The 55568-nt window shown below is 63.4% G+C and carries 54 protein-coding genes and 2 pseudogenes; 28 read left to right on the top strand and 28 right to left on the bottom strand.

All coding sequences use genetic code 11. The features are described from left to right. Positions 1–15 precede the first annotated feature (15 nt). Together AB4Y44_RS16165 and AB4Y44_RS16160 are read left to right on the top strand one after the other, a co-directional pair. Complete coding sequence (locus tag AB4Y44_RS16165; protein ID WP_368700173.1) at positions 16–756, top strand: DUF2182 domain-containing protein; 741 nt, start codon at positions 16–18, stop codon at positions 754–756. Positions 757–906: 150 nt separating this feature from the next. Further along, a complete protein-coding gene (locus AB4Y44_RS16160) occupies positions 907–1326 on the top strand; it encodes a hypothetical protein (protein ID WP_368700172.1) in 420 nt (139 codons plus the stop codon). Between the two features lie 165 nt (positions 1327–1491). Here AB4Y44_RS16160 and AB4Y44_RS16155 read toward each other — a convergent pair whose 3' ends face one another. After that, complete coding sequence (locus AB4Y44_RS16155; RefSeq protein WP_368700171.1) at positions 1492–3240, bottom strand: thiamine pyrophosphate-binding protein; 1749 nt, start codon at positions 3238–3240, stop codon at positions 1492–1494. A 413-nt stretch (positions 3241–3653) separates the two neighbouring features. Beyond that, positions 3654–5390 (bottom strand): methyl-accepting chemotaxis protein, encoded by a 1737-nt coding sequence (locus AB4Y44_RS16150; protein ID WP_368700170.1) that lies wholly within the window; start codon positions 5388–5390, stop codon positions 3654–3656. 718 nt (positions 5391–6108) lie between these two features. Between AB4Y44_RS16150 and AB4Y44_RS16145 the strand changes: the two genes are divergently transcribed. Next, positions 6109–6357 (top strand): hypothetical protein, encoded by a 249-nt coding sequence (locus AB4Y44_RS16145; protein ID WP_342920052.1) that lies wholly within the window; start codon positions 6109–6111, stop codon positions 6355–6357. A 139-nt stretch (positions 6358–6496) separates the two neighbouring features. On the opposite strand, the gene AB4Y44_RS16140 is transcribed toward AB4Y44_RS16145, so the two are convergent. The 5 genes from AB4Y44_RS16140 to AB4Y44_RS16120 form a co-directional block, all read right to left on the bottom strand. Beyond that, positions 6497–6949, bottom strand: coding sequence for a PA2169 family four-helix-bundle protein (locus AB4Y44_RS16140; protein WP_342920206.1), 453 nt, complete (start codon positions 6947–6949; stop codon positions 6497–6499). A gap of 158 nt (positions 6950–7107) precedes the next feature. Continuing rightward, entirely contained in the window at positions 7108–9081 is a 1974-nt protein-coding gene (locus AB4Y44_RS16135; RefSeq protein ID WP_368700169.1) for a glycoside hydrolase family 127 protein, read from the bottom strand. Positions 9082–9096: 15 nt separating this feature from the next. After that, positions 9097–10038, bottom strand: a complete 942-nt coding sequence (locus tag AB4Y44_RS16130) for a carbohydrate ABC transporter permease (protein WP_368700168.1) — start codon at positions 10036–10038, stop codon at positions 9097–9099. Next, positions 10031–10972 (bottom strand): carbohydrate ABC transporter permease, encoded by a 942-nt coding sequence (locus AB4Y44_RS16125; protein ID WP_368700167.1) that lies wholly within the window; start codon positions 10970–10972, stop codon positions 10031–10033. Before AB4Y44_RS16125 ends, AB4Y44_RS16130 begins: the two co-directional genes overlap by 8 nt. 32 nt (positions 10973–11004) lie before the next feature. Beyond that, positions 11005–12249, bottom strand: coding sequence for a sugar ABC transporter substrate-binding protein (locus AB4Y44_RS16120; protein ID WP_368700166.1), 1245 nt, complete (start codon positions 12247–12249; stop codon positions 11005–11007). Between the two features lie 239 nt (positions 12250–12488). On the opposite strand from AB4Y44_RS16120, the gene AB4Y44_RS16115 reads away from it, so the two are divergent. Continuing rightward, positions 12489–13325, top strand: a complete 837-nt coding sequence (locus AB4Y44_RS16115) for an AraC family transcriptional regulator (RefSeq protein ID WP_368700165.1) — start codon at positions 12489–12491, stop codon at positions 13323–13325. Between the two features lie 85 nt (positions 13326–13410). Here AB4Y44_RS16115 and AB4Y44_RS16110 read toward each other — a convergent pair whose 3' ends face one another. The 3 genes from AB4Y44_RS16110 to AB4Y44_RS16100 are packed head-to-tail and all read right to left on the bottom strand — an operon-like array spanning position 13411 to position 16303. Continuing rightward, on the bottom strand, positions 13411–14415 hold the full coding sequence (locus tag AB4Y44_RS16110; RefSeq protein WP_368700164.1) for a substrate-binding domain-containing protein: 1005 nt from the start codon (positions 14413–14415) through the stop codon (positions 13411–13413). A gap of 29 nt (positions 14416–14444) precedes the next feature. Further along, on the bottom strand, positions 14445–15485 hold the full coding sequence (locus AB4Y44_RS16105) for an ABC transporter permease (protein WP_368700163.1): 1041 nt from the start codon (positions 15483–15485) through the stop codon (positions 14445–14447). Next, the gene (locus AB4Y44_RS16100; RefSeq protein ID WP_342920045.1) at positions 15482–16303 is read right to left on the bottom strand and encodes an ATP-binding cassette domain-containing protein; all 822 of its coding nucleotides are present in this window, start codon (positions 16301–16303) and stop codon (positions 15482–15484) included. Before AB4Y44_RS16100 ends, AB4Y44_RS16105 begins: the two co-directional genes overlap by 4 nt. Before the next feature lie 386 nt (positions 16304–16689). Here AB4Y44_RS16100 and AB4Y44_RS16095 point away from each other — a divergent pair, with 386 nt between their 5' ends. Then, a complete protein-coding gene (locus tag AB4Y44_RS16095; RefSeq protein ID WP_342920044.1) occupies positions 16690–17127 on the top strand; it encodes a GNAT family N-acetyltransferase in 438 nt (145 codons plus the stop codon). Between the two features lie 8 nt (positions 17128–17135). Here the strand turns inward: AB4Y44_RS16095 and AB4Y44_RS16090 are convergent, their stop codons facing one another. The 4 genes from AB4Y44_RS16090 to AB4Y44_RS16075 form a co-directional block, all read right to left on the bottom strand. After that, positions 17136–18356: a ferritin-like domain-containing protein gene (locus AB4Y44_RS16090; RefSeq protein ID WP_342920043.1), complete on the bottom strand. Its 1221-nt coding sequence runs from the start codon at positions 18354–18356 to the stop codon at positions 17136–17138. Continuing rightward, the gene (locus AB4Y44_RS16085; RefSeq protein WP_368700162.1) at positions 18313–19188 is read right to left on the bottom strand and encodes a phosphate/phosphite/phosphonate ABC transporter substrate-binding protein; all 876 of its coding nucleotides are present in this window, start codon (positions 19186–19188) and stop codon (positions 18313–18315) included. Before AB4Y44_RS16085 ends, AB4Y44_RS16090 begins: the two co-directional genes overlap by 44 nt. 16 nt (positions 19189–19204) lie before the next feature. Next, positions 19205–20323: an acyl-CoA dehydrogenase family protein gene (locus tag AB4Y44_RS16080; protein WP_368700161.1), complete on the bottom strand. Its 1119-nt coding sequence runs from the start codon at positions 20321–20323 to the stop codon at positions 19205–19207. 279 nt (positions 20324–20602) lie between these two features. Continuing rightward, positions 20603–22927, bottom strand: coding sequence for a beta-glucosidase (locus AB4Y44_RS16075; RefSeq protein ID WP_368700160.1), 2325 nt, complete (start codon positions 22925–22927; stop codon positions 20603–20605). A gap of 397 nt (positions 22928–23324) precedes the next feature. Here AB4Y44_RS16075 and AB4Y44_RS16070 point away from each other — a divergent pair, with 397 nt between their 5' ends. The 3 genes and pseudogenes from AB4Y44_RS16070 (at position 23325) to AB4Y44_RS16060 (ending at position 25027) form a co-directional block, all read left to right on the top strand. Then, the gene (locus AB4Y44_RS16070) at positions 23325–24356 is read left to right on the top strand and encodes a helix-turn-helix domain-containing protein (protein ID WP_368700159.1); all 1032 of its coding nucleotides are present in this window, start codon (positions 23325–23327) and stop codon (positions 24354–24356) included. 141 nt (positions 24357–24497) lie between these two features. Further along, a pseudogene (locus AB4Y44_RS16065) lies at positions 24498–24896 on the top strand (sigma 54-interacting transcriptional regulator); the annotation flags it as partial. A 5-nt stretch (positions 24897–24901) separates the two neighbouring features. Continuing rightward, complete coding sequence (locus AB4Y44_RS16060; protein ID WP_342920038.1) at positions 24902–25027, top strand: hypothetical protein; 126 nt, start codon at positions 24902–24904, stop codon at positions 25025–25027. 30 nt (positions 25028–25057) lie between these two features. On the opposite strand, the gene AB4Y44_RS16055 is transcribed toward AB4Y44_RS16060, so the two are convergent. Beyond that, positions 25058–25270 carry a hypothetical protein gene (locus tag AB4Y44_RS16055; RefSeq protein ID WP_028203895.1) on the bottom strand — a complete coding sequence of 71 codons (213 nt, stop codon included), beginning with the start codon at positions 25268–25270 and terminating at the stop codon, positions 25058–25060. Between the two features lie 176 nt (positions 25271–25446). Here AB4Y44_RS16055 and AB4Y44_RS16050 point away from each other — a divergent pair, with 176 nt between their 5' ends. Beyond that, complete coding sequence (locus AB4Y44_RS16050) at positions 25447–25614, top strand: hypothetical protein (RefSeq protein ID WP_342920037.1); 168 nt, start codon at positions 25447–25449, stop codon at positions 25612–25614. Positions 25615–25703: 89 nt separating this feature from the next. On the opposite strand, the gene AB4Y44_RS16045 is transcribed toward AB4Y44_RS16050, so the two are convergent. From AB4Y44_RS16045 to AB4Y44_RS16035, 3 genes are all read right to left on the bottom strand, one after another. Beyond that, positions 25704–26336: a response regulator transcription factor gene (locus tag AB4Y44_RS16045; protein WP_069263858.1), complete on the bottom strand. Its 633-nt coding sequence runs from the start codon at positions 26334–26336 to the stop codon at positions 25704–25706. Continuing rightward, positions 26311–27822, bottom strand: a complete 1512-nt coding sequence (locus AB4Y44_RS16040) for an ATP-binding protein (RefSeq protein WP_368700235.1) — start codon at positions 27820–27822, stop codon at positions 26311–26313. Before AB4Y44_RS16040 ends, AB4Y44_RS16045 begins: the two co-directional genes overlap by 26 nt. Before the next feature lie 136 nt (positions 27823–27958). Then, positions 27959–28267, bottom strand: coding sequence for a hypothetical protein (locus tag AB4Y44_RS16035; RefSeq protein ID WP_342920036.1), 309 nt, complete (start codon positions 28265–28267; stop codon positions 27959–27961). Positions 28268–28555: 288 nt separating this feature from the next. Here AB4Y44_RS16035 and AB4Y44_RS16030 point away from each other — a divergent pair, with 288 nt between their 5' ends. Then, the gene (locus AB4Y44_RS16030) at positions 28556–29677 is read left to right on the top strand and encodes an ABC transporter substrate-binding protein (protein ID WP_368700158.1); all 1122 of its coding nucleotides are present in this window, start codon (positions 28556–28558) and stop codon (positions 29675–29677) included. Then, the gene (locus AB4Y44_RS16025; protein WP_368700157.1) at positions 29677–31539 is read left to right on the top strand and encodes a PAS domain S-box protein; all 1863 of its coding nucleotides are present in this window, start codon (positions 29677–29679) and stop codon (positions 31537–31539) included. Before AB4Y44_RS16030 ends, AB4Y44_RS16025 begins: the two co-directional genes overlap by 1 nt. On the opposite strand, the gene AB4Y44_RS16020 is transcribed toward AB4Y44_RS16025, so the two are convergent. From AB4Y44_RS16020 to AB4Y44_RS16010, 3 genes and pseudogenes are all read right to left on the bottom strand, one after another. Continuing rightward, on the bottom strand, positions 31540–31836 hold the full coding sequence (locus AB4Y44_RS16020; protein WP_368700156.1) for a hypothetical protein: 297 nt from the start codon (positions 31834–31836) through the stop codon (positions 31540–31542). Then, a complete protein-coding gene (locus tag AB4Y44_RS16015; protein ID WP_342920032.1) occupies positions 31826–32467 on the bottom strand; it encodes a hypothetical protein in 642 nt (213 codons plus the stop codon). The genes AB4Y44_RS16020 and AB4Y44_RS16015 overlap by 11 nt, the downstream gene beginning before the upstream one ends. 28 nt (positions 32468–32495) lie before the next feature. After that, positions 32496–32849, bottom strand: a pseudogene (locus tag AB4Y44_RS16010) (patatin-like phospholipase family protein); the annotation flags it as partial. Between the two features lie 177 nt (positions 32850–33026). Here AB4Y44_RS16010 and frmR point away from each other — a divergent pair. The 6 genes from frmR to AB4Y44_RS15980 are packed head-to-tail and all read left to right on the top strand — an operon-like array spanning position 33027 to position 37197. After that, positions 33027–33299, top strand: coding sequence for a formaldehyde-responsive transcriptional repressor FrmR (gene frmR, locus AB4Y44_RS16005; RefSeq protein WP_028203886.1), 273 nt, complete (start codon positions 33027–33029; stop codon positions 33297–33299). A 59-nt stretch (positions 33300–33358) separates the two neighbouring features. Continuing rightward, entirely contained in the window at positions 33359–34468 is a 1110-nt protein-coding gene (locus tag AB4Y44_RS16000) for an S-(hydroxymethyl)glutathione dehydrogenase/class III alcohol dehydrogenase (protein ID WP_342920031.1), read from the top strand. A 33-nt stretch (positions 34469–34501) separates the two neighbouring features. Beyond that, positions 34502–35077 (top strand): S-(hydroxymethyl)glutathione synthase, encoded by a 576-nt coding sequence (gene gfa / locus AB4Y44_RS15995; RefSeq protein ID WP_342920030.1) that lies wholly within the window; start codon positions 34502–34504, stop codon positions 35075–35077. 7 nt (positions 35078–35084) lie between these two features. Next, on the top strand, positions 35085–35915 hold the full coding sequence (fghA, locus tag AB4Y44_RS15990; RefSeq protein ID WP_342920029.1) for an S-formylglutathione hydrolase: 831 nt from the start codon (positions 35085–35087) through the stop codon (positions 35913–35915). 59 nt (positions 35916–35974) lie between these two features. Then, a complete protein-coding gene (locus AB4Y44_RS15985) occupies positions 35975–36706 on the top strand; it encodes a hypothetical protein (RefSeq protein WP_368700240.1) in 732 nt (243 codons plus the stop codon). After that, a complete protein-coding gene (locus AB4Y44_RS15980) occupies positions 36607–37197 on the top strand; it encodes a dimethylsulfoniopropionate lyase (RefSeq protein WP_342920027.1) in 591 nt (196 codons plus the stop codon). Before AB4Y44_RS15985 ends, AB4Y44_RS15980 begins: the two co-directional genes overlap by 100 nt. Positions 37198–37225: 28 nt before the next feature. Here AB4Y44_RS15980 and arcD read toward each other — a convergent pair whose 3' ends face one another. Further along, complete coding sequence (gene arcD / locus AB4Y44_RS15975; protein WP_342920026.1) at positions 37226–38689, bottom strand: arginine-ornithine antiporter; 1464 nt, start codon at positions 38687–38689, stop codon at positions 37226–37228. 186 nt (positions 38690–38875) lie between these two features. Between arcD and AB4Y44_RS15970 the strand changes: the two genes are divergently transcribed. The 7 genes from AB4Y44_RS15970 to AB4Y44_RS15940 all read left to right on the top strand — a co-directional run bounded on the left by AB4Y44_RS15970 (position 38876) and on the right by AB4Y44_RS15940 (position 46880). Next, on the top strand, positions 38876–39343 hold the full coding sequence (locus AB4Y44_RS15970) for a YaiI/YqxD family protein (protein WP_342920204.1): 468 nt from the start codon (positions 38876–38878) through the stop codon (positions 39341–39343). 497 nt (positions 39344–39840) lie between these two features. Beyond that, positions 39841–41196 carry a lysine N(6)-hydroxylase/L-ornithine N(5)-oxygenase family protein gene (locus tag AB4Y44_RS15965; RefSeq protein ID WP_368700155.1) on the top strand — a complete coding sequence of 452 codons (1356 nt, stop codon included), beginning with the start codon at positions 39841–39843 and terminating at the stop codon, positions 41194–41196. Next, a complete protein-coding gene (locus AB4Y44_RS15960) occupies positions 41193–42416 on the top strand; it encodes an MFS transporter (protein ID WP_342920024.1) in 1224 nt (407 codons plus the stop codon). The genes AB4Y44_RS15965 and AB4Y44_RS15960 overlap by 4 nt, the downstream gene beginning before the upstream one ends. Further along, positions 42406–43005 (top strand): GNAT family N-acetyltransferase, encoded by a 600-nt coding sequence (locus tag AB4Y44_RS15955; RefSeq protein WP_368700154.1) that lies wholly within the window; start codon positions 42406–42408, stop codon positions 43003–43005. The genes AB4Y44_RS15960 and AB4Y44_RS15955 overlap by 11 nt, the downstream gene beginning before the upstream one ends. 48 nt (positions 43006–43053) lie before the next feature. Next, positions 43054–44919, top strand: a complete 1866-nt coding sequence (locus AB4Y44_RS15950; protein WP_368700234.1) for an IucA/IucC family siderophore biosynthesis protein — start codon at positions 43054–43056, stop codon at positions 44917–44919. 2 nt (positions 44920–44921) lie between these two features. Next, the gene (locus tag AB4Y44_RS15945) at positions 44922–45695 is read left to right on the top strand and encodes a siderophore ferric iron reductase (protein WP_368700153.1); all 774 of its coding nucleotides are present in this window, start codon (positions 44922–44924) and stop codon (positions 45693–45695) included. A gap of 9 nt (positions 45696–45704) precedes the next feature. Beyond that, complete coding sequence (locus tag AB4Y44_RS15940; protein WP_368700152.1) at positions 45705–46880, top strand: aromatic ring-hydroxylating dioxygenase subunit alpha; 1176 nt, start codon at positions 45705–45707, stop codon at positions 46878–46880. A 79-nt stretch (positions 46881–46959) separates the two neighbouring features. Here AB4Y44_RS15940 and AB4Y44_RS15935 read toward each other — a convergent pair whose 3' ends face one another. Next, entirely contained in the window at positions 46960–48033 is a 1074-nt protein-coding gene (locus tag AB4Y44_RS15935; protein ID WP_368700151.1) for an alkene reductase, read from the bottom strand. Between the two features lie 104 nt (positions 48034–48137). Here AB4Y44_RS15935 and AB4Y44_RS15930 point away from each other — a divergent pair, with 104 nt between their 5' ends. Beyond that, a complete protein-coding gene (locus AB4Y44_RS15930; protein WP_368700150.1) occupies positions 48138–49010 on the top strand; it encodes a LysR family transcriptional regulator in 873 nt (290 codons plus the stop codon). 87 nt (positions 49011–49097) lie between these two features. On the opposite strand, the gene AB4Y44_RS15925 is transcribed toward AB4Y44_RS15930, so the two are convergent. Together AB4Y44_RS15925 and AB4Y44_RS15920 are read right to left on the bottom strand one after the other, a co-directional pair. Next, positions 49098–50432, bottom strand: coding sequence for a DUF3443 family protein (locus tag AB4Y44_RS15925; protein ID WP_368700149.1), 1335 nt, complete (start codon positions 50430–50432; stop codon positions 49098–49100). A 21-nt stretch (positions 50433–50453) separates the two neighbouring features. Continuing rightward, positions 50454–50864 (bottom strand): DUF2844 domain-containing protein, encoded by a 411-nt coding sequence (locus AB4Y44_RS15920; RefSeq protein WP_368700233.1) that lies wholly within the window; start codon positions 50862–50864, stop codon positions 50454–50456. Positions 50865–50974: 110 nt separating this feature from the next. Between AB4Y44_RS15920 and AB4Y44_RS15915 the strand changes: the two genes are divergently transcribed. Continuing rightward, positions 50975–51178 (top strand): hypothetical protein, encoded by a 204-nt coding sequence (locus AB4Y44_RS15915; RefSeq protein WP_368700148.1) that lies wholly within the window; start codon positions 50975–50977, stop codon positions 51176–51178. On the opposite strand, the gene AB4Y44_RS15910 is transcribed toward AB4Y44_RS15915, so the two are convergent. After that, positions 51168–51557: a hypothetical protein gene (locus AB4Y44_RS15910; RefSeq protein WP_368700147.1), complete on the bottom strand. Its 390-nt coding sequence runs from the start codon at positions 51555–51557 to the stop codon at positions 51168–51170. The genes AB4Y44_RS15915 and AB4Y44_RS15910 overlap by 11 nt on opposite strands. Positions 51558–52148: 591 nt before the next feature. Here AB4Y44_RS15910 and AB4Y44_RS15905 point away from each other — a divergent pair. Beyond that, positions 52149–52997, top strand: a complete 849-nt coding sequence (locus AB4Y44_RS15905; protein ID WP_368700146.1) for a hypothetical protein — start codon at positions 52149–52151, stop codon at positions 52995–52997. Positions 52998–53004: 7 nt separating this feature from the next. Here AB4Y44_RS15905 and AB4Y44_RS15900 read toward each other — a convergent pair whose 3' ends face one another. Further along, positions 53005–53904 (bottom strand): DMT family transporter, encoded by a 900-nt coding sequence (locus tag AB4Y44_RS15900; RefSeq protein WP_368700145.1) that lies wholly within the window; start codon positions 53902–53904, stop codon positions 53005–53007. Positions 53905–54097: 193 nt separating this feature from the next. Between AB4Y44_RS15900 and AB4Y44_RS15895 the strand changes: the two genes are divergently transcribed. Next, entirely contained in the window at positions 54098–55015 is a 918-nt protein-coding gene (locus tag AB4Y44_RS15895; RefSeq protein ID WP_368700144.1) for a helix-turn-helix domain-containing protein, read from the top strand. A gap of 314 nt (positions 55016–55329) precedes the next feature. Here the strand turns inward: AB4Y44_RS15895 and AB4Y44_RS15890 are convergent. Next, on the bottom strand, positions 55330–55568 hold a 239-nt coding region (locus AB4Y44_RS15890; protein WP_368700143.1), incomplete at its 5' end, for a hypothetical protein.

Genomic DNA, 55568 nt, shown 5'->3' with positions numbered 1-55568 from the left:
CCGGTACACGAGCGCGTGATAGTACTGTCCGGGCTCACCGTCGCCGCAGCGCTCGCGTGGGTCTACCTGTTGTACATGGGCTGGGGCATGGCGCATATGGACGCAGGGGCGGCGATGGCCATCATGCCGCGCATGACGCATTGGCAAGTCGCCGATCTGCTGCTGGTCCTCGCGATGTGGGCCATCATGATGGCCGCCATGATGCTTCCGTCGGTCGTACCGATGGTTCTGGCTTTCGCGTCCATGAGCAGCCTGCGGCGGGCGCAACACCTGTCATACGCGCCCACGAGCGTGTTCGTTCTTGGCTACCTGACCGTATGGTCCGGCTTTAGCGTGTTCGCGACGCTCGCGCAATGGGGCTTGCTGGAGGCTCGTCTCGTTACACCGATGATGGAGAGCGCAACGCCGTTGTTCGCGGGCGCACTTCTGGTCATCGCCGGCATGTTCCAGTTCACACCTTTAAAGCATTCGTGCCTTGCCAGGTGTGCGTCTCCTGTTGGCTTTCTTCTGGCCGGGTGGCGCGACGGCATCCTCGGTGCCTGGATCCAGGGATTTCGTCATGGGATGTACTGCGTAGGATGCTGTGGGCTACTCATGACGCTTCTCTTCGTATTTGGCGTCATGAATGTCCTTTGGATTGTCGCGCTGACAATCTACATAATGCTCGAAAAAATGCTGCCGCAGGTACGATGGATTCCTTTCGCGCAGGGAGTGCTGCTGATTTGCTGGGGCGTTGAAGTTGCAGCAAGGGTGTAAAGTCGCGAACGGCTGGAACGGTCGCGCGGGCAGCAGGATATTCGACCAAAGTCGGCCACGAGTTGGCGTTCGCCCCCTCGTTCCGGAACAACGAAGACAGTCAGCGCAGGCACGCAATGTGCGCAGCAGGGGATTCATGAGCCGCTGACAATGCACACCGCCAGCCCTTCGCGCCACTTCGACCCCATGCGCCGGCAGCGCATAACGGTATGGATCGCGCTGTTCGCAGTGCCGCTAATATGGCTGCTTTACCTGCTCATCTGCATCACGCTAGTCTCCAGCGCATGTGTAATCGGAGTCGCACAGCGCGGCGAACTCCGCTGGGACGACACCGAGAACATTCTTGCCGCGGTGTCGGCTGCGGCGTTCGCCGTTTGCCTTGTACTTGCTGTCGCCACCGGACGCGCCTGGAGGAAGATCGCCTGGTCATCGCACGGCGAACAGGATGCCGCGTGCTTCATCGCATGGTGTAGCGCGATTGTGGCCACGGCTTTCACCGTCACTCTTGGCTTCATCGCGTGCGTACTGATCGCCGCCCCGTTCGACCGTCTGTGCGCGCCATTTCAATGACCCAGCGTGGTTGATGATATGCCGGATGTCTCCGACCTTGGATGAGCAAGTCTGCCGCCTTTCGTTCGTCTTGATCGGCACTCCGGGACTTGAGATCGCGGTCAAATTGAATTCGCTGGCCTTTAGATCCGCGTCCTCCGGTCTACCAATGAGCAAGGCCGCTGTTCAGGAACAGGCTTGCGCTTCTGAATAGTAGCGGTTCGGCGCGGGAAAGACGCCCGTCATCACTTCAACCAGGAACGGTCCGTTATATCGACTTGCCTCACCGAGAACATCATCCAGCTCGTCGATTCCGTTAACCACGCGTGCCGCCACACCGAGTGACGATGCGAACGCCGTCCAGCTGTGACGGGGCAGGCTCGTGAACTGCTCCGAAATCAGACCGCCCCTCATCGCGTCGATGTGGATTGCGCCGTGCGCAGAGTTGTTCAGGACGACGTAGATCACCTTGATGCCGTAGCGAGCTGCCGTCTGAATTTCCGTTCCGTGCATCATCATGCATCCGTCGCCCGTGACGACGACGCAGGGGCGTTCAGGGGCCGCAATCTTGACGCCGATTCCGGCTGCGATAGCCCAGCCCATCGGCGCGAGTGAGCTGGACGAAAAGTAGTTGCCCATGCCCGACGTCAGCCAGTAGTGGGCCATGAATATTCGATGGGCACCGGAATCCACCACGACGTTGCTCTCCCTCGGCATCAGCTGGCACAGGCGCTTGATGACGGTGCCAGGATAAAGCGATTCATTGTCGCTCGAAGCCCTTGCGGCAAAGTCCTCGAACTGGCTGTCGTACAGGGGAATCCGGTTGAGCCCGGCGACCCATGCCCTTCTTCTTTCGAGCACTTTCTGGAACCCGTCGTGGGCGCCCGCGTTCATCCGGGCGAGCAACCGGAAGCTCGCCCCGATCCCGGAGAAAATACTTCGCTGCGCAATGTGCCCCATCGGGGGATGATCGAAGCTGTCATCGAAGACAAGCAGATCCTTCCCCTCGGTCAGCTTCCTGCTCCAGTTCATGCTGTCACGCTGGTTCAGATCGCTGCCAAATACGACGAGAGCATCAAGCTCGTCAGAATTGACCACACGCGCAGCGCGCGAATGGCTTGAGAACCCGTAGATGCCCAGGGCGAGTTTATGTCCCTCGGGAAATGCACCCTTGCCCGCCAGCGTCGTCGCGACCGGAACGTGAAATTTTTCCGCGACCTCAAGAAGGGCCCTCGCAGTCTCCGCGTCATTCCCGCGACTCCCAACCAGAAACGCGACTTTCTTCGACTGCAGCAGATACAGATGGCACAGGGCCTCCAGTGCGGTACGGTCAGGCGGAACTTCGCCCATATTGAATTCTTGCTGGGCGTAGGGTTGCCGTGCTATCTGCGGGCCGGGAGGAACATCCTGCCTTTGAATGTCAACAGGAATACTGATGAATGACCGCGCCCGACGCATCCAGTTCAGCCCGTCCGTCGCACGACGCAGCTCAGCCTGAACGTTTTCCTTGTTCTTCAGCTCGACCACGTCCGTCATCAGCTCTCTGACCACGCCACTTTCAAAGATGCCACCTGACGTCGCATCCTGGAAGGCTCCTTTACCCTCCGCACTCGACGAGATGCCTCCCGCGATATAGAGCATCGGAATCCGGTCCGCCTGAGCGGCCGCCATGCCGGGCACGAAGTTCATGGTGCCCGGACCGGAAATGCCTGCGCAAACACCGAACTTGCGGCTGGCGCGTGCGTAGCCATCGGCCATGAAAGCGCTGCCCGTTTCATGAGCGCCAACGATGCCGCGAATGGAAGGCGAATCGTGAATTGCATCCAGAAGTGGATAAATCAGCTTTCCAGGAACCAGGAACACGTGGTCGATTCCTGCAGACTCCAGCGACTTCACCACCATCTTCGAAACGTTGAGCGGAGCGGAAGATTTCATGGTCTTTGGTGACGATCCGGGCAGACATCCATATTCGAATATCCCGCCGCTCTCCGTCGTCGGGTGACGCGCGGTCTTTCGGCATTGAAACGTACCGAAGCCGGGGACAACCGAAGTCTGGAGACAGCGAGATGGCCTTCGACACGCTGCACTTTCAGTAACAGTCGTGTCTCGCGCTACTTCCCCGGGTCGGCACGAACAGCGGGCCCGAGTGTCTCCATCCATGAGTTTCCCGTCCCTGGCTGCACCGTCGCTCGCGCGCGCTCCATGCGCCGCTGGCGCAGCACTCGCCGGCCGCCCGATGCGCCAAGGCGGGCCTTATCGAGTACGTTATCGTGGATCTGCGTCCACTCGACCAGGACCCGCCTGCGCGCGCCCCGTTATCGATCGCTGCCCAGACATTGCAGTCGACTTCAGAATGTCTGCCACTCCGATGTCCCGGTAGCGGTGGCAGCAAGTCCCTTGCTTGCGCCCTCCGGGGAGACTGGAATCGACGCGGGCTTTGTTGCTGCTGCGGGAGAGGACGGAACGCGGTTCCGTGCAACGGCCTGCAGCGCTTTCGTCTCCCTTGATGACGTCGCTTCGTGGCCACTGACCCTGAAGAAGGCCACCGTCTTGCGCAGGCTTTCCGCCTGCTGTGCCATAGTCTGCGCGGCTGCCGAAGCCTCTTCCACGAGCGCGGCGTTCTGCTGCGTGACCTGGTCCATCTGGTTGACCGCCTGATTCACCTGCTCGATCCCGGTGCTTTGCTCGCTCGATGCCGACGAGATTTCCCCCACGATGTCAGTCACACGCTTGACCGCTTGCACGACTTCCTTGATTGCGCCGCCTGCTTCTTCGACGAGCCTCGAGCCGGTTTCCACCCTGTTGACGGAGTCGGAGATCAGCTCCTTGATCTCCTTCGCGGCAGTCGCACTGCGCTGCGCGAGCGTGCGGACCTCACCCGCAACGACGGCGAAGCCGCGCCCCTGTTCTCCTGCGCGAGCCGCCTCGACTGCTGCATTCAGTGCGAGGATGTTGGTCTGAAAGGCGATGCCCTCGATGACGCCGATAATCTCGGACATCCGGGTCGAACTCGTGGAGATGTCGCGCATCGTCTCGACGACGCGACCAACGATTTCGCCGCCGCGCTGCGCCACGCCCGAGGCTGTACCTGCGAGCGTGGCAGCCTGCGTTGCATTGTCCGTGTTGTGACGGACCGCTGCGGTCAGTTGCTCCATACTCGACGCAGTTTCTTCGAGCGATGCGGCCTGCTCCTCGGTGCGGCTCGACAGATCGAGGTTGCCTTGTGCGATCTGCGCGCTCGCAGTCGCGACACCTTCGGCGTTTTCGCGTACGTCCGACACGACCCGCAACAGGGCCTCGCACATGGACTTCAGCGATGCCATCAGGCTGTTCGAGTCGCCGGCGCGCAGGTCAATGCTCACATTCAGGTCACCCGCGGCCACACTTCTGGCCACGGCGGCGGCGGTCGCGGGCTCCGTACCCAGTTGCCGCGTTAGGCTACGCATCATCCAGATGCCGATACCGAGGCCGATCGAGACGGACATCGCCACGAGGACAAGCATCAGATTGCGGCCTTCGCCGTACACGGCGTCGTTGGATTCCGCCGTCCTTTGCGCGTCGCCCTGCTTCAGGGCAACCAGATTGCCCATCAGGACAAGCGTCCTGAAACCCTTCGTGTGGTACTCACCCAGCATGTATTCAGTCAGGCCATCCCGATCCTGTAACGCGGCCGAACTGATCTTGCCTTTCATTTCGTTGAAGGCCTGGATGTAGTCCTGCCAGCCCTGGTCGAGCTCGGCGAAGGTCGCCTTCCCTTTGTCGGTATAGACGAGAGGTTCTGCCTGGTTGAGGTGATCGCGTGCCTGGGCCAGTGCCTTGTCAGCCTGGTCCAGCGAGCCGGCCCGCTGCTCGGCCGTTGTGGCCAGAACCGCATTGCGTAGATAGGTCCCGACTCGCAATACGTCCGCGTTAGCCTGCTGGATCAGGTTCAGTCCGACAAGATCCTGTCGATACGTCTTGTCTGCATTCGCGCTGATTTGCGTCATGTTGTGCAGGCCGATCCCGCTGACGACCGCGCTGATCGCCGAAACCAGGATGAAAGCGCTGATCAGTTTGGTGCCGAGCTTCATGTTGCCGAAATTCATGATTCACTTTGGTGAGAATGAAAGAACCAGAACAGATAAGCGGGTTCGTGCACATTCGATATCAATCCCGAAAAGTCCGGCAACCCTGTATCGATTAAACGAACACCTGCAAGCCAGGTGTCATGGTGCGATGAACGTCTGGCGCTGGCACCCCCGCAACGCGAAAGTGAGAACAGCGCAGTACCTGACTGGTTATCGGCGGCATGATTTATTTCTTCATACAAATTATGCGTTTTGCCGCGGGATTTTTTTTACAGCGGTGTAAGGTCGCTGGAACGGACAGCTTCGGCCGATTCAGTCGTGCACAGTCATGGTGCACAGGAAATTACACAGCTATCCTGATCGGGGTGTAACGACGCTTACGTCGCAGGCCAGATTCCGCGCGTTCGCGACTGCGTCGGTCTCGTGACATCCCGGGTAGCGAGAGTTCGCCCAACGCCAGCTGCGAATACTTTTCGCAATCCATAATATTGTGAAGGATCCGGGTGTGCAGGTAGCTGTTCGAGCATCTCGTACGACGGAAGAGCCTGCGCCTCCTCGCGCGAAATGACACTTGACTCGGGCAGCAAGCAGGTCTGCGCGAGCGCGACAGGCGCGTCCGTCGACGCCGTGCAGGCGCTCGAGAAACACTCAATGCGTGACATCGGAATTGTGCTCCGGGTCCGAAATTTGCGCCGTTTCGACCTCAAGCGACAACGCACAAAACCGGAGTGGCGTGATGAATCAGGAACGGAGAGCGAAGATTGAAGCGGTGGCGGGCAGGCTCATTCAGGAAGTGATGACGACGGGCCTCACATGGGATGAGGCGGTCGCTGTATTTGGCCTTGCCGCGAAGGCCACGGCACAAGCTGCGGTACGTCTGGGGGCCGGCACGCCCGCGGATTGCCTTACGGTGGCGCGCATCCGGTTCGAGGACGCCTTCGCGCAGGACGTGCGGGTGGTCGTTACTGAATCCGCCACCCAGTAGCGCCCACGTCGACCACGCAAACAATCCGTTCCTTGCAACCGCAAACCGTCGCCACATCGACAAATTTCAGTGACCGCCAGTGGACGTTCCGGTCGCTGCAGCACCACGTTTCACCATGCAATGACCGCGTTACTTCAGGTTAGGGCTTCGTCTCGGCAAACTGGACGCGCAATTCGCGGATGCGATCGAGATCCTGGGCTACATCGCCGTATAGCCGCGCCACCACGGCGTTCACATCAGCGGGCAGATTCCTTTCAAGCGCAACGTGAAACCGCTTTTCCGCGGTATCTTCACCCTTTTCGCAATCCGCCAGGATGGCGTCGTCGGTGCGAGTGCCAACCGCGGATTTCACATTGAGCCAGCCGCGATGCAACGCGCCCGCAACGCTGCCGCCGTTTTCCGGCTTGCCGCCAAGCTTCACGACGAGTTCCTGCAACTCGCGCGCGCCACGCGAGCAGTGCACGGCACTTTCGAGCAGTGCTTCGTTCACGCTTGCGTGCTGTGCCTCGTCGGCTGCTTTCGTGAATTCTTGCTCGCCGTCCTTTGATGTTTCGATCAACTCGTTCAGCATGGCAATGACAGAGATCGTCATAGGTTTGCTCCCGTCGAGTAACCGCGTGAGACTCCCGTCTTCGCATACGCCATGCCCGAACCTCGTCCCGAAAAGCACCGAGCATATATCCTCCGCCTGCTCGGCGCCTTCCAGGAAGTTCATCTTCGGCGAGCCGATGAATCCGGCAACGCAGCGGTTCACTCCCCCCGATAGTTCAGCCAGACCTTCATCGGTCCGCTTTCGCGGTTATGCCAGGCGAAGTAAGGAATCGCGATCAGGGTGGCATCGTTGCGCAGCGTTGCATCAGCGGCTTCAGCCAGGGGCCGGTAAAGCGCTCCCGTCCAGTCCGGATCGATTGCGCGTTTGTGTGCAGCACCCCTGAGCACGACCACGCCCCCGAGTTGCTCTGCTCGCCACTCCGCTTCGAGCCATTGAGGGTCGACATAAAGCTCGTCGAGATCGACTCCCGGCATGTCGGCGCGTTCGACGCAGTACAGCAGCGGCCCGCGGCTCAACGCAATGCGGCCGCGATTGTCGGGCACCTTCGGGTGGCTCTGCCAGGCGCGCAGGGCCATGGGCAGCGTCAGGTGAATCACATCGCCGGGTTGCCAGAGGCGCTCGACCGCGATGTAGCCGTGCGCGTCCGCAGTGGCGTCGATCGCCTGGCCGTTGGCGGTCACCCCGATCGCCGCATTCGCCCGCGCGGCGGCTGCTACACCGTCGCGAGCCGTGACGAATCCGGCCGTGCCGTCGACCCATCCCGGAACGCGCAACTTCAGCGCGAACTCGCCTTGCGCATCGACGGCGATTTCAATGGCGCCGTCCCACGGATACCGCGTGCGCTGGCGCAGCGCCACCGTGCGTCCGTGGATGTCGATACGCGCGTCGCTCTCCATATACTGCTGCACGTAAATCGAGTCGGCATCGGTCCCATAGACGTAGCCGGGCAGCGACGCGATCGTGCGCGCGACGTTCGGTGGACAGCAGGCACAGTAGTACCACGGTTGCCGGCGATGCCCGCCGTCGTCCTCCAGCGGATTCACGTAGTAGTACGCATCGCCACCGAGCGACCAGCCCGGCAGCATGCCGTTGTACAGCGTCCACTCGAACAGGTCGGCATAGCGTGCGTCGCCCGTCGCGGCGAGCATCCGGTGACACCACATCATGCTGCCGATCGCGGCGCAGGTTTCGGTATAGGCCTGGCCGTTCGGCAACTCGAAGTCCGCGCCGATCGACTCGCCGTCATGCCGCGCGCCCACGCCGCCAGTGATGTACATGCGATGCGCGACGAGCCGCTCCCACAGCGTTTCCAGACGCCGCAGCAGCGCGGCTTCGCCGGTTTCCAGATAGAGATCGGTGACGCCACAAGACATGTACAAGGCGCGCACCGCATGCCCAGCCAGGGTTTCCATCTGCTCGAACGGCACGTCGTCCTGGAAATACGCGTCGCCGAACCGGCCGCCCGCGAGCAGGCCGTGACCGCGCGCTTTGATGAAGAAGCGCGCCAGCGCGAGATACTGGTCATTGCCGGTTTCGCGCGCGAGTTCGACGAGCGCCATTTCGATTTCCTCGTGCCCGTCGATGGCCTCGACCTTCCCTTCCGCCTCGGGCCCGAAGCGGTCGCACAACAGGTTGGCGAACCGGATCGCCACGTTCAGCAGGCGGCGCTTTCCGGTGGCGCGATGGTGCGCCACCGCGGCCTGGATCAGGTGGCCCGCGCAATACATCTCGTGCAGGTCGCGCAGGTTGCTCCAGCGCTCCGCCTTGCGCTCCACGCTGAAATAGCTGTCGATATAGCCGTCTTCGTCCTGCGCACGTTCGATCAGGGCGATACCTTCGTCGATGCGCTTTTCCAGTAGCGCGTGCGGTCCGCGCGCCACCACCCACGACGCGGCTTCGAGCCATTTGTAAAGGTCGGAGTCGTTGAAGAAGATGCCTTCGAAGGGGCCATCGTAGTCGCCGGACACGCGGCGGAAATTGTTGAGCCGCCCGGTGCTTTCGAGCAGGTCCCACTGGCTCGGCAAGGTCTTGTCGATGTTCGTCGCAAAGCGCGGCCCCCAGAAGTCGCCGCGCAGTTCGACCGCGCTCACGGCAACGGGTTTGATGCGCGCATAGCGGGTGGAGGCGAAATCGACGACTACGGGCTGTCGCAAGGTTCTTGTGTCGTTCATGATGTATGGGGAAGGTTATGCCTTGACCGCGCCAGCAATCAGACCGTTGATGTAAAAGCGCTGCAGCAGCAGGAAGAGGAGCGCGCACGGCAGGATCGAAATCGTGATGCCCGCCTGCATCAGCCCCCAGTCGATCGCGCCGAGCTGCCCGCTTTGCGCGTTCAGGAGCATGACCGGGAGCGTGTAGTGCCTGGCGTCGCCAAGCAGGATCAGCGCGGCCAGCAGTTCGTTCCAGGAACCGAAGAACGCGAACAGGCCGGCCGTGACGAGCCCCGGCATGACGAGCGGCAACATGATCATGCGCAGCGACTGCAGCGAACTGCATCCGTCGATCAGCGAAGCGTCCTCGATTTCGAGCGGCACCGAGTCGAACGAGTTGCGCATCATGAACACGGCGAACGGCAACTGGAACGTCGTGTAGACGAGGGCGAGCCCGAATAGCGTGCCTTGCAGGTGCATCCAGCGCAGCAACACGAAGAGCGGGTTCAGGATCGACTGGAACGGAATCATCAGCGTCGCCAGGATGACGACGAAGATCACGTTGCGCCCCCGGAAGCGGAATCGCGAGAACCCGTAACCGCCGAGCATCGAGAGCACGAGCGTCATCGCCACCGTCATCAGCGCCACCGACGCACTGTTGCCGAGATACCGCCAGATCCCTTCACCGTAGCCCGCGAGGTTCTGGTAGTTTTCGAGCGACAGACGCGATGGAATCCAGCGAGGCGGCGACGCGCTCGCATCGGCTGCCGAATAGAACGAGGTCAGCGCGGACCAGGCGATCGGGAACAGAAAGAGCAGCGTCAGGACCCCGCAGATCAGGTAGTAAAGCGCCACCGAAAGCCGCTTCTTCAGCCGGCTTGCATGGCCGGCATAGTTCAGGGCGGGCACGCTGGCCTTCAGCGCAGTTGGCGGCATCGGCACGAAGCCGGTCTCGGCGGAACGTAGCTTGTTACTCATCGTCGTCTCGCAGAAGAACCATCTGGATCACGCTCAGCGCGAGCAACACGATCAGCAGCACCACCGACATCGCGGCGCCGTAGCCGAGCTTGAAATACGTGAACGACGCGCGATAGATCCAGTGGACCACCGTGATCGTGCTGTTCATCGGGCCGCCTCGCGTCATTACGTAGAACTGCTCGAAAGCGAGATAGGAGCCGATCACCGCCATGATCAGCGCGAGCGCGAAGGTGCGCCGCATCATCGGCAGCGTGATGTAGCGCTGTTGCGCCCACCACCGTGCGCCGTCGATGCGTGCCGCCTCGTAGAGATCCCGCGGGATGGCCTGCATGCCGACCAGCAGGATCACCATCGTGAAGCCGCAGGCTTTCCACACCACCATGACGATCAGCGAGGCCAGCGCGGAATTGGTGTCGCCGAGCCACTGAACCGGTTCGCTGACGATGCCCAGTTGCATGAGGATCGCACTGAAGATGCCGACCTGATCATTGAACAGCCACACCCACAGCAGGCTCGCCGTCGTCATGCCGATGACGACGGGCAGAAAGAACGCTGTCCGGAAGATGCCGACGAAGCGGCTCGCCTGATTCACGAGCAGCGCCAGCAGGAACGCCACCACGAAGATGGCTGGCGTCACGAGCAGCGTGTACTCGGTCGTGAACCACAGCGCGCCCCAGAACGACGCGTCGTGCAGCAGTTCCAGATAGTTGTGCAAGCCCGCAAACGAGGGGACGCCCATCAGCGGCCAGTGGTAGAACGATATGCCGATCGTCATCGCCAGTGGCAGGAGGAAAAACACTACCGTGAATGCAAAGCATGGCAGCACGAACCAGTACCCTGCGCCGCGCCGGCCGACGCCTCCACGCTGCGGCCGACGCCTGGCCGGCAACGCGAAACCCGTGCCGGCGGGCGACGCTTCGTTCAGGACGTCCATCGTATTCGCCTCCTGATGCGCGTTGTTCAGCGTTATTGGGCGTTCAGGATCTCGGTGAAACGCGCCTGCGCGGTCGTCACGGCCGCATCGACGCCCTTGCCGAACACCGCCTCCTGAATCATTGCGAGCCAGGGGCCGTTGGGATCGTTGATCAACTGATTGAACTTCGTGCTGTACGGCGTGCGGCCCTTGCTCATTGCCGTGGCCGCCAGCAGATAGCGGCTGTCGAGCTTGCTATAGGCGTTGTCGGCGAGGTCGACACGCACGGGAATACTGCCGTTCTTCGCAAACTGATCGACCTGGACCTGCTCGCCGAGGCTCCACTTGATGAATTCGAGCGCGTCCTGCTTGTGCTGCGAGCCCACCGGGATCGCGATCGAGTCGCCGCCCGCGAAGCTCGCCCAGCCGCCATTCTGTCCCGGCAAATAGGCGAGGCCGAAGTCGATCTCGGGATGCGTTTTCTTCAGGATGCCGATGGAAAATGCGCCGGAACCGACCATGCCGATCTTGCCGGTCAGAAACGCATTGATGAAGTTCGCACCGCTGTCGGTTTTCGCGCTCGCGGGCATATCGCCCGCTTCCCACATGCGCCGATACATGGCGAGCGTGCCTTCGAGCGCGGGATTAGTCAGCGTCGCCGTCTTGCCATCGGCCGAGAGCAGGTCGCCGCCCGAAGCCCAGACGTAGGGCGTCAACGTAAAGATGTTGCAGCCGCCGCACGCGCCGGAAAAATAGAAACCCTTGACCCCGTTGCCGAGCGCGGTGATCTTCTTCGCATCGGCTTCGAGTTCGGCCCACGTCTTCGGCGGCTGATCGGGATTCAGGCCCGCGCGTTTGAAGAGGCTCTTGTTATAGAGCAGCATCGAGCTTTCCGCACTGAAAGGCAGCGCATATTGCTTGCCCTGGTAATTCCCGAGCCGCAGATGAGAGGGACTGAGGCTCTGGTAGAACGGCAGCTTTTTCGCCTGGTCGGTGATGTCGGTCAGTTGACCCGCGCGCGCAAACTGCGGCACGAAAATCAGGTCGATGGCGATCACGTCAGGCGCTGCGCCGCCCGCCGATGCGGTGCCGAACTTGGTGACGAAGTCGTCGTTCGGAATGACGGTCAGATTGACCTTGGTGGGATGACCTTGATTCCATGTGGCGACGAGCGGTGTGACGAACGCCGCATCCGACGCGCGCACCCAGAAGGAAATGCCATCATCGGCCTGTGCATGAGTCGCGGCGAACAGCGCCACGCATGCCAGGCGGCCAAGCCACCGCTTGCATCGATTCATGGATGTCTCCTCTTGTCATCGACACGCCGCTTGCGACGTTTGCCAGACCGTCATGCTGGCTTCGCCGCGCGGGACGTGCCGCCAAACTTCGGGACTTGGGCTTTTTTCTACCTTGGTGCGTTGCAGCAGCCTTTTCCGGCTTGCCGCGAACGCCCGGTGCGCAGAGATTGACATGCCCCATGTGCCACCGCAAGATGAAGAAACCGCAGTAAAACAGGACAATTCCGACTTTTTCACCCATGACAGATCCAGCCCTCCGCCTGGCCTGGTCGCCGCCTCTCGAAGCCAGCAATGGCGGCCTGTTCGTATCGCGCGGCGTGGGCGTGCACCCGTCGCGGCGCATCCAGTCGTACGAGTTGATCTATGTCCGGCAGGGCTGCCTCAAACTGCACGAGGACGGCAGGCAATTCGAGGTGAATGCGGGGGAAACGTTATTGCTCTGGCCGGGCCGGCTGCACGGCGGCACGTCGCCGTTCGCCCCCGATCTCAAGTTTTACTGGGTGCATTTCACGCTGCCCGAAACGCCGCTTTCCGGTTCGGCAAGCCGTGAGTTGCTCGAGATTCCGCAGCACGCGCGGGTCGAGCGGCCCGATCATTTATCGGGGATGTTCCAGCGTCTCCTGAACGACCAGCAGATCTACGGTGTCCAGCCATTGCCGGACAGCCTCACGATCCTGCAGATGCTCTGGGAACTGAAGCGCTCGCGCGTGGCGGCCACCGCGGTCGACGGCGCGCCGCAGCAGCTGGCGGCAAGCGCCGACCGGTGGATTCGCACGCACTTTCATGAGCCGATCAGCGCGTCGTCGATCGCGGCGCACCTCGGCTGCAACGCGGACTATCTAGGACGGGTCTATCGCGCCGTCTATGGCCGCACGCTGACCGACGCCGTTCACGAACGGCGTATGCTGCACGCCGCCATCGTACTTGCCGAAGACCGGTTGACGATCGCGCAGGTCGCCTACGAATGCGGATTCGAAGACAGCGGCTATTTCCGCAGGCTGTTCAAGAAGAGTAAGGGCATGACGCCGAATGCATTCCGAAGGCTGCATTTGCGCGTTCACATCAACACAGCCTGACACGCGCGGAAGGCCGGGATACCTGCGCCAGATCGGTTCGATATGACGACGGCACCCGGGCCACTCCATCTCGCATCATTCGTTCTTAGCGAATCCCGCGCTTGATGAGCGGAATGAGCGAGTCGATCGTCGCGGGTGTCTGCACACCGGCGCCGGTGTTGATGGTCAGTCCCGCGAAGTGATAAGCCGCCGAGAGCACGCACTGCGTGACGGGCAGAAAACCCTGCAGATAAAGCTGCTGGTCGAGCGTCGCGGTGATGAATTTGCTCTGCAGCCCGGAAATCGTGGCGGGCGCCAGATCGATGCCGCCCACGATGATTTGCCCCGGTTTCTTGCCGGCCTGCTGGAGCGCCTGCGGAACGAACCCGGTCACGCCGCCGTGCTGGGTGCCGATCGCCTTCAGACCAGGGTGCGCCTGGATAAAGGCGACCAGGATCGGCACGGCGAGCGATGAATCGGAATCCACCTGCGGCGAGATATTGAGCCGGGTCACCTTCACGCCGGCCTTCTCCAGCGTCTCGGCAAGGCCGCGGTCGGACTGGCTGCGCACGCTCTCGTTGAAGACACCGTATTCGAGCGCCTCGTCGCCCTTCTTGAGCCCGGCGCTGAGCATGGCCTGTGCGGTGATCTGGCCGCCCACATAGAGTTCGACGCCGGCGTAGCCGAAGCCCTTCGCGTCGTAGAGCTTCTGGTTATCGGGCAGCGGCGTATTACCGACGGTCACGAGGATGCCCTGATCCACCGCCTGCTTGATCAGCGGGGCGAAGGCCGGATCGCCCGGGTGGCCCATGATGCCGATACAGGTCGGCTTCGCCGCCATCGCCTGGCGAAACTGCGCAAGCATCGTCTCCGGGCTCCAGGCCGAAAACTGCTCGATCACCTTGATGCCGAAGGCATGCCCCGCATCCGCCGCCCCGGTCTGACGTGGCAGCGTCGCGCCGTCGCCGGGGTTTCCGCCCATCTGCATATACATCGTCATACCGGCGCCGAGCTGGCCTGACGTGGTCGGATCGGTGGCACCAGCGTTCGGCGAGAGGCCGAACGCAAGCACGCCCGCCCCCAGGAGGAACCCAGTCATGATCTTGTTCATTTCCGCTCCTATCTCCTGATTTAACGGCTTTAGCGCCGCCCAAGCCTCAATCTTTCGCGCAACGCGCGCAGCCTGGCGGGATTCTCGACCAACAGATGCAGGATCACGGCGACGATGAACACCACCCCTTCGATCGCCTGGACCCAGAAGCCGGCGATACCGGTCGCAACGATGCCGGCCTCCAGCATGCCAATCACGAAGGTGCCGAAGAACGTGCCCACGATCGTCGCCGTACCGCCGAACACCGAGGTTCCGCCGATGAACACACCGGCGAGCGCCGGCAGCAGATAGCCTTGCCCCTGGGTCGAGAAGTAGTTCAGATTCTCGAGCGTGAGCAGGACCGTGGCGAAACCAGCCAGCACCCCCATCAGCGTGAACAGCTTCACCGTCTCACGCAGCACGTTGATGCCCACGACCTTCGCCACGTTGCGGTTGTCTCCGATGAACAGCACGTGCTCGCCGAAACGGTGGCGATTGAGGATGAACCACATGAACACGGCGAGGCCGAGCGCCCAGAGCGCCTGCATCGGGATCAGACCGAACAGCGTGCCCGTGAATACCGCGTAGGCCGACCCGCTGGCGAGCTGCTGCAATGCATAGGAGAGCCCGCCGGAAAGGATCGATGCCACACCGGCCCAGAGGAACTGGGTGCCGATCGTCACGATGATGGACGGCATGCCGACCACCGCGACCAGCACGCCGTTCACCACGCCGACCAGTGCACCGCCCGCCAATGCCGCAACAATGGCTAGCCAGGCGGATCCGGTGGTGTTCACGCACCAGGCGAACAGGAAGCCCGAGAAGGCCATCACCGAGGGGAACGACAGATCGATCTCCCCTGCCGCAATCACCAGCGTCAGCCCGATCGCCAGCACCGCGAGAGGCGGCACGGTGGTCAGGAAGGAGAAGTAGATTGGCCAGCCCAGAAAGACGCGTGGCGCGGTCGCCATGAACAGGCCGACCACCAGCGCGAACACGACCAGGCTCGGCAAGCCTTCCAGGCGGGCAAAACCCGGCAGGCGCAAACCCACCGGGCGCACCGGCCGCTTTTCCTTGATCGGATCGCTCACGTCCTTGTCCCCGCAACCGGCGCCGGTCCGTGCCCGCTCTGCTGTAGCGAGATCAAAAATCGCGTGAGGTCTTCGAGGCTCATCTCACCGGATTTGATGTCCGCGACAATGCGGCCGCGATCGAGCACGACCAGCCGATCGGCGAGCTCATGCACATGAGCGAGGTTATGTTCGATGTAGATGCAGGCGCGGCCGGACTCCTTAATGGAGCGAACGAAGTCGAGTACCTTGCGCACCTCGCTGATGGCAAGCGCCACCGTGGGTTCATCGAGAATGATCAGATCGCTGTCGAAATGCATCGCCCGTCCGATCGCGATGCCCTGGCGCTCGCCGCCGGAAAGTTTCGCAATCAACGAATCCGCGTCGATCCCCACGCCGCGAAAACCGAGCTGTTGCTTGAGAATATCGTTGGCGATGCGCCGTTCTTCGGCGACATTGATAAAACCGAATCGGTTGGTGATCTGCCGGCCGACAAAAAAATTACGCCACAGCGGCTGCTTCTCGCCGAGCGATTTTTCCTGATAGACCGTCTCGAAGCGCAACCGGTGCGCCTCGCGCACGGAAAAGCGGCTCCAGTCGACCTCTTCGTCGCGGATGAACAGCTTGCCCGAGCTCGGCCGCACGACCCCGGTCAGCACCTTGATGAGCGTGGATTTACCCGCGCCGTTATCGCCGATCAGGCCGACGATCTCGTTGCGGCCAATGGCGAGGTCGATGCCGGAAAGCGCACGTATCTTGCCGTAGGACAGGCTGATGCCCTGCGCGCGCACGATATGCCGCCAGTCGCTCGCAGCGCGCGCGGCATCGGTCGCCGTCACGCTACGCTCCAGCGCGAATGACCTACAGGGTTGTTGTGTACGACGATAACCATAAAACTTTCCCCTTTGCTTATCGATCGCCGCATCAACTTACATGGAAAAGTCTCTGGAATATAGTAAGACTAACAGTCAAAGTCTAGTTCAAGAATCGCCTCGCGAGACCGCTTGTTTCATCGGGAAATTACTAGTCCTGGGCATCCGAATAACGGAATGTAAGGGACCCGGGCACGTCCACGATTGATAGCAAACTTCGCGCGTATGACCTGACGCGGTGGCTCGTGCAGGAGGCGCGACAGCACGGTTCGCCACCACGGCATCGAGGTCGACAACGTCCTTGAGATGGTCAACAATCACCGGGCCCGCCAACCCAGTTTCGACCGCCACGTATGAATCAACCTGAATTCACGCTTCGCGCAGCGACGCCCGCCGACGAACCATTTCTGTTCGAGCTACGCAGGGCAACGATGACCGGGCATCTGGAACGTGCCGGCGAATCGACCGACGAGGAAGCGCATTGGGCGCGTCTGCGCTATCGCTACGACGACGCTTATGTCATCTGTTGCGGGTCGGAAAACCTCGGACTCTTCAAGTTCTTTTGCGACCCGGATGAATGGACCATCGTACAAATCCAGATCCTGCCCGAACATCAGGGTCGCGGTATCGCGGCCCATCTGCTCGGTGAATTTCCAAGCCACGCAGACAACGCTCGCGTCCCTGTCAAACTCAGTGTTCTGAAGGGCAATCGGGCGATAAGCCTTTACCAGCGCTTTGGGTTTCAGGTGGTCGACGCGACTGACACGTCGTTGCTGATGAGGCGGCGGTAACGCCGCCGCTACATGAAATTGCGCGTATGCAGCGCAGCAAGTTGCTTCGCCTGAGCCGGCTCGAAGCCAAGGCGCACCAGCCTCGTGTAGCGGCCATCTGCCATTTCGCGCATCAAGGTTTGAACCTGCGCGTAGCCTCGCGCCACGGCCGCGGGCGTCAACTCGCCCGCGGCAATCAGGATCAGCGCGTCGAATACCTCCTCATTGAGGCCCGCGGTGCCCTCCAGTGCGTCATGACGTTGCTCGACCGCGTGGGCCAGACGCGAACGCAGGCGCGGCTCGCCGTTGAGCCGGTAAAGCAGATGGGACATGCCCAGCGCGACATGACGGGCCTCGTCGCGCACGGCAAGCCGTGCGATCTGGCGTGTCAGGGGATCGGGTGCGTGACTCTGCAGGAATTGCAGCAGCGTGACGAAGGTGCCTTCGCCCATGACCGAAAGCATAAAGCTCGCGACCGAGAAATCGGGTTCGTCGAGCAGCGTTTTGAGCGATGCCTGCCCGCCTGCCGTCGATAACGCCGGCTCGTGGCCCTTGTGGCGAATGCGCCGGGTGAAGACGTCGATGTGCCGCGCCTCGTCGGCCACCTGGATCGCGAGCGCGGCCTGCAGTTCACGGTAGTGCGGATGCAGTTGCCCGAGAAAGCGCGCGGGCACGATGAGCGCGGCGTTCTCGTTCTCGACCAGGTAGGTCATGATCTGCACGACGGCGGCTTCCACCGGGGCCGGCAATTCGAATGACACCCGCCAGTCGATCGCCTCGTCAGGATCCCATTGCGCGGCGACCGCCTGGGCGTACAGATCGGCGGCGTTCTCGCTCCAGACCTCCGCTTTCTGGTCCAGCCGGAAGGCGAATTCAGGCGAAGCCGCTTCCACCTGCGCGCCTCTGGCCGCCAGTCCCCAGGCGGGCGATGCGCGCGATGCCACCGCCCCTGCCACGCGCGGATCGCTGCGCCCGGTCTGCTGCGCGTCGCGCCAGCGTCCGTAGCGGCGGTCGCGCTCGATCACGGCGAAGCGCCGTCCTTCGGCCGCTTGCCACTGCACGAGATGGCCCTGAGCGCGGCACCAGTGCCCGAGCATGACCTCCCAGCCGGGCGCCGCGCCCAGCACGCGCAACGTCTGGCCCGGCGTCAGCGCGTCCAGTGCGTGTCTGACCAGAAGATGCGCGCCGGCGTCGAAACCGAGCGACTCAATATCGATAAGCGGGCTCGGCGATCCGGCCTTGTTCGTCATAGAAAGCCTCTTCCGTTACCGCGCGCTCGAGCAATGCGTAGCCGCTGGTGCGGCCGGGCAGCCATGACCTGAGACCCTCCAGTTCGAGCAACGGACGCACCCGCGCGTCATTCCAGTCCATCGAGAGCAGCAAGTCGCCAAAGCGCTGGGTCGCTTCCTGAGGCACGCCAGGGCTGACCGTCATGTTGCAGTGATCGAATGCGCCCGTCGTGGCAACGATGCGCGACGCACCCGCTGGCAGCGTCCCTTCGTCGGCAAACGCCCGGAAGTTGCCGGCGATCATCCACGTGGCGTCGATTTCGCCGCGCACGAGCGCGCTCGCCGCCTCGCGTTCGCCGCCGACGTGGTCGCCATGCTTGCCGCCCAGCACATCGAAGCGGCGCGCCTGGTAGTCCTCGCCCGCGACGAGGCCGCCCTCGTGGCGCAGATGATCCAGCGGAATCAGCGTGGCCTGGGGCGAGTCGATCGCGCCGAAGCCGATCGTGCCGTCGCGCAGGTCGGCGAGCGTCTGGACGCGACTGTCGCGGCGAACCACGAGCACCGAATGCAGGTCGCGGTCGGTGTCGCGCATGGCGAGCGGCAGCACGGTCTCGCCGCGCGCCTGCGCGATGCGGCTCGCGCGTATCCAGGCAAGCGGGGAATTCCACGCGAACGCAATATCGCCTGCGAACTGGGCCTCGACCTGCGTTTCATAGTTCGAGTAAAGCAGATAGTCGATCGCGAGCCCGCGTTCGGCAAACCATGCCTTGAAGCCCTCCCAGATCGTGACGACCTTGGGCGCGTAGGCAACGGCGCCGAGCATCAGGGGGGCATTTCGTGCGCTTGAGGACATGATGGGTGTCTCCTCGTCAGGCGAGCGGCAGGCCGCACAGCACGCGGCCAATGAAGTCGTAAAGGACGTCCGATGTCGGTCCCATGATGGAAGCGGCGCGCGCATCGCGGAACAGACGCTCGATGCCCACCTCCTTGCGAAAGGCCGCGCCGCCGCAAATGCGCATCGCCGTATCGGTCACGGCGAGCGCGGCTTCCGCGGCCACCGCCTTCACTTCGAGTACGCGCAGCATCGCGTCGGGCCGGCCCGTTGCCAGCGCGGCGAGCGTATCGTCGCGCAGCACGCGCGCCTGATCGACGCGCAGCTGCGCGCGGGCGAGATAGGCGCGGATGGTCGGCAGGTCGGCAAGGGCGCTGCCGCTCTCCGCGAAGCGGCTGCCGGTTACGTGTGGAATCGCGCGCGCCAGTGCGCCATCGGCGATGCCGATCGATGTCGACGCAACGAGGTTTGCAAACGCCGGCAACGCTTCGCCATTCATGATGTCGCCGCCGCCCCCGTCCGGGCCGAGCATCGCACTGGCCGGGACACGCAAGCCTTCGGCCTGGATCGGCGCGGAGGCGTTGCCGCGCAAGCCGAGGCCGTCGAAGGGCTGCGGACAGTGCAGCCCTTGCGCGCGGCTGTCCACGAGCCAGAGCGTACTGGCGCCTTGCGCGGCCAGCGCCGGTCGCGACGACCAGAGGTAGGAGTCGGCTTCGATGGCGGACGTCACCATGCTCTTGCTGCCGTTGAGCACGAAATCGTCGCCATCGGGCCGCGCGGTGCCGACCGGCGCCCAGAAATGGCTGCGCGTGCCGGTCTCGGACCACGCCAGCGTGGTGAGGTGGTCGCCTTGCGCAATGGCGCGCCTCACTTCGAGGGGGCCGTATTTTTCGATGAGGATCGCGCCGGCGTAGTGCATGGTGACGACCATCGCGGTGGACGGGCAATCCCGCGCGATGCGCTCGACCACCTGACACGCCTGCGCGACGCCCTGCCCCATGCCGCCGACCTCCTCGGCGCTGACGAGCCCGAGCAGGCGTGCCTCGCCTAGCGCGTCGATGGCCGCGCGAGGAAAGCGCGCGAGCTGATCCGTTTGGGAGGCTTCGGGGGCAATAACGGTGCGAACGAGCGGTTCCAGCACGTCGAGCAAGGACATCGGAGTCTCCCGGGCAGAGTTGGCGGAGACGGTCATCCGGGTCTGTGCTGACGCCGCGCGTGCATCGCGCAGCCGAAAATGGAGGACGCGCGTGCGCCGCTCCGGTGCATCTGTCGCATGCAGACCTGCAACAACGACTCTCGCACATGAAGGAGCCCGCAGCGCATCGGCAGCGCCGCAGGCCGGCACATTATTGCATCTGCCGATTTTCTCTGGATGCTGGGTGTTCCGGCTCGTCCGCAAGGCCTGGGCGCGCGCTGCGCCCAGGCCGCAGCCACCTCAGTGCATATCGCCAACGACAACGCGTGCCGACAACGCATTCGTATCACGCGACGACGACGCGGCGCGAATCTCGTAGCTTCCGCCATGCACCTGCCACGCGTGCTTCGTCACGTTCCAGGTCGCGAGGCGCCGTGCCGGGATGACGACGCTCACCTGCTGCGACTGCCCGGGCCGCAAGGCGACCTTCGTCCATCCCACCAGGCGCTGCGGCGGCTCGCCCAGACCCGGCGGCAGCGTGGCGTACACCTGGGCGACTTCGGCGCCGGCACGCGAGCCCGTGTTGGCGACGGTGAACGAGGCGATCACGTTGCCGCCCTGATCGGTATGCGTCCTGAGCCCCGAGTACGAGAACGTCGTATAGGAAAGTCCATAGCCAAACGGGAACAGCGGATCGATGTTTTTTGCATCGTACCAGCGGTATCCCATCAGGAGTCCTTCGCTATAGACGACGTTCAGGTTGTTGGGGTCGATGGTCGGCTGCGGCAGATCGGCTTCCTGGCGCGGGAACGTGATCGGCAGCTTCGCGGACGGATTCACGTCGCCGAACAGGATGTCCGCGATCGCCTGGCCGCCCTGCACACCGGGATACCACGCTTCCACGACGCCGTGAACGCTGCCGAGCCACGGCATCGTAACGGGACTGCCGTTCTCCAGCACGACGATGACCCGTTTGGCCTTCGCAGCCACCGCGTTGATCAGCGCATTCTGGTCGTAAAGCTGATTGCTCGGGTCCGCCTTGCTGTCCGGCAAGGACAGGTTCGCCAGATCCGTGCCCTCGCTTTCCCATTGCGTGGCGAACACGATCGCGACATCGGCACTGGCGGCCGCGCTAGCCGCGGCGGCGGCGTTCGTGCCGTCGAAGTACGTCACCGTGGCCTGAGGCGCCTTGGCCTTGATCGCGTTGTACGGCGAGGACTTGTACCAGGTCGCGCAACTCGACAGCAGCGGGTTGCCGGACTGGCATCCCGACACCGCATTGCCGTCTGCCGCGGGCACGCCTCCCGACCCGCCTCCGGACATCACGCCGAGATCGGCATGGCCGCCGATCACGACGATCGAGTGCAGGCCGCCGGCGGCGAGCGGAAGGACCGGCTGGTTGCTGCCCGATGCCGGGCCATTCTTCAGTAGAACGATTGATTCGTGCGCCACCGCCAGGGCGTCACGGTTGCCTGCCGTCCGGTCGACCGAGCCGCCGGGAGTGGGCGGGTTGTCCATGACGCCAAGGGCAATCATGGTGCGCAGCTTGCGAAAGACCATGTCATTGAGGCGGGCGACCGGAACGGTACCGGCCTGGACCGCGGCCTTCAGCGCGCTGCTGAAATACGACTGAATGCCGAAGCCCGCCCCTGCCGTGCCGAGATCGCCTGGCTGCTCTTCATCGAGACCCGCCATCGCGGAGGCGACAGTCGTGTGGTTGGCCGTCCAGTCCGACTGGACTTTGCCCTTGAAGCCCCACTCCTGCTTCAGAATCGTCGTGAGGAGTTCCGGGTTCTGGCAGGCATACACGCCGTTGATCAGGTTGTACGAGCACATCACGTTGCCGGGATGCCCCTCGCGCACGGCAATCTCGAAGGCGAGCAGCTCCGTTTCCCGCATCGTCCTTTCGTCGACCACCGAATTGCTCGTCATCCGGTTGGTTTCCTGGTCGTTCATCGCGTAGTGCTTCACCGTTGCGATCACGTTCTGCGACTGCGTTCCGATAGTGCGCGCGGCGCTCATCGTGCCGCTCAGAACGGGGTCTTCGCCCATGTACTCGAACGTGCGGCCATCGCGCGGTTCACGCGCGAGATTGACGCCGCCACCCAGTCCTTCCGCATAGCCGAGCACGCGCAGCTCACGGGCGATGCGCGCGCCGTAGGCCCCTGCGAGCGCCACGTCCCAGCTCGAGGCGAGCCCGATCGGCGCGGGAAAGGCCGTGGTATGCGCGTTCTGCACGTTCACGCCGCCCGCCGAATCCGCGGTGGCCAACGGCGGAATGCCCAGACGGCTGACGCCAGGGATATACCCGGCGCCCTGCACCCACGAAGGAAACGGGCCACCGAGTCCGACGGTGGGAATGCCCGTTCCATGCACCAGCTGGATTTTTTCGTCGAGCGTCAGTTGCGAGACCAGCACGGCCGCGCGCCTGTCGGCCTGGTCGCCCTTCGCTTTCCAGTCGAAGGCCGGCTGTGACGCACCCGAGTCATGGGAAAAGAACTGCGCCACAATCGAAAATGGGCTGGCGCCCCATGTATTGCTGGTGGCGGCTTGATCCGCGTACGCCGCGGAGCCGGCACACAGCGCGCCGGCGACCGCAATCGCTATTTGCTTCGTATTCCTCACGGTGTCTCTCCAGTTTTGCCGATTGCATGAGCGATGACCCGCAGGATTGCGGGACCGTAATCGGACTACATTTTTCTTCTGGTTTTATGTTGAATTACCCTACGCAGCGCGATGACGATAGCACCCGGAGAAACGTTTGCGCTTATCTTGCCGTCGCGGAACTTAACCTTGCGTCGCGGCATCAGGGTTTGCCTTAGCCCTGCGCCGCCTGCCATTTCGTCGCTACCTTGCAGGCAGTTTACGAGCCTTCGCACCGGCTCACGGCGCCCGGGCAGCGGTTCATGCGGATTCGATATCCGGCCCCATCGGGCCGTTTGAGGATTGCAGCAAGGATGCTAAAGTCACCAGCTACCAGCGGTTAGCCGAGGCGACGTTTCTCCGTTCCATGGTGTCTCCCATGACGACCGATCAAAAGACCGTATCAAACGTCCTTGCCCAACTCTCGCTCAAGTCCGCCGTCGAACACGGCATGTCGCCGCACGATTTCACGCGCCTCACCGGCATCACCGAGGCCGAACTCGCCCATCCGGACGGGCGCATCCCCGCACACAAGCACATTGCGATGCTCAATCTGCTGGAGCCGGGCTACCAGGCCTCGGAGCGGCTCGAAATTTTTTCCAGTTATTCCTTTCGCGCACCTATCAGCACGTTACTGGCCATCGTCACGAACAGCCCGACGTTGACGAAGGCCTTTGAGCAGTTTCTGCGCTACCGGGTATTGATCGGAAACGTCGATACCGTGAAGGTCAAGCGGGCTGGCCAGACGTTCGAGTTCGAATATGTGCTGGACGGCGCGGGCAGAAGTTCATCGAGCGCTTTCTATAATTTTCTGCTGCTCGTTCGCCTCGCCGAACAGTACAACGACGACGAGCCCTATCCCACCCAGATCGAGCTGACCGGCGAATCGTTTGCGCCCGTTTCCCAGCTCTCGCACCTGTGTGGCGCGACGGTGAAATTCAGGCAAAGCCGCAACCGCATGCTGATGAAAACCGGCGCGGCGGACCTGCCGTATTGCAAGTACAACGAGATAACCGAAAACATTCTCTGCGGGCAGGCCGATGCCGATATCCGACGCTTCGTTGTCGGCCATTCGTTTTCTTCGAGGATCGAAGATTTCGTGACGAAGATGATTCGTGAGGCGCATGCCGGCCTGCCATTTGCGAACCCCATGGAAGAAGTCTGCGGCCGCCTTGGCATTTCACGCTCGACGCTGCACCGGCGCCTGCAGGGTGAAGGGACGAACTTTCAGGCGATCCTGTCCCATGCGCGGCTCGAGGAAGCCAGGCGGTTGCTGCCGCTGGCCGATTATTCGGTTGCCGCGGTGAGCGATCTTCTCGGCTTTTCTTCTCCCTCCGCGTTCTCGCGTTTCTTTCTCGAGAACAGCGGCAAGTCCCCTTCGCGCTACAAGTTCGAAAACTGCAGGTTCTAGTGACCTTACTGGACAGACTGCGCCTGCGCTGTCCGCCCCCGAACCGCAAGGCGGAGGGCGGGATCGATGCGCCGTCACCGATCGCAGACTCCGGGACAATCATAAAAACATGCCACGCGTTAGTCTGGAGCCCACGAGGCAATGAGTACTTTCCCCTTCGTTCCCCCTTGCGGAGAAAAAGCGGACTACGACGCGTTCATTGGCGAGGCGCCGGCGTTTCGTCAACTGCTCAGGATGATCGATCGCGTCGAGCCCACCGATCACGCCTTGCTCATCATCGGGCCGACCGGCTCGGGCAAGGAGCTGGTCGCACGCCGCGTGCACACGCGCAGCCTGCGCCGCGTTCAACCGTTCGTTGACGTCAACTGCGGGGCGATTCCCGAGCATCTCGTCGAAGCGGAACTCTTCGGGCACGTCAAAGGCGCGTTCACCGGCGCCGGCGAAAGCCGTTCCGACCTGCTGCAGCAGGTCGGCAAAGGCACGCTGCTGCTCGACGAAATCGGCGAATTGCCGCTCGCGCTGCAGCCCAGGCTCCTGCGGGCAGCGTGCTTGCCGAAAAGCCGCTGATCGAGGAAGACACGCTCGAGCCGTTTCTTCTCAGCGAAACGGCCGGAGCGGTTTCGCGCGCCGCGCCCAGTTCGACGCTGCTGGACCAGTTCGAGGCCGCATGAGCGCCCGACACCCCGTGACGAAGGCGCCGGTCAGTGCGCAGGTCCGAAGAAGGCCTGCGCACCTTCCGATGGCGTCAGTCCGGCGGCGAAATAGCCTTCGAGGCGCTCGGCCTTGGCGTCGTCGAGCAAAAACGGCGGACGCACGAGCCCTTGCGCAATGGCGTGGTCGTACCACCGGCTCATCCACTCGCGCAGCTTCGTTTCATAAGGTGACGGCAATTCGTCTGGCGCGATCTCTTCCATGCGCAATCTCCGCTCGCGGCCTGCCTGCCTGCCTGCCTGCCTGCCGCTATATTCCTGTCGCTACACGTGCTGCGCCCATCGAAGGACGCAGGATTTCGGGGGGAAACACTTGCCATCCCCGGTCGGGATGGCGGAAGAAAAACAGCGCGCGCGGTCCGTCCGCTGTCTGCGCCTCGATGAACACGCTCGCGATCCGCCCGGACGGCGAACGATGCACCGTCACGACCCGCACTGTCTGCCTGCTGGTGGGATTCAGCCACTTTACGACCGCTGCCCCTAACGACTGCCGCACCGCCATCGCCGCCCCCCACGCTTTAGGTGAAATCATCGTAGACAGCCGTTAAACCGGCCGCCATCGGGACGGGTAGATAGTTCCCTCGGGATTGTCTGGTTCGCTTGTCAGGATTTCCTTCTCTTCACGCATGGTCGTGCGTCACTCGCCGACCAGGCCATGCCGGATCGCATAGCGGATCACCTCCGCGTTATTGCCGAGCCCGAGCTTTTGCATCAGCCGCATCTTGTGCGTGCTGATCGTCTTGGCGCTGAGCGCGCACGCATCGGCGATATCGTTGATGCTCTTGCCCGACGCGAGCATCTGCAGCACCTGGAACTCGCGGTCCGAGAGCACCTCGTGCGGGGGCACGTCGCCCGAATGCTTTTCGAACACCATGGCGTCGACGAGTTTCGGGTCGATGAAGCGCCCGCCGTCCGCGAGCTTGCGAATCGCGGCCAGCAGCACTTCGGGATCGCTGTCCTTCGTCACGTAGCCTGTCGCGCCGGCCCGCAGCGCGCGCGACGCCACCTGGGCTTCGTTGTGGATGCTGAGCACGAGCACCGGCAACGCGGGTTCCTCGGCGCGCACGCGGCGGATCAGATCGACGCCGCTGATGCCCGGCATCGTCATGTCCAGCAGCAGGAGGTCGACTTCGCAGGTTCTCAGCTTTTCGATCACCTCCGAACCCTGCCCGGCCTCCGCCGTCACCACCATGTCGGCAGTCGTCGCGAGGATCTGCTTGAGTCCGCCACGCACGATGGCATGGTCATCGGCGATGAGTATTCTGATCATGGGGGTCTTCAAGCGGAACGTGGATCGAAATCGTGGTGCCCGACGCAATGCCGATGGTCAGGTCCTTGCAGGGCTGACTGTCGATGCTCAACGTACCACCAATCAGCCTCGCGCGCTCTGTCATGCCAAGCAGACCGTAAGCGTAGCTGGCATAAGCGGCCGCCACGTCGAAGCCGCGGCCGTCGTCGCGCACACGCAAGTCGAGCGAGTCGGGCCCCGCGGCGAGCGTGACCTCGACGCGCTGCGCCGCGGCGTGGCGCGCGACGTTCGTCAGCGCCGCCTCGACGATCCGGAACAGCGCCGTGGCCTGCATGTCCGACAAGACGGGCTCGGCGCTTGCCACGTGCAGTTCGCACGGGATGGCGTTGTGCCGGCTCCATTGACTGGTCAGCCATTCGAGCGCCGACACAAGGCCGAAGTTGAGCGCAGCGGGCCGCAGGTGGCTCGCCACGTTGCGGACCATCCAGATCGTGCCTTCGACCAGCTCGCGCATGTCGTCGGCCCGGCCGACGGCCTCGGGGTCGTCGGTGAGCCGCATCCGCAACAGCGAGACATCCATTTTCAGCGCGGTCAGCAACTGCCCCAGTTCGTCCTGTATCTCCAGCGCGCTGCGCTTGCGCTCGTCTTCGCGAATCCCCTCCAGATAGGCCGACAAAGCCCGCTGCTGCTCGCGCGAGCGCACGAGTTCGTCCTCCACGCGCTTGCGGCCGGAAATATCGTGCAGGCCCACGTAAATGGCCGGTGCGCCGTCGTAGTTCGACAGCCGTGCCGTCGCCATGGCCCAGAACTGCGTGCCGTCCGGCCGGCGCAGCTTCACCTCCGCGTCGCCGAAGCTGCCTTGCGCCGCGAGACAGCGCACGAGTCTTTCGCGCTCCAGCGGGTCGACGTAGAAGTCGACGATATTGACGTTCGCGCGCGCCGCTTCATCGAGGCGAAGGAGTTCGCGAAACCGCGCGTTGGCATAGAGCAGATGGCCGTCGGGCATCGAGGTAATGCCCATGGCCACCGGGCCCGATTCGACGATCGCGCGAAAACGTGTTTCGCACGCATTGAGGCCGCGCTGCTGCATGGCGAGTTGCCGGTGGGCCGAACGCAGCGCGAGGTGCGTGCGGACCCTGGCCATCAGCTCCTCGACCTGCACGGGCTTGCGCACATGGTCGGCCGCGCCGGCGCTGAGCCCATCGGCCAGGTCGCGATAGTCGCCTGCCGGCATCATGAGCACCACGGGAATGTCGCGCGTGCGCACGTCCGACTTGAGGCTGCGGCAGGTGGCCAGGGCGCCGACGCTGGCGGCCTCCGAATCAAGCAGAATCAGTTCGGGCTGGGACACGCACGAACGCTCCAGGACCTCGAGGCCGCTGTTCGCGGCGAGCACCTCGAAGCCCTCCCATACGAGGTGGTCGGCGATCAAACGGGTCTCGTTTGGCGTACCACCTGCGACCAGAATCGTGCAGGCGTTCGTTGTCGCGGCCTGCGAGTCAATCATCTTGCCCACGGTTGCTCCGGCCCTGGTTACTTTGTTTTGTCCTCGTCGCCAAAGCCATGGCCCTTCGGCAACCCTTTATCACGTATGCAGGTAAGACCGATTCCGCGCCCCGTTAGCCCTCCATGCTCCAGGTGCCCTACGTCGCGAACGAATGCCTCGCGGAAATTTCCGCACGGTCGATCAGTTCGTCGAGACTGCGTACGAGTTCGCCAAGTGCCCGCAATGCATACAGATCGAGTTTGTCGGCATGATTACGGCGCAAGTCTTTCATGCTTTCCTGCAAGCGCCGGATCGCGCCCGCGCGGCTGTCCGGCAGCGGCCAGCAGTGCATCAGATAAGCCAGCGGCGTGAGATTGCGGGATTCGCACCACGTATCGAACAGGCGCATGCAGATCGAGTTCACGTCCTGCACGCGCGCCTTACGGTCGCCCCACTCGGAAATCATCGCGCGTCGCCTCTGCAGCTTCGAAATTTTGCTGACGTCATGATGAGCCTGCCAATCTTCGCGTGCAGTCGTCTTCGACTGCAAACGGTAACGGGGAATCCTGAATTTCGTGTCAGGAAATCCTGAATGGCGGACTTCGACCGGCAATCGCGCCCTTGAAGCTCCGCCGCGCATTGCCTGCCTCGCCCGAAGTAAAGCGGATTGTCGGCGAGATTACGTCGCGTTATGCTGCGCGCGACTGCCCCTTCGGTTCCACACAATGCCGCGCACGGCATCCGCTGATTTCGTATGAACAGAAGACAGATGATCGCGCAATGCGTCGGTATGGGCGCGAGCCTGATAACGATGCGGGCGGCCATGGCGTTGCCGGTCAGCCGCCCGCCAGCAAGCGTCGTATTTTTAAATCCCGGCGAAAGCGTGGAACACGATACGGGCCAGCACTGGCAACTCGTTTCGCGCTTCATGGCCGCGACTGCCAGACGCTTCGGCATGCAACTGGAAGTGCTTTACGCGGAGCGCGATCATCTGCTGATGCTGCGCCAGGCCGAAGCGGTGGCGGCGCGTGCGGCGGCGCCCGACTATGTGGTGATCGTCAACGAAAAGATGGCCGCGCCCCAGATGCTGCAAACGCTGGCGCGCTCGCCCGCCAAAGTGCTGTTGATCCACAACGATCTGACCGAAGCCCAGCGCGCCCAGACCGGCAACGAGCGCGACCGGATCGCGAACTGGATCGGCACCGTCACCGCCGATGCCGGGCGCGGCAGCTTCCGGCTCATGGACTACCTGATTCGTTTGAACGGCAGCGGGCCCGCCCGCGTGATCGGCATTACCGGCGACCCGGCCACGCCGGTTTCGGCGGAGCGCGCCGCGGGCGTGCAGGCCGCGCTGGCGCGCCGGCCGCAGGACCGCATCGATCAGCTCGTCTATGGCGACTGGAGCTTTTCCGACGGCCGCGACAAGGCGCGCGTGCTGCTCTCACGCTATCCGGACGCCAATATCCTTTGGGCTGCCAACGATATGATGACGCTTGGCGCACTGATTGCGGTGCAGGAACGGCATCTGTCCACCATCGTCGGCGGGCTCGGGGCGCTGCCCGAAGCCGTGGCTTCGGTCATGCGCGGCGAGCTGGCCGCGATCGTTGCCGGCGACCAGTTCATCGGCGCCTGCGCGATGGTCCTCATTCACGACTACCATTACGGCGCGGACTTTGCGCAAGTGGGCGGACCGCGTCAGCGGCTCGACTACCTGAAGGTGCTCGACAGCAGCGACGCCAGGCGTTACGCCGAGATTGCCTTTCAAGGCCGCACCACCCCCGACTTCAGCGGCTTCTCGCGCGTGCAAAGCCGGCATGCCGGCGCCTACACGTTCGATCTCGACACCCTGCTCAATTCCGCTTCAAAGGCCGCGTGATGCTGCAAACCTTTTTGCGTGCGCGCTTCCCACGCAGCCTGCACGCGCAGCTCATGCTCTCGCTGCTGGTGCTCTGCACGCTGGTGGCGGGCACGTCGGCTTTCTTCCTGCTCGAGCATGCACGCGAACGCCGGATCGCGGAACTCGACGAACGCGCGAACCGCATTGCCGATCTCCTCGGCCAGTCGCTCGCGCAGCCGCTCTGGAATGTCGATCGCGACGCGATTGCGCGGCAACTGAATGTGCTCAAACCGAATCCGGAGGTGGTGAGCTTCACCGTGACCGCGACCAACTATGGTGTGCTCGCCGACGCGAGCAACGCGCCGCTGCCCGACCCGCAGGCGCGCGTGGTCCGCGTGCGGCCGATAGAATTCACGCCACCCGGTAACGCGCCGCCCGAAAAGATCGGCGAGGTCCGCGTGGTCCTGACGAGGGCCGCCGCCGACCGCGGTTTCGAGGCCGCGCGCGCGGCCGTGCTGGGAACCCTCGCGCTCGTGCTTGCCGTGGTGTACGTCACGACCTTTCTACTCATCAAACACCTCGTGCGCGAGCCGATCCGGCGCCTGGAGGAAATGGTCGACCGCATCGCGTCCGGCGATCTGGACAGCCGCTGCGCGATCGAATCCAGTGTCGAGTTGGGCCGGCTCGCCGCGCGCGTCAACGTGATGGCGGAGCGGCTGCGCGACTCGACGGCATCGCTCAGGGAGAGCGAGCGCAAGTACCGCAGCATCATCGAAAACTCACTCGAAGGATTCTTCGTCCTCGATCGCCACGGCAAGCTCTGCGACGCCAATCCCGCGATGGCCCAGTTGCTCGGCTATCGCGACGTTCGGGGCATGATGACGGCGCGAGGCAACGACGCGGGCACCGTTCTCGCTCCGCCACAGCCGTTCTCCAGCGGGAAGACGGCTCAACTCTTCGCGATGCTGCAACTGACCGGCAAGATCGCCGGCCTGGAAATCGAACTGACTCGCGCCGACGGCAGCGCGGTCTGGTGTCAGCTCAACGCCCGCGGCATACGCTACGACGGCGCGGGCCCCCAATGCCTCGAAGGACAGTTGACCGATATTTCGGGCCGCAAGCAGGCGATGGAGATACTGACCCGCCATCGCGATCAACTCGAGGAGGAAGTGCGCGAACGCACGCGAACCGAGCAGTTGCTGCGGCATTCGCGCGAACAGTTGCGCCAGCTTTCGTCCCACCAGGAATCGATTCGCGAAGAAGAGCGGCGCCAGATCGCCATGACGATCCACGACGAACTGGGCCAGTTGCTCACCGCGATCAAGATCAATGTGTCCCTGCTCAAGCTCGCGCTGAGCCAGGGCGCCGGGTGGCAACAAAAGGTGGGCGATATCGGCGCGCTGGCTGAACGCACCATCGACATCGTACGCAACGTCGCGAGCCATCTGCGGCCGGCCGCGCTGAATTTCGGCCTTTTTTCGGCGCTCGAATGGCTGGTTCAGGACTTCACCCGACACAACGCAACGGTCTGCACGTTCCAGCTCGAAGGCCGCGAACCGTCATTGAGCGACGACCGTGCGACGGCCGTGTTCCGCATCGTCCAGGAGGCGCTCACCAACATCAGCCGGCACGCGCAGGCCTCGCACGCGGAGGTCATCCTGCGCTACATCCATAACCATTTCGAACTCGAGGTCCATGACGACGGCAACGGATTCGACGTGGCGAAAGCGATCCGCGGCAATTCTTATGGACTGCAGGGCATGCAGGAGCGCGCACGGATGATCGGCGCGCAGTTTCATATTGGCAGCCGGGACGGCCCGGGATCGACGGTGCGCATCGTCTTCAACGAGACGACGGAAAGCGTCCATCGGGCCCTGCCCGCCGACAACGAACTCCGCTAGTCATGCGTCATCCGCCTGGCGCTGTTCGAGCGCACGCAGCATCTCGTTGGTCTTGTCGAGAAACGCGGCGTGGTAGGCGCCAGGCAGCGTGACGTCGTCCATGACCGACATGACGTCTTCCCGCACCTGCCTGAGCGACCCATGGATCTCGCCGCATTGCGCCGGCGTCAGTTTCGGCAACGCCAACTCGATGAACTTCTGCATGACGAGCGACCTCGCCGCGAGATGCGAAATCTTGATGGTCGTTTCCGCCACTTGTGACTTGAGCACGTCCAGCACGTCTTTGCTATTCGTCATGATCACGCGTGCTCCGGGCGCCCGGCGTCGGCTGTGCGAGCCGCCACGCGAGATTGGCGCGCGCCGCCGCCTCGCAGTGCGAATGAAAGTAATCGGTCAGGTAGATGCGCGGCCGCGCAAGCAGCGCTTCCAGCATCCGCCGCTCGTGCATGGCGTAGGCGTGGTCGTCGAGGTCCGGGCGTTCGGCTCTCAGGCGCAGGCCGTTGTCCTGAAACTGGCGCCGCGGCGCGCCGAGCGAGGCGAGATCGATGTCGCACGCGAAGCGCGCGTCCAGCTCATCCGGCGCGCGGGCGTGCCGGGTCGCGAGAATCGCTTCGCAAATGCGCTCGCATGCCGCGATGCGATCGTCCGCGCAGCGCCGCAGCCATTGCGCGCTGCGCTCTTCATTGTCCTGAGCGCCCGGAACATAGATCACGTCGTGGCACCACAGCGCAAGCTCCACGAGATCGCCATGCGCAATGGCCTCGCGCGCCCGATCGAAATCGCGCAGGCAGCGGCGCACGTGGCGCAGCGTGTGGTAGTGCCGCCCCGGTTCGCCGTAGCGGCGCGCGAGATCGGCATAGACGGCCTCGGCGCGCCCGCCCCCGCTGCGCGACCATAGCTCGACGAAGCGTCCCTGCGTGCGGTTCACCCCTGCTCCTTTGCGCGCTGCGCGATGCTCAGAGAAATTCCTCGCGAATGTCGATGGTCGAGCGCTGGCCGATATCCGCGTAGTGCCGCGCGAGCCACGCATCCGCTTCCTTGCGGCCGTTGTCGCGCAGTTCGCACAGGAAATCCCAATCCGCGTTGTACTTGCTCGACACGCTGAGCGCGCACATGGCGGCGTCGGAGCGGATCGAATGAATCAGCATTTCCTTCATCTCGTCGCGAGCGAGCTTGCCGTGCTGGATCAACTCGGTGACGAACGCAATCGCGCGCATTTCGCGCATGAGCGACGAATTGAAACTGATCTCGCTGATGCGATTCAGAATCTCCGCCGCCGTGACCGGCACGCCGGGGCGCACGAGCGGGTGTGCAGCGCATACAACCTCGTCGCGGCCAGGGACCAGCATGGGCTCATTATGCGCCGCATGCCCTGAGGCAACAGCCCCGATATTCACCTGGCATCGCGTGGGCAACATCGATGCAAACGTATACTCCCTGCCAGTATTCGCCTATACTGCCCCACAGTATCCTCAACCGATGCCGTCATGCCTCATTCCCCCGAAGAAAAGAAGCGCGTGCTGACACGCGTGCGCAAGGTTCGCGGCCAGCTGGACGCGCTCGAGCGCGCGCTGGAGGAAGGTGCCGATTGCGCGCCGGTGCTCCAGCAACTGGCGGCAATTCGCGGTGCGATCAACGGCGTGATGGCCGGTGTGCTCGAAAGCCATCTGCGCGAAGAATTTACCCATCTTGCGGGATCAGCAGAGTCCCCTGGATCGATCGACGATGTCGTGACCCTCGTTCGAACCTATTTACGCTAGCTCAGCGCGGGATTTCCCGCGCCGATCTGGCCGACCCTCTTTCTTTTTACAGGACTACTATGAAATCGCGTGCTGCAGTTGCGTTTGCGCCCGGCAAGCCCCTCGAGATCGTCGAGATCGACGTCGAACCGCCCCGCAAGGGCGAGGTGCTGGTCAAGATCACGCATACCGGCGTTTGTCATACGGATGCCTTCACGCTCTCCGGCGACGATCCCGAAGGCCTCTTCCCCGTCGTGCTCGGCCACGAGGGCGCCGGAGTCGTCGTGGAAGTGGGCGAAGGCGTGACCAGCGTGAAGCCCGGCGATCACGTCATCCCGCTCTACACCGCCGAATGCGGCGAGTGTCTGTTCTGCAAGAGCGGCAAGACCAATCTGTGCGTGTCCGTGCGCGCGACGCAGGGCAAGGGCGTGATGCCCGACGGCACGAGCCGCTTCAGCTACAACGGTCAGCCCCTGTATCACTACATGGGCTGCTCCACCTTCAGCGAGTACACCGTGGTGGCCGAAGTCTCGCTCGCGAAGATCAACCCGCAAGCCAACCCCGAGCAGGTGTGCCTGCTGGGCTGCGGCGTGACCACGGGTCTGGGCGCGGTGAAGAACACCGCCAAGGTGCAGGAAGGCGATACCGTCGCCGTATTCGGCCTGGGCGGCATCGGATTGGCTGTGATCCAGGGCGCGAAGCTCGCCAAGGCCGGCCGCATCATCGCCATCGACACCAATCCGGGCAAGTTCGATCTGGCGCGCGCCTTTGGCGCCACCGACTGCGTGAACCCCAAGGATCACGAGAAGCCCATCCAGCAGGTGATCGTCGACATGACGGGCTGGGGCGTGGACCACAGCTTCGAATGTATCGGCAACGTCAACGTGATGCGTGCGGCGCTCGAATGCGCGCACCGCGGCTGGGGCCAGTCGGTCGTCATCGGCGTGGCCGGCGCGGGACAGGAAATCTCCACGCGCCCGTTCCAGCTCGTGACGGGCCGCCGCTGGCTCGGCACGGCCTTCGGCGGCGTGAAGGGCCGCTCGCAATTGCCGGGCATGGTCGAAGACGCGATGGCGGGCAAGATCCAGCTCGCGCCGTTCGTCACCCACACGATGCCGCTTACGGGCATCAACGAAGCCTTCGACCTGATGCACGAGGGCAAATCGATCCGGAGCGTCGTTCACTACTGACACTGAACTGACACAGAACGAAGGAGAGAGACCATGGCCTCAGCCATTCACCCCACCGTTGACCGCGGCATCCAGAAAGGCGCCGAGAACTTCGCGGGCGGTACGCTGCGCTGCCAGTGCGCGCAAGACCCCGTTGAAGTCCGCATCGACTCGCAGGTCCTGTTCAACCACGCCTGTGGCTGCACCCAGTGCTGGAAGCCCGCGGGCGCGCTGTTTTCCGTCGTGGGCGTCGTGCCGCGCGACAAGGTAACGGTCATGACGCACGGTGAAAAGCTGAAGGTGGTGGACGATAAGGCCACGATCCTGCGTCACGCCTGCACGGCCTGCGGTACGCACCTGTATGGCCGCATCGAGAAGAAGGATCACGCGTTCCACGGTCTCGACTTCATCCACACCGAGTTGTCGAAAGACGCGGGCTGGGACGGCCCCGGCTTCGCGGCCTTCGTCTCCTCGATCATCGAGAGCGGCACGCCGCCTTCGGCCATGGCCGACGTGCGCCAGACGCTGCGCGAGAAGGGCCTCGAGCCATACGACTGCCTGAGCCCCGCGCTCATGGACCTTCTCTCCACCCAGGCTGCCAAGGCCAAAGGCACTTACCGGGAGGCCTGAAACGCTTATGGAGCGCATTGAACGACACGTCAGCCACGGCGGCAGCCAGGAGGTCTGGAAGCACGCCTCTTCCACCGTTGGCGGCGACATGAAGTTTGGCATTTATCTGCCCGAGGCCGCGCTGCGCGGGCAGAAATGTCCCGTGCTGTACTGGCTTTCGGGCCTGACCTGCACCGAGCAGAATTTCATCACCAAGGCGGGCGTGCAACGCTATGCGGCGGAACACGGGATCATCGTCGTCGCGCCGGACACCAGTCCGCGCGGCAGCGACATACCCGATTCGCCCGACTACGATCTCGGCCAGGGCGCGGGCTTCTACGTGAACGCCACGCGGGAACCGTGGGCGAAGCATTTCCGCATGTACGACTACGTGGTCTCCGAGTTGCCCGCCGTCGTCGAGGCCGGGTTTGCAGCGAGCGAGGCGCGCTCGATCAGCGGGCATTCGATGGGCGGGCACGGCGCGCTGGTCGTTGCGCTGCGCAATCCGGGCCGCTATCGCAGCGTCTCCGCGTTCTCGCCGCTCGTCGCGCCGAGCCAGGTGCCGTGGGGCGAGAAGGCGCTCACAGCCTACCTCGGCGACGATCGCGGGGCGTGGAAGCAGTATGACGCCGTGGAGCTGGTCGGCAACGCGAGCGAACGCCTGCCGCTACTCGTCGAACAAGGCGGCGGCGACGAATTCCTGAAAACGCAGCTACGGCCGGAACTGCTGCAGGCGGCCTGCGCTAAGGCGGGACAACCGCTGACGCTCAATCTTCGCGAAGGCTACGACCACAGCTATTACTTCATCGCCAGCTTTATCGGCGAGCATATGGCCTTTCACGCCAAAGCATTGGCTTGAGACGCGCCCGGCGCCCGACCGCTTGTTTTAGCGGGCGGGCGCGTTTTCTGGTGTCGTTCATGGGCGAGGCCCCGAGGCCGCGTCTACGTATAACCCAAAGTCATGCGACCGGGAAAATAAAGCGCATTGACGCTGTACTCCCCATCCTCCAATACTCAACGGCACCACACCATAAAAGCCATGCCAGGAGAAAGAGGATGACGAGCGCCCCGCTTTTCGATGCGGCACGCAGCACGATCGAACCGACCCGCAAAGACGCAATTTTGCGTGACGTCCGAGCCTGGCGGCTCGCGCGCGTGCAGGAGCAATTGCGCAAGCACAATGTGCCCGCCATCCTGCTCTACGACCCCGTGAACATTCGCTACGCGACCGACACATCCAACATGCAGGTATGGGCTAGCCGCAATCCCGCGCGCTACGTCATGGTCGTCGCAGACGGTCATGTCGTCGCCTGGGAATTTCACAGCAGCGAACATGTCTGGGATGGGCTGGACCTCGATGTCGAATTGCGCGGCGCGCTCAGCTGGACGTTCTTCAACGCGGGCCACGAGGCGGAGCGCCGCGCGCAGGCGTGGGGCGCCGAAATCGTCGACGTATTGGGCCGGCACCCACCCGGTGAAACTGTGCTCGCCGTCGACCGGCTCGATCCGTTCGGCGCAGCCTGCCTGTCTACTCAATTACCGGAGCCCCCATGTATCAGCGCCATGAGAACCTCGAGCATTTCATTCGCGTTGCGCGAACACTGTTTCAGGCACCCGCGCTGCCCGAGGCTGGCCGCCAGACGGCCGTGAAAGTATTCGAGCGTCTCGAACAGCCGTCCGACGACGGCAAGCGCAACCGCGCACGCTATCCCGCCTGCGATCTCCTCGATGCATCCCTCGCACCACTGCTTGACGACTCAACCAGTCTCGGCGATGCGGCCCGCGCCATCAAAACGCTCGAACCCGCTATCGGCTGGCAGCGGCGAACGTCCGGAGCGAATGGAAGCGAGGACTATGTCGAAAAGCATGTGAACGGCATGATTTGCGGCCCCGGCGGCATGGAGAGCCGATACGACTTGCAACTGGGGTTTTCGCTGCTCGCGCCGCACACGCGATACCCCGATCATCGACATCCCCCTGAAGAAGCCTATGTGTTGCTCAGCGCAGGGGAGTTCCGCCAGCGCGACGGCGACTGGTTCGATCCGGGCATCGGCGGCGGCCTCCACAATCCGCCCAACAGCCTGCACGCCATGCGCTCGGGCACCACTGCGCTCCTCGCGCTGTGGTGCCTGCTGGTATGAGCGCGCTTTTCGATTATCGGCGGCTCAATCAAAGGCTCAGCAGCCCGCGATACAAGCCGTAGCCGGCCACGACCGCGGCAACGAGCACGGCTGCGAATACGAATTTCTCCAGATGCGTAAACACGTGCTGCCCGGCTTCTCGCCTCGCCTTGGCGAACAGAACGACGCTCGGCGCATAGAGCAGCGACGAAAGGAGAAGGTATTTCACGCCCCCGGCATAAAGCAGCCAGACCGCGTAGAGCACGGAAACCGCAGCAATCAGAAAATCCCTGTGGCGTTCCTTTTGCGACAGTTCATAAGTCTCGCCGCGAATGGCGAGCAGCAACGCGTAGCTCGCCGACCAGAAGTAAGGCACGAGAATCATCGAGGTGGCGAGATAGATGAGCGAGAGGTACGTGCCTTTCGACACCAGCGTGATGAGCAGAAACAGCTGCACCATGCCGTTGGTCAGCCATAACGCGTTGGCCGGGACCTGCCTCGCGTTTTCCTTGCGCAGGAACGCGGGCATCGTGCGGTCGCGCGCGGCCGAGAACAGAATCTCCGCACACAACATGACCCACGAAAGCAGCGCGCCGGCCAGGGAAATGGCGAGCCCCACGCTCACGAGCACCACGCCCCAGTGTCCGATAACGTGTTCGAGCACGCCTGCCATCGAGGGATTCTTAAGCCCGGCGAGTTGCGGCTGCGTCATGATGCCGAGCGCCAGCACGTTGACGAGCACCAGCACGAGAAGCACGACGAAAAATCCGATCACCGTGGCCTTGCCGACGCTCTTGCGGTCCGCGGCGCGCGCCGAAAAAACGGTCGCCCCCTCTATGCCCACGAACACCCACACCGTGACGAGCATCATGTTGCGGACCTGATCGAGCACACCGCCGAGCGCCGGATTCGAGCGTGCCCAGATATCGGCCGAGAATATGTGCAGCCGAAACGCGAGGAGGCAGATGAGAATGAACAGGACGAGCGGAATGATCTTCGCAATCGTCGTGATCTGATTGATGAAACTCGCTTCTTTTATGCCGCGCAGCACCAGGAAATGCACGCTCCACAGCAGCAGCGAGGAGCACGCGATTGCGGGTAACGTATTGCCTTCGCCGAAGACGGGGAAAAAATAGCCGAGCGTACTGAATAGCAGCACGTAGTAGCCGACGTTGCCGAGCCACGCGCTGATCCAGTAGCCCCAGGCCGAGGCAAAGCCCATGTAATTGCCGAATCCGGCCTTGGCGTACGCGTAGACCCCGCCATCGAGATTCGGCTTGCGATTGGCGAGTGTCTGAAATACCAGCGCGAGGGCCAGCATGCCGAAGGCCGTAATGACCCAGCCAATCAGCACGGCGCCTACACCCGCGGAAGCGGCCATATTCTGCGGCAACGAAAAGATCCCGCCGCCGATCATCGAGCCCACGACGAGGGCAACGAGCGCGCCCAGCCGCAGCCCGTTTGTGTCCCTGTGTTCCCCGGCGGCATCGAACCCGTGGGTGGCGTCGCTCATATCCGCTCCGTCTTCGCAGTGTCAGGTCGGGGTATCCGGCTCCGTCGCGAAATCAATGTTGGCAGGTATGCAGGCAAATGCAAGGAAAACGCAGTGCAAGCGGAAACGACAGGAAACGTCGGGCCATGCGCGGCGCATCGCCGGCATTGCGATATGATCGCCCTTTACTGTGCCGGGATTCCCTACATGCAAGTGCTGGTCGACGCTGACGCCTGCCCCGCCGTCATCAAGGACATGTTGTTTCGGGCCGCGCGGCGTGCCGAAGTCCAGCTGACGCTGGTGGCAAACCAATATCTGCGCACACCGCCGTCGCCCTTCATCAAGTCGATTCAGGTGCCAGCGGGATTCGATGCGGCCGACGCCCGCATCGTCGAACTGGTCGAGCCGGGCGACCTCGTGATTACCGCCGACATCCCGCTTGCCGCCGCGGTGCTCGAAAAGAACGCGCAGGCGCTCGATCCACGCGGCAACTGGTTCACGCGCGAAAATATTCAGGAACGGCTGACGATGCGCGACGTGATGGATCAACTGCGCAATGCAGGCGTCGAAACGGGCGGACCAGCCCCGTTCAGCGCGCGTGACAGCAAGGCGTTTGCCGGCCAGCTCGATCGATTTCTCGCGCGGCATAGCCCGCCGCCGCGCAAGATCGAGTGATGGCGAAAGCGATGAGACGTTTGGAATCATTGCGTCATGGATGCCCCTGCGCCGTGGCCCCGCACGCGCGAATCGCGCGCGATTAAAGCCGAAATTCTCCCTGCGCGCCGCTAACCCCTGCAAAGTGCAGGGTTTTTGTCAGATGATTTGACGCCAAAAAAGAGGCGGCGCGACCGCGAACCCCGCTGGTTCCCGAAAGCCCCCGATCCCCCGCCCGCCCCGGCGCAGCCGGACTTTGCCGCCGATCGCCCCTGTCCGTCTTGATGCGTATTGGGCAGGCACGATAGTTCGGCATCCTCATTGCCCTGCGTTTCGCTCTTGCCATTGGGCGGCGTCTTTCCTATGATCATCAAACGCGAATCACTCTCATTCGCATCGAATTGCCATACGCCCGCGCAAACGGTTGCGCGGTTGCGCCTCGTGAGTCTTCTCGCCGTCTTCGTCCTTCGATGAGGTAACCCGACATGGTCCTTTCCGCTCCAGGTGAAAGTTCAATCATGAGTACAACTAATATCAAGCCAGGTCCGCCCACACCCGTGCTCGACTTCGTGGCGATCGGCCTCGGGCCGTTCAATCTGAGCCTCGCCTGCCTGGCCGAGCCGATCCGTGATTTGCGCGGCCTCTTCCTCGAACGCAACGAGGACTTCGACTGGCACCCGGGCATGCTGATCGACGACACCACGCTGCAAAATCCGTTTCTGGCCGACCTCGTGAGCCTCGCGGATCCCCAAAGCAGGTTCAGCTTCCTCAATTACTGCAAGCAGGAAGGCAAACTCTATGCGTATTACATCCGCGAGCGCTTTTATCTGAGCCGCGCCGAATATAACCGCTACTGCAAATGGGCCATCGGCCAGCTGTCGAGCATCGCGTTCGGCTCGAGTGTGGAGCACGTCGAATACGACGCGCAGCACGGCCATTACGTGGTGCGCGGGCGGCACGTGCGCACCGGCCAGCCGTTCATGCATCGCGCCGCGCGCCTCGTGATCGGCGTGGGTTCCGTGCCGCAATTGCCGCCGTGCTGCGGCGAGTTGCGCGAGCGCTGCATCCATAGCGCGCATTACGTGGCGCGCAAAGCCGAGCTGCAGCAAAAGCGCTCGATCGCCGTAATCGGCAGCGGCCAGAGCGCAGCCGAGATCTTCTACGACCTGCTCAAGGAAAGCGACGAGCACGACTACACGCTCGCGTGGATCACGCGCTCGCCGCGGTTTTTCCAGATGGAAAACACGAAACTCACGCTGGAAATGATCTCGCCCGACTATATCGACTACTTCTACAACCTGCCGGACGGCGTGCGCGAAAACATCATCGCCAAGCAGGACAGTCTCTACAAAGGCGTGAACGCCTCGCTCATCAACCAGATTTACGACCTGCTCGACGACCGCCGCAGCCGCGGCAGCAACAGTGCGCGTCTCATCACCAATTCCGAGCTGAGCGCCTGTCATCACGACCGCATCGAAGACCGCTTTCACCTGCGCTTCGTGCAGCGCGACGAGGGCGTGCAGTACACCCATGTCACGGACGGCGCCATCTTCGCGACCGGCTATGGGCAGAATGTGCCCGGCTTCGTCGACGGCATTCGCGCTCGCATCCGCTGGGACGACAAGGGGCGCTACCGGCTCTCGCGCAACTATGCGATCGACGTGAACGGGCGCGAGGTTTTCGTGCAGAACGCGGGGCTCTACAGCCACGGCTTGACCAACCCTGACCTCGGCATGAGCTGCTATCGCAACTCCTGCATTCTGCGCGAGCTGACCGGTGTGGAGCACTACAAGATCGAGCGGCGCATCGCGCTGCAGGACTTCTCGGTGCCCGACACGGAGGCGTTCGTGAAGATGCCGCTGGAGGCGCAATGAAGCTGCGCAGCACGATCATCCTGATGACGACCTTCGCCGTCATCAGCGATGCGATCCTGATTCCGTTCTACCCGCAGTTCTTCGCCGCGCGCTATGGCGTGACGAGCCCCGTGCATGCGGGCGCTTACGTGGCGTTCATCTCCATCGTCGTGATGCTCACGCTGCCGCTCTGGGCGCGCATTGCGAAGCGCCTCGACGCCATGCATCTGCTCGTCTATACACAGTGCGCCGCGGGCGTGCTTTCGGTCGCGAGCTATTTCGCGGCGACGGTGCCGCTCTTCTGGGTGCTCTCGCTCGCGATGTTCATGTGCAAAAGCAGCTATCTGCTGATGTACCCGTACATGATGCGGCTCGAAGCGAAAGAATCGCATGCGCATACCATCGGCGTGCTGTCGGTGGTGGTGCACTTCGGCGCGATCGCGGGCGCGGTGGCGGGCGGCTTCGTCATGCAGGTCTGGGACGCGCATCACTGCATCTTCGCGATGGCCGCCGGCGACTTCGTGCAGATGGCGATCTGTCTTGCGCTGATCCGCACGCATGGCATTGCGCGGCGCTGCCGGTTCGCGGGCGTTGCCGATGAAGCGCCAGTCAAGCCGGGGCTGCGTGCGCGCATGCCGATCCTGCGCCTCGCGCTGCTCATGCTCGCGTTCGACTTCTGCGTGTATCTCATCCGGCCGTTCATGGCGTCGTACTGGCAAGCGGTCACCCACGCGCCCGGCGAGCTGGTTCCGGGACTTGTGTTCGCCATTCCAGGCATGGTCGCGCTCGTCGCGCTGCGCCTGAACAAGCGCCTCGCCATGCAGGGCAAGCGCGTGCCCGACCACATGCTCGCGAACCTGCTGCTGTGCACCGCCGGCATGCTGCTGCAAGGCGTGGAGGCGCCGTTGTGGATCGTCGTGGGCCGCGTGATGTTCGGCTGGGCGCTGTTCCAGATCGTCGTGAAGCTCGACGTGACGATGTTCGCACTAAGCACGCCCGCCTCGTACGCCGCCGATTACAGCGTCATCAACTTCTTCCAGAACCTTGGTGTGCTGCTGGCCTCGTTCGCGGCCGGCGCCATTGTCGACGAAGCTGGCTTGCGTGCGCCGTTCCTTGTTGCGTCCGTAGGCCTCGTTGTCACGGCATTCGTAAGCGTCTGGCTGCTCGCCCGGCCGCGCGCCGAGGACGCCGCCCTTTCCAACCCGATTGCCGAAACAGGAGTCACCGCCCGTGCGAACTGAAATCGCCGCCGACGAAATCGCGTTGCGTCATGTCCCGCCTGCACGCATGGCCAGAGGCGGGGCCTTTCACATCCGCCCACTCGACGCGCAACGCGACGCACCCACGCTGCACCGCTGGTTCATCGAAGAACGCGCGGCGTTCTGGAACATGCGCGACAAGAGCGTGGCGGACGTGGCCGCTTTCTATCAGGCGATCGAAGACTCCGGGCACGCGCGCGCCTGGCTCGGCTTGCAGGATGACGTACCCGCCTTCCTGTTCGAAAGCTACGAACCGGCTCACGAAGAGATCGGCGAGCACTACGATGTGTGCGCAGGCGATCTCGGCATGCATCTGTTCGTCGGACCCGCTACCAGGCGCACATCGGGCTACACGCGCCACGTGTTCGAGACGCTCATGGCGTTCCTGTTCGAGCGCCTTGGCGCGCAACGCGTCGTCGTCGAGCCGGATGCGCGCAACGCACGCATCCACGCGCTGAATCGCGCGATGGGCTTCGTGTATACGAAGGACGTCGCGTTCCGCGAGAAAACCGCCTCGCTCGCGTTCTGCACACGAGCCGCCTTTTACGCTGCCATTATGCAGGATCACTAAATTCCATAAGGACATCGCAACATGAATCATTTCGCAACCCAGGCTTCCATGCAACACGTTCTCCTCACGCCCCACGAGGCTACCGCGCACCTCACACCCGAGGTCTGGCAGCGCGCGAACCGCATGCTGGTGCGCAAGGCCATTGCCGAGTATGCGCACGAACTGATCGTCGAACCGCAGCGCGAGGGCGATGCGCCCGGCGAGCACTACGCGCGCTATGCGCTCGAATCCGACGACGGCACCCGCGTCTACACCTTCGAGGCGCGCCTGCTCGCGCTGCGCCACTGGAGCATTCGCGCCGAAACCATCGTGTGCTCGCAGGACGGCGCGCCGCAACCGCTCGACGCGCTCGCCTTCATCCTCGATGTGAAAGCGCGGCTTGGCATCAAGGAGGAGATGCTGCCCATTTACCTCGACGAAATCAGCAGCACGCTGTATGGCGCGGCCTACAAAGCAGTGAAAGACGGCCCCGATACGGCCGAACTCCTCGACGCCGATTTTCAGGCGATCGAAACCGCGATGAGCGAGGGCCATCCGGGCTTCGTCGCCAACAACGGCAGGCTCGGCTTCGACGCGGGCGACTATCGCGCGTTCGCACCCGAGGCGGGCTCGCCGCTCCAGATCGTCTGGCTCGCCGTGCACAAGGCGAACGCCGCATTCCACAGCTCAGCCGACCTCGACTACGAACAGCTGATGGAAGAAGAACTGGGCGTGGAGACCGTCGCGCGCTTTCGCTCGATGGTCGAAGCGCGCGGCGTGGACTTTGCCGACTATCGGCTGATGCCGGCGCACCCGTGGCAGTGGTTCAACAAACTATCGATTGCGTTTGCGAGCTATGTCGCGATCAACCGCATCATCTGCCTCGGCTTCGGCGAGGACCGCTATCAGGCCCAGCAGTCGATCCGCACGTTCTTCAATCTCTCGGACCGTTCGAAGCGCTATGTGAAGACGTCGCTCTCGATTCTCAACATGGGCTTCATGCGCGGACTCTCGCCGTACTACATGTCGGGCACCCCCGCCATCAACGACTTCATCAAGGGCCTCGTGGCGAGCGATCCGTATCTGCAGGACAAAGGGTTCACCATCCTGCGCGAAGTCGCGTCCATCGGCTTTCGCAATCGCTATTACGAAGCGGCCGTCCAGGTGGACAGCCCCTACAAGAAGATGTTTTCGGCGCTCTGGCGCGAGAATCCGCTCGGCCTCGCGGGAGACGGCCAGCGGCTCATGACCATGGCCGCGCTGCTGCATACGGACCGCCACGGCGCAGCGCTGCTGCCCGCACTGATCGAGGCTTCGGGGCTCACGGCGCAAGCCTGGCTCGAACGCTACATGGAGGCGTATCTGGCACCCCTCGTCCATTGCTTCTACGCGCACGATCTCGTGTTCATGCCGCACGGCGAGAATCTCATCCTCGTGCTCGAAAACCATGTGCCAGTGCGCGCGATCATGAAGGACATCGCGGAGGAATCTGCCATCCTCAACAAGGACGCGCAGCTGCCGGAGAACGTCAAGCGCCTTGCGGTGGACGTGCCCGAGCGCGTCAAGCTGCTCGCGATCTTCATCGACGTGTTCGACGGCTTTTTCCGCTACCTGAATCAGGTACTCGTCGAGCACGGCTGCTGCACGGAAGACGTGTTCTGGGACACGGTGGCGCGCTGCGTCGCGCGCTATCAGGACGAGCACCCGCAGCTCGCGCGCAAATATGCCGAATACGACCTCTTCGCGCCCGAGTTCCTGCACTCGTGCCTGAACCGTCTGCAACTGGGCAACAACCTGCAAATGGTCAATCTCGCCGATCCCGCCGGCAATCTGAAGATGGCGGGCAATCTGCGCAATCCGCTGGCGGGCAGGCGCGGCGCGCCGCGCGACGCCGCGCAGGCCACTGGCATGAGCGCCGAAGCGGTCGCGGCATAAGCATGGCGGCAAACCGCGCGCTCGACGACATGCTGCAGCTCGCCGCGCGGCTCGTGCCGGGGTTGCAGGGCGTGGTGGCCGCGCGCCCCGCGCAAGGCATCGTGCACACGCGCCCGGCGCCGCCCAGCGGCGAGGCCAATCGCGCTGCGCTCGAGGCGCTCCTTGCCTTCTGGTCGCGCACCTACCCCGAAGCGGGCCGCCTCTACTGGTCGTCGCGCTGCTGGGGCATCCTGATCTGGCAACCGCTCTACTTGAGCGTGATCGGGGTGCATGCGACTGGCGTGTCGCTGTCGCTGGCGGACATCGCGCAGCCTATTGCCGAGGGCTGGACCCGCGAAGTCCGCATACCCGATCACGAACCGGCGCAGGGCGACATGCACGCGTTGATCGCGCAGGCCGCTCGGGAAATCGTCTCGTGCTGCGAGCAGATGCATGACGAGTTGATGCCAGTGATCCGCCTGAATCCGGCGGCGGCGCGCGGCACGCAGGCCGACGTGGTGCTCGCCGCACTGCTTGCGGCACGCAAGGCGCGGCCCGAATGGAGCGACGCGCAGGTCGAAGCGCATGGGCAGCGGTGGCTCGCGGCGCTCGGCCTGCAAGGCTGCTCAGGCTATTTCCCGTTCTCGCGCACGGACGGCGCAAACGCACTCGCGCTGGAGCGCCGCACCTGCTGCTATCACTATCGCCGCCGCGACGGCGAACTCTGCAGCACCTGCCCGCGGCTCGCAAAGCATGAACGCATCGTGCGCCTGAACGCGCAACACGAACCAGGATGAAACCGACCGATGAACGATATCAGTGACCTCGCGCATCTCGCGCTGCCGCCTGACACGGAGGAAGCGCACGGGCAATTGCCCGCGAGCACCTATTTCGACGAGGCGCTGTTCCAGCGCGAGATGGCGCGTATCTTCGCGCACTCGGCGCTATACGTGGGCCACGAACAGTCGGTGCCCGAGCGCGGCGACTGGCGGCATCTGCCGCAGGACGAGGGCGGGCGCGTGCTGGTGCGCGGCGAGCACGGCGTGCAATTGCTCTCGAACGTCTGCCGCCATCGCCAGTCGCTCATGCTGGGCGGCATGGCCGGCAACGTCGCTGCGAGCGGCGGCCCTCCCGCGCAAGGCAATCTCGCCGCGAGCGGCGGCAACATCGTGTGTCCTTTGCATCGCTGGACCTACGCGCCTGGCGGCGAGCTGATCGGCGCGCCCGAGTTCGAGCGCAAACCGTGCCGCAATCTCGAACGTTTCGAACTGCGAAATTGCCACGGCATGCTCTACGAAGGGCCACGCGAGCCCGCACGCGACATGGCGCGCGTGTTCGAGCGCCCCGAGTTCGACTTCTCCGAGTACGTGCTCGATCACGTCGAAACGCATACCTGCCGGTACAACTGGAAAACCTTTATCGAAGTCTATCTGGAGGATTATCACGTCGCGCCATTCCACCCGGGGCTCGGGCGCTTCGTGACCTGCGAAACGCTCGACTGGGAATTCGCCGAGACGTACAGCATGCAGCGCGTGGGCGTCCACGCCGCGCTTGCGCAGCCGGGTTCGGAAATCTATCGCGCGTGGCACGATCGTTTGCTCGACTATCGCGGCGGCGCGGCGCCCGAGTTCGGCGCCATCTGGCTCGCGTATTTCCCCACCCAGATGATCGAGCTCTACCCGCACGTGCTCGTGGTCTCGACGCTGTATCCGAAGAGCCCGCAGGAAACACTCAACGTGGTGGAGTTCTATTACCCCGAAGAAATCGCGGCATTCGAGCGCGAATTCGTCGAAGCCCAGCGCGCGGCATATCTGGAGACGATGATCGAGGACGACGAGATCGCCGAGCGCATGGACGCGGGACGACTGCGGCTCCACCGGCGCGGCATCAGCGACGCCGGGCCGTATCAGTCGCCGCTCGAAGACGGCATGCGCCATTTCCATGCGTGGTATCGGCGCGCCCTCGCGGGTCCGCTCGAGTGATCCATGCGAAACCGCGCAAGGCAGGCGGCTTCGCACGGGCGCGGCCAATGGTGCGCACGCCGCGCGTCTGCCCGCCGCGTCAGGCGTCGGCCACTTCGCTCAAGCGGGGGTAGTCCGTATAGCCTTGCGCGGCGCCCCCAAAGAAGCCGTTGCGATCCGCCGTGTTCATCGCCGCGTTGCGCTGCAGGCGGGTGACGAAATCCGGATTCGCCAGCACCATCTGACCGTAGGATTCCAGATCTGCCAACCCCGAGGCCACATCGGCGCCAATCTGTTCGCGCGGGCGACCGGCGCGGTTCACGATCAACGCGCCCTTCCACAGCTTGCGAATGTCAGCCAGCAGCGCCTCGTCGCCCTGATGCGCGATGTGCAGATAGGCGAGCCCCAGCTTGTCGAGTTCGGCCACCAGATAGTGGTAAAGATCGGGGCCTTGCACGCCCTCGTCGATGCCCCACAGCGTCGTGCCCGGTGAGAGGCGGATGGCCGTGCGGTCCGCGCCGATTTCCCCGGCAATGGCGGCCGCGACTTCGAGCGCAAAGCGCGCGCGGTTTTCGATCAGGCCGCCGTATTCGTCGGTGCGCGTATTGGCGCTCGGCGCGAAGAACTGCTGAACCAGATAGGCATTCGCACCGTGGATTTCGACGCCGTCCGCGCCGGCATCGACCGCGCGGCGGGCCGCGGTGCGGAAGTCCTGGACCGTGCGGCGGATTTCCTCGATGGTCAAGGCACGCGGCACCGGAATGTCCTGCATGCCGCTGGCCGTGAACATGGCCGTGCCCGGCGCGATGGCGGAAGGCGCGACGCCCGCGCGGTGGTGCCGCGTATTGTCGGGATGCGACATGCGGCCGGCGTGCATGAGCTGGATGAAGAGATGGCCGCCTCTCGCATGCACGGCCGAAGTGACTTTTTTCCATCCGGCGACATGCGCGTCGCTATAGATGCCCGGGGTCGTAATGTAGCCCTGTCCCTCTTCCGAAGGCTGCGTGCCCTCGGTGACGATCAAGCCAACGCCCGCGCGCTGGGCGTAATACTCGGCGGCCAGTTCGCCGGGCGTGCCGTCGGCCAGCGCGCGCGAACGGGTCATGGGCGCCATGGCCAGACGGTTTGGCAGCGTGTAACGCCCGACGCGCACGGATTCGAAAAGCTTGCTCATGATGATCACCTCGACTGGTTTGGATGGGTGCATCATCGCCTGCTTCACGATTGGGATAAATATGGTAATTTGGATATCATTGATCCGTTGATGGAGCAGTCAGGGTGGAACTACTGAACGATATGGCCTTGTTCGTCGAGGTCGTCAAAGCCAGGGGGTTTCGCAGCGCCGCAGACGTGACGGGCATGCCGAACTCCACCCTTTCACGCCGCATCAGCGGCCTGGAAAAAGCGATCGGACTGCGCCTGCTGCATCGCACGACGCGCAAGATCGAGTTGACCGAAGCAGGCCAGATTTACTTCGAGCGCTGCAAGCGCATCGTCGATGAAGCCCGCCTCGCGCACGAGCAGCTAGGCGACATGGTTGCGCAGCCCAGCGGCGTGCTGCGGGCCTCGTTTCCGGTCGATTTCGCCGTCACCTACCTCGCGCCCCTGATCGCCGAATTTGCGGGCCTGTACCCCGCCATCTCCTTCGATTTTGAACTGAATCCCCGGCGTGTCGATCTGGTGAGCGACCCGTTCGACGTGGCGATCCGTATGGGAGAGTCCGAAAGCTCGCAACTCATTGCGCGTCCACTGGCGTCGCTCACGCCATACCTGTATGCGTCGCCGGGCTATCTCGAGCGCGCGGGCGAGCCAGGCAAACCAGCCGAGCTGGAACGGCACGAATGCCTGGTCATCCTGAAGGCCGATACGTGGACCTTGCACGACGCAAAGCGCACGAGCACGGTGAAGGTGGGCGGACGCTTCACGCTCAACAGCGTCGGCATGATCCGCCGCCTCGCCACGCTCGACATGGGCATCGTGCTGCTGCCGGAGGAAATCGTGGCCGACGAGGTGGCCAGCGGCGCGTTGCGGCGGATTCTGCCGCAGTGGCATGGCACGCCTACGCCGGTCTATGCGATTACGGAAACGCGTTTGCTTCCGGCCAAGACGCAGCGCTTCATCGAGTTTCTGCGGGAGCGGCTGGCGCGGTAGCAAGCGGCCGAGGACAGATGACCGCTGAGACATCCGCGAGCGGCGCTGCGACCGCTCGCGGATAGGGGGGAGGAACGACGCTACGGGTTAGAAGGCGACGTAGGCCGATGTAGCGACGCCAGGATTGCCGTCGGTGTTCGGATCGTAATTGACGTACACAGTGCGGCCATAGAAGAACGGCATGCCGAAATCGAAGGCGACGCCCGTCATGATCCCGCCGACGTTCCCGTACGCGAAGCCACCGTCCTCGAACAAATTCAGCGCGTTGGCGATGCTAAGCCCAGCCGAAACGTTGGTACCGTTGAATCCTGTGACAGAAGGCGTCCGCGAAACCGTCGAAGCGGGGCAGTAGAAGCCGATCGCGAGCTTGCACATCGTCGACGACAACGTGCTGTCGGGGAAGAACAGCCCGTTTGAGCCTGTATCGAAGAATGCCGCCGACACGCTCGTACCGCTCAGCGATGCACTTTGCACGTTGCCATAATGGTCGGTTGTGAGCTTCTGAATGCCGGAAGTCGGCACAGCGTTGTTCGATTGCGTACCGATGCCGAACGTCAGGAACCCGGTTGCGCTCGTCGAGCCCGACGACGTCACGGCCGGCATGTTCAGGATCACGCCCGTGTTGTCGGTCGGGAACAACCGGACCGGATTCGTCACTTGCGACGCTTCCACTACCGCGAGGTCCGTGCAGCTCGTCGAATTTCCCGACCCCGTGCAGCCGAAATAGACGCCGTTAGGCGTAGTTGCGCAGCCACTGCCGCAGTCGTATTCCGCGGGGCCGATGCCGAGAATGCCGTGCGCGGCGATTGACGACGACGTGTCGTTGAGCGAGCCCGTTGCGCAGCTGTTGTTAGTGCCGCCAGCGGCCGTTTGCGGCAGATCGCCCATGACATGGATGGGTACGCTCGAAGCCGTTTCACCGCCGATCGTCACATCCGCCGTACGAACGGAGCCCCAGGCGTTGCCGTCGACGAAACCGAAGCACTCGGCAACGGCTTTGCCGCTCGCTGTTTCAACCGGCAACGCGGACTGCATGGTGCTGTTCAGCGCATCCATCGTGAGCCGCAACCCCCACGACCCCGTATCGACCTGAATGTTGTTGATCGTTTGGCATGTGCTCGTGCCGTGAGCGCAAATCGTGACACTGACCGTCGGAATGTTCGGAGCGTTCTTGTACCCCGCCGCTACGGTCACGGCAACCTGGTTGCTCGCGAGCGTCGCGGGCAAGCTCGATACCGGGGCGCCGGCAGCCAGGACCGTGCCGCCCGTGCTGTTGGCGGTTCCGCCCGTGCCGCCGCTGCCTGTCGACGTGCTCGCCGACGAATTACCCGATCCGCCGCCGCACCCCGCGACGAGAGCGACAGCCGCCGCCAGACCGAATGCGGCCAGCATTCGGGCCAGTTTCCCATTGATACTCAACATGGTTCGCCTTGTTTTTGTCTGTTATTGGACGTCGGTGGCGCTCACGCCAGCTGGCAACGACTGCGGCAGGTAGGCCTGCCCGGAGAATGCACCCATGTGGCCGCCGGAATGAACGACAAGATCGGGAAGCTCGACATTCAGCGGACCACGGCCCGGATTTGCCGTGCGCTGCGCGACGCGTGCGCTGTCGTATTGCGTGAAGTAGGTGCCGAGCAGTACGGGGAGGTTCGGCATGATCGGCCCACTCCAGGCGATGCCGAATACCGTTCCGGCTGCCGAGGCGTACTCACGCACGACCGTGCCGGTCGCGAAAGTCGTCTGCGTCACCGTGTACGAGGCGGCGCTCGTGGTACCGGCGACGCCCGATGCTGCATGGGCGACGGCTGTACTGGCCGAACTGGAGACAGCTCCAGCCGGCGCGGGCGTGGGCATGCCGCCGAGTGCAGCCGAGGCAGGTATTGCCGCGCCCAGCGCAGCGCAACTCAACGCCGCACAAAGTGCGACGTGCATGATCTGTTTCGACATCAGGAGAAAACCCTTTCTTGGTTGGCTTTATCGCGCACATCGGCGCAGGGTTGCCGTTGCCATTCTTGCGAAAATCAACGGCGAAAATCGAACCTTCATTTGACGCCTGGCGTCCGGAAAACGAACCGGAACGCCCCGCGGCACAGAGGGTCCGCCGCACGGTGTATCAATTCTCTATTCGTCTATTTTCTCAGTTGCTCGCAGTTGGCTTCAATCAATGAGCCTTAGTTTCCCGAGGCGATCTCCGCCTCGATTATCCTGGCTGTTATCTTCGATCTGGTAAACGCGTGTACGCACCGCGGGAAGCTCGGGCGGCTCCTTTGCGATTCCCCATGCGCTCAGCAAGCCTTCAAACGAGGCACCGGCCGGCGCCGTCCGTGGCTCCGGCAGGGGCACGCCGGTTGAACGGTAGCGCGCGCTTCCTCGCGCACTCGCGCCCTTATTGACGCGTTCGGCGGCGCCGTTGCGCATGGCGTAGCGAACGACATCCGAGGCTTCGCGTGAACTCATCAATCCCGACGCAGTAATTTCACTGACCGACGCGCTTTCGCGTTGCGCCAGCCAGTGCAGCAGCGTAAGCGCACTAGCGTGAACCTTCATTGCAGGCCTCTCCCGTCCTTGTCTTGTCCCTTTCCCCGGCGAAGATCACGCGATGCACTGACGGGATTTCGGGGCGTCCGCGATGTCAAGCTGACATCCGGCCGCCGGAGTCACGCTCACGCCATTGCGCTTGATAGCGCCTGCGAACGTGAGCCCCGACGCGAGGACCGTCCTCGTCAGGAGCGTGAATAGCGTGTGCAGGCGTGTGCTGCACGCTGAGATAGGCCATCTGCTTTGCATTCGTTCATTCCCCGCACGCGCAAGCGTAGGCGGTAACCCCGGAGCGGCCGGCGTGCCGCGTGTTTGCAATCATATTAATTCTGTTCTTTAAAGGCTATCGGCAACCTTTAGACGAATCTTTAGTGCAGCCATCAATTTATGAATGCCGCATTTTCGTAATAAAAACGTAGGGAATTGCAACTGAATCGAATAAATCGAGGAAAAGCCGGGTGCGCCATCCCACATACTCGTGCCCCCATATCCCGTCACAATTGACGCGGCCGCCCGGGCCAGCGATGCATGATGCAAAACACATAAACGCCCGACCGGCGCTTCGAGTCGACCGCAAATAACAACGCACAAGGGGTTCGAATGGAGTCGATCACATTTGCTCAGTGCGTGAAGGGCGCATGGCGCGACGGCTGGCGATATCTCCGTCACCACCCAGTATTTGCAGTTCTGCTACTGCCCTACGCGTGGCTGTCGTCGTCCGCCGTGAACGCCCTGAGCCCCGACCGCACGCCGCCGTTCCGGCTCCTCACCTACGTCCCGCTGGGCGTCTTCACATTGCTGGAGAGTGCGCTATTTTCGCTTCTCATCATTCACGCCATACGCTTCGTATTGCTTGACAATGATTCGGCTAACGCACAGCCGATCTCAGGCCCGAGCTATTGGCGATATCTTGGCTGCACCTGGGGACTGGCCATGCTCGCACCCGTGCTCGTCTGCCTGGTGCTGGCGCTCGTCGGCTTGGCCTTGGCGCTGTGTGTCGAGTTGATGATCGGGCTCGACCCCGCAGCGAAAGCCGCGATTGTGCAGCATCCTGTGGAGGCGCGCCTCCTGATAATGATCGTTGGCGCAGGTCTCGTGCTGCTTGCCGGAGGCATCAGTTGTTTCGTGCTCACGAGGCTGAGCCTGCTCCACACGCACGTCGCTATTGGCGGCACGCTCAGGATACGGGAAGTGTGGACCGATACGCGCGGGCATTGCTGGAGCATCTGGCTCATCCAGTTGTGCGCAGGACTGCCAACGCTCTCGGCCTCGGTCATCGTCGCCGCAACCGGCTTCGCGACGCGGCACCAGGTTCTCGCTTCGCTCAACACCCACAATCTGCCGGGCACCGCACTCGCCACTTTCGGCGCACTCTATCTGGGCGCGCCGTGTTCCGCCTGGCTATATCGACGCTATGGCAACACCCTGAAGGCGAGCCTCGCCCGCTGAAGCCCGCTCACGCAACCGGCGCGCGCCGCGCGAACAAACGCCGCGTCAGATCGAACGCTACGAGGTTGCCCGAGACGACCAGCAAAAGCCCGATAACGGCAAGCAAGGACCACCGGTAGCCCTCGTAGACCGTCGAAACCGCCAGCGCGACGATCGGGAACAAGACCGTGCAATACGCCGCGCGCTCAGGCCCGATCCGCCCAACCAGCGTCAGATAGGCCGTGAAGCCGATCACCGACCCTGCCACGACGAGCCAGGCCAGCGCGCCGAGATAGCGCGCATCCATTTCGAGCCTGAACGGCAATCCGGCGAAGGCGCTGCCCGCCACGAGCACCGCGGTGCCGATCAGCATGGCCCAGCCGTTCGTGACGAGCGGATTGAGCCCCATCGACTGCATGCGGCTGGATAGCAGATTGCCGGTGGAAAAGCACAGGGTGCCGAGAAATGCCACGGCGAGCCCGAGCCACGCGGTCTGATCGCCGATATGGCCGGCCATCTGCTGCAGGAAAAGACAAACGATCCCGATCAGCCCGAGTACGGCGCCGCCCACGGCGCTGGGTTGCAGCGGCCGGCCCATGAAAATGCGTCCGTTGATCGAGTTCAGCAGCGGCGCGGTCGAAAACACCACGGCCACGAGCCCGCTCGGCACGATGTTCTCGGCATAGTAAAAGCACAGGAAATTGAGGCAGAACAGCGCCAGCCCCTGGGCGAGGAGGTAGCGCCACGCCGCGCGCGGCGGCCAGATGGGGCGGCGCATCACGCCCAGCAGTGCGAACACCAGGAGCGCCGCGAGGCCGAAACGCCAGGCGATCGAGACAGGTGCAGGCACGACGCCGAGCTGCCACTTGATAGCGATCCAGGTGGTGCCCCAGATCAGGACGGTGAGCACGTAGAGTAAAAGATTCATTGCCGGAAAAAACTCGAGTCGATGCCCGAACTATGGCGTACGGCGGCGGCGCGGACTTGTCCAGGATTGCGCATTTCTTGCCTGCGCCCGGCCATGGCCAGCAGCAACGGGGGCGCGAGCGTATACTTCCAAAACCTGCTTTGACAACCGTTTTGACGACCCCATCACCGAGTTGCAGCCCGCCGCCCCGACCATGAACCCCCAGGTGCCGCTCCCCGCGCCCGCCCCCGCCGAGACGCCCTTTGGGCTGCATTCGGTGTGCCGCACGCTGAGCGCGGCCAACGCGACGCTGGAGCGTTTTGCGTGGCTCGGCGACCAGTTTGCGGCCGCCGTCTGGACGCGCGTCACGCGCGAGGCCGAAACCGTCTATGACCGGCCCGGCCATCACACGCTGTCGTGCTATCTCGACGGCGGCTACCGCACCGAGCGGCAGAAGCTGCCCGGCGTGTACGGCGCGCCAAGCCGCCTCTGCGCGCTTCCGGGCGACCATGAATCGCGCTGGTGGGTGCGCGGCCACATGCATTTCATGCATCTGTACTTCCTGCCCGAGCACTTCACGCAGCGCGCGGTGCGCGAACTCGACCGGGAACCGCGCGAACTCACGCTGGCCGACCGCACGTATTTCGAAGACGAACGCATTGCCGTGCTCTGCCAGACGCTGGCCAGCGAGAACTGGGCCGATCCAGACGGCCTTTTGCGCAGCAACGAAACGGCGCACGAAGTGCTGAGCCTGCTGCTGCGCAGCCAGGGCGTGCGTCGCGCGGGCACGGCCCTAAAGGGCGGTCTCGCCGTGTCGACACGGCGGCGCCTGCGCGACTATATCGACGCCCACCTGGGCGAGACGCTGACGCTCGGCGCACTGGCCGATGTCGCGTGCCTTTCCGAGTACCATCTCGCGCGCATGTTTCGCGCCTCGTTCGGGCGGCCGCCGCATGCGTGGATCGCCGCCCAGCGTCTGGAGCGGGCGCGTTTGCTGTTGCGCACGACCGCCCTGCCGCTCGCGCAGATTGCGGCAGAGTGCGGGTACGCGAACGCGAGTCACTTCAGCCATCGCTTTCGCGACGCGTTTGGCGCCGCGCCGAATGTCTATCGTCAAGCATTCCTGAAGTAGTCGCGTGCCCCCCCGATCCCGCCGTGCGTGGCTCCATGTTTTGAGGCGCGGCTGGGTCTTGTCGCGGCTGCCGGGCCTGCCTATCGTGACGTCATGCCCTCGACGCTCACCGCACAGAGCCCGCCATGTTCCGAACCATCGTCGAACGGACTTCGCGCTTTAGCGCCAATGCCCCCTTGTCGCCCGCTCTGCGCGCAAGCTTGCGCGGCGTCGCCATTCTGGTTGCGGCAGTGATGGCGTTATTCCTTGCACTCATGTTCGCGCCCCACAGCACCCGCGCCAATCTTGCGCTGTGTCTTGCATCGCAGTCCGAATCACCGTCGAAACACGACAGGATAGATGCACACAACGCCCAGTCCCTCGCGATCGAACGTTGCATCGACTAGCCACCCCTGCTCCACCAGCAAAAATCCCCCATACCGCCGGTAATGCCGTTCAGTTAAGCCTGAACGGCATTGTTGTTTTGATGGCGAGAAGGTGTTGTAAACGACGCGCCGAGCTGTTAACTTTTCGGCGCGATGCTTTCCAGTCACCTGACCTTTCTGCTCGAAGC

Source organism: Paraburkholderia sp. BR10937 (genome assembly GCF_040965695.1).
Taxonomy (GTDB): Bacteria; Pseudomonadota; Gammaproteobacteria; order Burkholderiales; family Burkholderiaceae; genus Paraburkholderia.
Note: the sequence above shows the minus strand (reverse complement) of the source record. Positions and strands in the feature narration are given on the sequence as shown.

Bases quoted from the DNA above. Each gene is read 5' to 3' on its own strand.
- AB4Y44_RS16025 (WP_368700157.1), top strand. From the start codon at position 29,677: ATGCTGCAAACCTTTTTGCGTGCGCGCTTCCCACGCAGCCTGCACGCG.
- AB4Y44_RS16095 (WP_342920044.1), top strand. From the start codon at position 16,690: ATGAATCAACCTGAATTCACGCTTCGCGCAGCGACGCCCGCCGACGAA.
- AB4Y44_RS16045 (WP_069263858.1), bottom strand. From the start codon at position 26,336: ATGATCAGAATACTCATCGCCGATGACCATGCCATCGTGCGTGGCGGA.
- AB4Y44_RS15945 (WP_368700153.1), top strand. From the start codon at position 44,922: ATGGCGGCAAACCGCGCGCTCGACGACATGCTGCAGCTCGCCGCGCGG.
- AB4Y44_RS15950 (WP_368700234.1), top strand. From the start codon at position 43,054: ATGCAACACGTTCTCCTCACGCCCCACGAGGCTACCGCGCACCTCACA.
- AB4Y44_RS16080 (WP_368700161.1), bottom strand. From the start codon at position 20,323: ATGTCCTTGCTCGACGTGCTGGAACCGCTCGTTCGCACCGTTATTGCC.
- AB4Y44_RS16040 (WP_368700235.1), bottom strand. From the start codon at position 27,822: ATGATTGACTCGCAGGCCGCGACAACGAACGCCTGCACGATTCTGGTC.
- AB4Y44_RS16155 (WP_368700171.1), bottom strand. From the start codon at position 3,240: ATGAAATCTTCCGCTCCGCTCAACGTTTCGAAGATGGTGGTGAAGTCG.
- AB4Y44_RS15920 (WP_368700233.1), bottom strand. From the start codon at position 50,864: ATGCCCACGCCCGCGCCGGCTGGAGCTGTCTCCAGTTCGGCCAGTACA.
- AB4Y44_RS16160 (WP_368700172.1), top strand. From the start codon at position 907: ATGCACACCGCCAGCCCTTCGCGCCACTTCGACCCCATGCGCCGGCAG.
- AB4Y44_RS15970 (WP_342920204.1), top strand. From the start codon at position 38,876: ATGCAAGTGCTGGTCGACGCTGACGCCTGCCCCGCCGTCATCAAGGAC.
- AB4Y44_RS16150 (WP_368700170.1), bottom strand. From the start codon at position 5,390: ATGAATTTCGGCAACATGAAGCTCGGCACCAAACTGATCAGCGCTTTC.
- AB4Y44_RS15985 (WP_368700240.1), top strand. From the start codon at position 35,975: ATGGGCGAGGCCCCGAGGCCGCGTCTACGTATAACCCAAAGTCATGCG.
- AB4Y44_RS15940 (WP_368700152.1), top strand. From the start codon at position 45,705: ATGAACGATATCAGTGACCTCGCGCATCTCGCGCTGCCGCCTGACACG.
- AB4Y44_RS15925 (WP_368700149.1), bottom strand. From the start codon at position 50,432: ATGTTGAGTATCAATGGGAAACTGGCCCGAATGCTGGCCGCATTCGGT.
- AB4Y44_RS15980 (WP_342920027.1), top strand. From the start codon at position 36,607: ATGTATCAGCGCCATGAGAACCTCGAGCATTTCATTCGCGTTGCGCGA.
- AB4Y44_RS15935 (WP_368700151.1), bottom strand. From the start codon at position 48,033: ATGAGCAAGCTTTTCGAATCCGTGCGCGTCGGGCGTTACACGCTGCCA.
- AB4Y44_RS16085 (WP_368700162.1), bottom strand. From the start codon at position 19,188: ATGTCCTCAAGCGCACGAAATGCCCCCCTGATGCTCGGCGCCGTTGCC.
- arcD (WP_342920026.1), bottom strand. From the start codon at position 38,689: ATGAGCGACGCCACCCACGGGTTCGATGCCGCCGGGGAACACAGGGAC.
- AB4Y44_RS16120 (WP_368700166.1), bottom strand. From the start codon at position 12,249: ATGAATCGATGCAAGCGGTGGCTTGGCCGCCTGGCATGCGTGGCGCTG.
- AB4Y44_RS15905 (WP_368700146.1), top strand. From the start codon at position 52,149: ATGGAGTCGATCACATTTGCTCAGTGCGTGAAGGGCGCATGGCGCGAC.
- AB4Y44_RS15960 (WP_342920024.1), top strand. From the start codon at position 41,193: ATGAAGCTGCGCAGCACGATCATCCTGATGACGACCTTCGCCGTCATC.
- AB4Y44_RS16055 (WP_028203895.1), bottom strand. From the start codon at position 25,270: ATGGAAGAGATCGCGCCAGACGAATTGCCGTCACCTTATGAAACGAAG.
- AB4Y44_RS16035 (WP_342920036.1), bottom strand. From the start codon at position 28,267: ATGATTTCCGAGTGGGGCGACCGTAAGGCGCGCGTGCAGGACGTGAAC.
- AB4Y44_RS16135 (WP_368700169.1), bottom strand. From the start codon at position 9,081: ATGAACGACACAAGAACCTTGCGACAGCCCGTAGTCGTCGATTTCGCC.
- AB4Y44_RS16110 (WP_368700164.1), bottom strand. From the start codon at position 14,415: ATGAACAAGATCATGACTGGGTTCCTCCTGGGGGCGGGCGTGCTTGCG.
- AB4Y44_RS15965 (WP_368700155.1), top strand. From the start codon at position 39,841: ATGAGTACAACTAATATCAAGCCAGGTCCGCCCACACCCGTGCTCGAC.
- AB4Y44_RS16000 (WP_342920031.1), top strand. From the start codon at position 33,359: ATGAAATCGCGTGCTGCAGTTGCGTTTGCGCCCGGCAAGCCCCTCGAG.
- AB4Y44_RS16030 (WP_368700158.1), top strand. From the start codon at position 28,556: ATGAACAGAAGACAGATGATCGCGCAATGCGTCGGTATGGGCGCGAGC.
- AB4Y44_RS16130 (WP_368700168.1), bottom strand. From the start codon at position 10,038: ATGAGTAACAAGCTACGTTCCGCCGAGACCGGCTTCGTGCCGATGCCG.
- frmR (WP_028203886.1), top strand. From the start codon at position 33,027: ATGCCTCATTCCCCCGAAGAAAAGAAGCGCGTGCTGACACGCGTGCGC.
- gfa (WP_342920030.1), top strand. From the start codon at position 34,502: ATGGCCTCAGCCATTCACCCCACCGTTGACCGCGGCATCCAGAAAGGC.
- AB4Y44_RS15910 (WP_368700147.1), bottom strand. From the start codon at position 51,557: ATGAAGGTTCACGCTAGTGCGCTTACGCTGCTGCACTGGCTGGCGCAA.
- AB4Y44_RS16125 (WP_368700167.1), bottom strand. From the start codon at position 10,972: ATGGACGTCCTGAACGAAGCGTCGCCCGCCGGCACGGGTTTCGCGTTG.
- AB4Y44_RS16090 (WP_342920043.1), bottom strand. From the start codon at position 18,356: ATGACGAACAAGGCCGGATCGCCGAGCCCGCTTATCGATATTGAGTCG.
- AB4Y44_RS16020 (WP_368700156.1), bottom strand. From the start codon at position 31,836: ATGACGAATAGCAAAGACGTGCTGGACGTGCTCAAGTCACAAGTGGCG.
- AB4Y44_RS16070 (WP_368700159.1), top strand. From the start codon at position 23,325: ATGACGACCGATCAAAAGACCGTATCAAACGTCCTTGCCCAACTCTCG.
- AB4Y44_RS16050 (WP_342920037.1), top strand. From the start codon at position 25,447: ATGAACACGCTCGCGATCCGCCCGGACGGCGAACGATGCACCGTCACG.
- AB4Y44_RS16140 (WP_342920206.1), bottom strand. From the start codon at position 6,949: ATGACGATCTCTGTCATTGCCATGCTGAACGAGTTGATCGAAACATCA.
- AB4Y44_RS16145 (WP_342920052.1), top strand. From the start codon at position 6,109: ATGAATCAGGAACGGAGAGCGAAGATTGAAGCGGTGGCGGGCAGGCTC.
- AB4Y44_RS15895 (WP_368700144.1), top strand. From the start codon at position 54,098: ATGAACCCCCAGGTGCCGCTCCCCGCGCCCGCCCCCGCCGAGACGCCC.
- AB4Y44_RS15900 (WP_368700145.1), bottom strand. From the start codon at position 53,904: ATGAATCTTTTACTCTACGTGCTCACCGTCCTGATCTGGGGCACCACC.
- AB4Y44_RS16115 (WP_368700165.1), top strand. From the start codon at position 12,489: ATGACAGATCCAGCCCTCCGCCTGGCCTGGTCGCCGCCTCTCGAAGCC.
- fghA (WP_342920029.1), top strand. From the start codon at position 35,085: ATGGAGCGCATTGAACGACACGTCAGCCACGGCGGCAGCCAGGAGGTC.